The organism is Pseudomonas sp. Hz4 (assembly GCF_054898165.1).
Window position 1 is genome coordinate 3,719,205 of the sequence record NZ_CM142719.1, and the last position, 57,671, is coordinate 3,776,875.

General features: G+C 60.1%; 42 protein-coding genes and 10 pseudogenes (2 of these 52 cut by a window edge). 24 read left to right on the plus strand and 28 right to left on the minus strand.

Going from position 1 to position 57,671, the window contains the following annotated elements; translation table 11 throughout:
• Both ACYZTR_RS16920 and ACYZTR_RS16925 read left to right on the plus strand, forming a co-directional pair.
• Positions 1 to 292, plus strand: the final stretch of a protein-coding gene (locus ACYZTR_RS16920; RefSeq protein ID WP_461972682.1) for an SRPBCC family protein. 836 nt of this gene lie to the left of the window's left edge; the window shows 292 of its 1,128 coding nt (coding positions 837-1,128); the start codon falls outside the window, past its left edge; it ends in the stop codon at positions 290 to 292.
• Complete coding sequence (locus ACYZTR_RS16925; protein ID WP_461972684.1) at positions 289 to 1,383, plus strand: SMP-30/gluconolactonase/LRE family protein; 1,095 nt, start codon at positions 289 to 291, stop codon at positions 1,381 to 1,383. Before ACYZTR_RS16920 ends, ACYZTR_RS16925 begins: the two co-directional genes overlap by 4 nt.
• 170 nt (positions 1,384 to 1,553) lie before the next feature.
• Here ACYZTR_RS16925 and ACYZTR_RS16930 read toward each other — a convergent pair whose 3' ends face one another.
• A complete protein-coding gene (locus tag ACYZTR_RS16930) occupies positions 1,554 to 1,796 on the minus strand; it encodes a DUF465 domain-containing protein (protein WP_076030754.1) in 243 nt (80 codons plus the stop codon).
• Positions 1,797 to 2,012: 216 nt separating this feature from the next.
• On the opposite strand from ACYZTR_RS16930, the gene ACYZTR_RS16935 reads away from it, so the two are divergent.
• Positions 2,013 to 2,534, plus strand: a complete 522-nt coding sequence (locus ACYZTR_RS16935; protein ID WP_461972687.1) for a DUF4142 domain-containing protein — start codon at positions 2,013 to 2,015, stop codon at positions 2,532 to 2,534.
• Positions 2,535 to 2,588: 54 nt separating this feature from the next.
• On the opposite strand, the gene ACYZTR_RS16940 is transcribed toward ACYZTR_RS16935, so the two are convergent.
• On the minus strand, positions 2,589 to 2,777 hold the full coding sequence (locus tag ACYZTR_RS16940; RefSeq protein WP_461979921.1) for a hypothetical protein: 189 nt from the start codon (positions 2,775 to 2,777) through the stop codon (positions 2,589 to 2,591).
• Positions 2,778 to 2,951: 174 nt separating this feature from the next.
• Here ACYZTR_RS16940 and ACYZTR_RS16945 point away from each other — a divergent pair, with 174 nt between their 5' ends.
• Positions 2,952 to 4,895 carry a response regulator gene (locus ACYZTR_RS16945; RefSeq protein ID WP_461972689.1) on the plus strand — a complete coding sequence of 648 codons (1,944 nt, stop codon included), beginning with the start codon at positions 2,952 to 2,954 and terminating at the stop codon, positions 4,893 to 4,895.
• A gap of 33 nt (positions 4,896 to 4,928) precedes the next feature.
• On the opposite strand, the gene ACYZTR_RS16950 is transcribed toward ACYZTR_RS16945, so the two are convergent.
• The 3 genes and pseudogenes from ACYZTR_RS16950 to ACYZTR_RS16960 all read right to left on the minus strand — a co-directional run.
• Positions 4,929 to 7,547 (minus strand): excinuclease ABC subunit UvrA, encoded by a 2,619-nt coding sequence (locus ACYZTR_RS16950; protein WP_461972691.1) that lies wholly within the window; start codon positions 7,545 to 7,547, stop codon positions 4,929 to 4,931.
• Positions 7,548 to 7,633: 86 nt separating this feature from the next.
• Complete coding sequence (locus tag ACYZTR_RS16955) at positions 7,634 to 9,745, minus strand: hybrid sensor histidine kinase/response regulator (RefSeq protein ID WP_461972693.1); 2,112 nt, start codon at positions 9,743 to 9,745, stop codon at positions 7,634 to 7,636.
• Positions 9,746 to 10,137: 392 nt separating this feature from the next.
• Positions 10,138 to 10,290, minus strand: a pseudogene (locus ACYZTR_RS16960) (N-ethylammeline chlorohydrolase); the annotation flags it as partial.
• Here ACYZTR_RS16960 and ACYZTR_RS16965 point away from each other — a divergent pair.
• A pseudogene (locus ACYZTR_RS16965) lies at positions 10,282 to 10,398 on the plus strand (GntR family transcriptional regulator); the annotation flags it as partial. The pseudogenes ACYZTR_RS16960 and ACYZTR_RS16965 overlap by 9 nt on opposite strands.
• 82 nt (positions 10,399 to 10,480) lie before the next feature.
• Here ACYZTR_RS16965 and ACYZTR_RS16970 read toward each other — a convergent pair.
• From ACYZTR_RS16970 to ACYZTR_RS17005, 8 genes are all read right to left on the minus strand, one after another.
• On the minus strand, positions 10,481 to 11,140 hold the full coding sequence (locus ACYZTR_RS16970) for a DUF799 domain-containing protein (RefSeq protein ID WP_461972695.1): 660 nt from the start codon (positions 11,138 to 11,140) through the stop codon (positions 10,481 to 10,483).
• On the minus strand, positions 11,137 to 11,511 hold the full coding sequence (locus tag ACYZTR_RS16975; RefSeq protein WP_461964518.1) for a DUF4810 domain-containing protein: 375 nt from the start codon (positions 11,509 to 11,511) through the stop codon (positions 11,137 to 11,139). The genes ACYZTR_RS16970 and ACYZTR_RS16975 overlap by 4 nt, the downstream gene beginning before the upstream one ends.
• A 30-nt stretch (positions 11,512 to 11,541) precedes the next feature.
• Positions 11,542 to 12,216, minus strand: coding sequence for a CsgG/HfaB family protein (locus ACYZTR_RS16980; RefSeq protein ID WP_461979768.1), 675 nt, complete (start codon positions 12,214 to 12,216; stop codon positions 11,542 to 11,544).
• Positions 12,217 to 12,452: 236 nt separating this feature from the next.
• Complete coding sequence (locus ACYZTR_RS16985; protein ID WP_461972697.1) at positions 12,453 to 15,551, minus strand: error-prone DNA polymerase; 3,099 nt, start codon at positions 15,549 to 15,551, stop codon at positions 12,453 to 12,455.
• Positions 15,527 to 16,942, minus strand: a complete 1,416-nt coding sequence (locus ACYZTR_RS16990) for a Y-family DNA polymerase (RefSeq protein ID WP_461972698.1) — start codon at positions 16,940 to 16,942, stop codon at positions 15,527 to 15,529. The genes ACYZTR_RS16985 and ACYZTR_RS16990 overlap by 25 nt, the downstream gene beginning before the upstream one ends.
• Positions 16,943 to 16,949: 7 nt before the next feature.
• A complete protein-coding gene (imuA, locus tag ACYZTR_RS16995) occupies positions 16,950 to 17,567 on the minus strand; it encodes a translesion DNA synthesis-associated protein ImuA (RefSeq protein ID WP_461972700.1) in 618 nt (205 codons plus the stop codon).
• Positions 17,567 to 18,184, minus strand: a complete 618-nt coding sequence (gene lexA / locus ACYZTR_RS17000) for a transcriptional repressor LexA (RefSeq protein ID WP_461972702.1) — start codon at positions 18,182 to 18,184, stop codon at positions 17,567 to 17,569. Before lexA ends, imuA begins: the two co-directional genes overlap by 1 nt.
• A gap of 38 nt (positions 18,185 to 18,222) precedes the next feature.
• Positions 18,223 to 19,140, minus strand: coding sequence for a LysR family transcriptional regulator (locus ACYZTR_RS17005; protein WP_461972704.1), 918 nt, complete (start codon positions 19,138 to 19,140; stop codon positions 18,223 to 18,225).
• Positions 19,141 to 19,243: 103 nt separating this feature from the next.
• Here ACYZTR_RS17005 and ACYZTR_RS17010 point away from each other — a divergent pair.
• Together ACYZTR_RS17010 and ACYZTR_RS17015 are read left to right on the plus strand one after the other, a co-directional pair.
• Positions 19,244 to 19,429, plus strand: a pseudogene (locus ACYZTR_RS17010) (amidohydrolase); the annotation flags it as partial.
• Positions 19,430 to 19,431: 2 nt separating this feature from the next.
• A pseudogene (locus ACYZTR_RS17015) lies at positions 19,432 to 19,788 on the plus strand (TorF family putative porin); the annotation flags it as partial.
• Positions 19,789 to 19,896: 108 nt separating this feature from the next.
• On the opposite strand, the gene ACYZTR_RS17020 reads toward ACYZTR_RS17015, so the two are convergent.
• From ACYZTR_RS17020 to ACYZTR_RS17035, 4 genes and pseudogenes are all read right to left on the minus strand, one after another.
• Positions 19,897 to 21,165, minus strand: a complete 1,269-nt coding sequence (locus ACYZTR_RS17020; protein ID WP_461972154.1) for an IS110 family RNA-guided transposase — start codon at positions 21,163 to 21,165, stop codon at positions 19,897 to 19,899.
• A gap of 253 nt (positions 21,166 to 21,418) precedes the next feature.
• A pseudogene (locus tag ACYZTR_RS17025) lies at positions 21,419 to 21,535 on the minus strand (gamma-butyrobetaine hydroxylase-like domain-containing protein); the annotation flags it as partial.
• A gap of 23 nt (positions 21,536 to 21,558) precedes the next feature.
• Positions 21,559 to 22,527 carry a Gfo/Idh/MocA family protein gene (locus ACYZTR_RS17030; protein ID WP_461972706.1) on the minus strand — a complete coding sequence of 323 codons (969 nt, stop codon included), beginning with the start codon at positions 22,525 to 22,527 and terminating at the stop codon, positions 21,559 to 21,561.
• A 16-nt stretch (positions 22,528 to 22,543) separates the two neighbouring features.
• A complete protein-coding gene (locus tag ACYZTR_RS17035) occupies positions 22,544 to 23,431 on the minus strand; it encodes a Dyp-type peroxidase (RefSeq protein WP_461972708.1) in 888 nt (295 codons plus the stop codon).
• Positions 23,432 to 23,600: 169 nt separating this feature from the next.
• On the opposite strand from ACYZTR_RS17035, the gene ACYZTR_RS17040 reads away from it, so the two are divergent.
• Positions 23,601 to 23,900, plus strand: coding sequence for a hypothetical protein (locus tag ACYZTR_RS17040; protein WP_461972710.1), 300 nt, complete (start codon positions 23,601 to 23,603; stop codon positions 23,898 to 23,900).
• Positions 23,901 to 24,345: 445 nt separating this feature from the next.
• Here the strand turns inward: ACYZTR_RS17040 and ACYZTR_RS17045 are convergent, their stop codons facing one another.
• Positions 24,346 to 35,226, minus strand: coding sequence for a peroxidase family protein (locus tag ACYZTR_RS17045; protein WP_461972712.1), 10,881 nt, complete (start codon positions 35,224 to 35,226; stop codon positions 24,346 to 24,348).
• A gap of 684 nt (positions 35,227 to 35,910) precedes the next feature.
• Here ACYZTR_RS17045 and ACYZTR_RS17050 point away from each other — a divergent pair.
• Genes ACYZTR_RS17050 through ACYZTR_RS17060 form a run of 3 tightly spaced genes read left to right on the plus strand, consistent with a single transcriptional unit; the run spans position 35,911 to position 40,324 of the window.
• Complete coding sequence (locus ACYZTR_RS17050) at positions 35,911 to 37,647, plus strand: type I secretion system permease/ATPase (RefSeq protein ID WP_461972714.1); 1,737 nt, start codon at positions 35,911 to 35,913, stop codon at positions 37,645 to 37,647.
• A 6-nt stretch (positions 37,648 to 37,653) separates the two neighbouring features.
• Positions 37,654 to 38,994 (plus strand): HlyD family type I secretion periplasmic adaptor subunit, encoded by a 1,341-nt coding sequence (locus tag ACYZTR_RS17055; protein ID WP_461972716.1) that lies wholly within the window; start codon positions 37,654 to 37,656, stop codon positions 38,992 to 38,994.
• A gap of 1 nt (position 38,995) precedes the next feature.
• Complete coding sequence (locus ACYZTR_RS17060; protein ID WP_461972718.1) at positions 38,996 to 40,324, plus strand: TolC family outer membrane protein; 1,329 nt, start codon at positions 38,996 to 38,998, stop codon at positions 40,322 to 40,324.
• Between the two features lie 85 nt (positions 40,325 to 40,409).
• Here the strand turns inward: ACYZTR_RS17060 and ACYZTR_RS17065 are convergent, their stop codons facing one another.
• Positions 40,410 to 41,336 (minus strand): Gfo/Idh/MocA family protein, encoded by a 927-nt coding sequence (locus ACYZTR_RS17065; protein WP_461972720.1) that lies wholly within the window; start codon positions 41,334 to 41,336, stop codon positions 40,410 to 40,412.
• A 286-nt stretch (positions 41,337 to 41,622) separates the two neighbouring features.
• On the minus strand, positions 41,623 to 43,278 hold the full coding sequence (gene mqo / locus ACYZTR_RS17070) for a malate dehydrogenase (quinone) (protein WP_461972722.1): 1,656 nt from the start codon (positions 43,276 to 43,278) through the stop codon (positions 41,623 to 41,625).
• Between the two features lie 384 nt (positions 43,279 to 43,662).
• On the opposite strand from mqo, the gene ilvD reads away from it, so the two are divergent.
• Positions 43,663 to 45,345, plus strand: coding sequence for a dihydroxy-acid dehydratase (gene ilvD / locus ACYZTR_RS17075; protein WP_461972724.1), 1,683 nt, complete (start codon positions 43,663 to 43,665; stop codon positions 45,343 to 45,345).
• Positions 45,346 to 45,349: 4 nt separating this feature from the next.
• Here ilvD and ACYZTR_RS17080 read toward each other — a convergent pair whose 3' ends face one another.
• The 3 genes and pseudogenes from ACYZTR_RS17080 to ACYZTR_RS17090 all read right to left on the minus strand — a co-directional run bounded on the left by ACYZTR_RS17080 (position 45,350) and on the right by ACYZTR_RS17090 (position 47,896).
• On the minus strand, positions 45,350 to 46,213 hold the full coding sequence (locus ACYZTR_RS17080) for a methyl-accepting chemotaxis protein (protein ID WP_461979770.1): 864 nt from the start codon (positions 46,211 to 46,213) through the stop codon (positions 45,350 to 45,352).
• Positions 46,208 to 46,963, minus strand: a pseudogene (locus tag ACYZTR_RS17085) (MCP four helix bundle domain-containing protein); the annotation flags it as partial. The gene ACYZTR_RS17080 and the pseudogene ACYZTR_RS17085, both read right to left, overlap by 6 nt.
• A gap of 246 nt (positions 46,964 to 47,209) precedes the next feature.
• On the minus strand, positions 47,210 to 47,896 hold the full coding sequence (locus tag ACYZTR_RS17090) for a DUF72 domain-containing protein (protein ID WP_461979772.1): 687 nt from the start codon (positions 47,894 to 47,896) through the stop codon (positions 47,210 to 47,212).
• A gap of 225 nt (positions 47,897 to 48,121) precedes the next feature.
• On the opposite strand from ACYZTR_RS17090, the pseudogene ACYZTR_RS17095 reads away from it, so the two are divergent.
• The 5 genes and pseudogenes from ACYZTR_RS17095 to ACYZTR_RS17115 all read left to right on the plus strand — a co-directional run.
• A pseudogene (locus ACYZTR_RS17095) lies at positions 48,122 to 48,295 on the plus strand (nuclear transport factor 2 family protein); the annotation flags it as partial.
• Between the two features lie 197 nt (positions 48,296 to 48,492).
• Positions 48,493 to 48,894: a GFA family protein gene (locus ACYZTR_RS17100; RefSeq protein WP_461972726.1), complete on the plus strand. Its 402-nt coding sequence runs from the start codon at positions 48,493 to 48,495 to the stop codon at positions 48,892 to 48,894.
• A gap of 94 nt (positions 48,895 to 48,988) precedes the next feature.
• Positions 48,989 to 49,240: a hypothetical protein gene (locus ACYZTR_RS17105; RefSeq protein WP_461972728.1), complete on the plus strand. Its 252-nt coding sequence runs from the start codon at positions 48,989 to 48,991 to the stop codon at positions 49,238 to 49,240.
• A gap of 54 nt (positions 49,241 to 49,294) precedes the next feature.
• Positions 49,295 to 49,801, plus strand: coding sequence for a peptide-methionine (S)-S-oxide reductase MsrA (gene msrA, locus ACYZTR_RS17110; RefSeq protein ID WP_461972730.1), 507 nt, complete (start codon positions 49,295 to 49,297; stop codon positions 49,799 to 49,801).
• A 224-nt stretch (positions 49,802 to 50,025) separates the two neighbouring features.
• On the plus strand, positions 50,026 to 50,445 hold the full coding sequence (locus ACYZTR_RS17115) for an organic hydroperoxide resistance protein (protein ID WP_461972732.1): 420 nt from the start codon (positions 50,026 to 50,028) through the stop codon (positions 50,443 to 50,445).
• A 61-nt stretch (positions 50,446 to 50,506) separates the two neighbouring features.
• On the opposite strand, the gene ACYZTR_RS17120 is transcribed toward ACYZTR_RS17115, so the two are convergent.
• From ACYZTR_RS17120 to ACYZTR_RS17130, 3 genes are read right to left on the minus strand one after another with little or no spacing between them, the layout of a single operon-like run.
• A complete protein-coding gene (locus ACYZTR_RS17120; protein WP_461972734.1) occupies positions 50,507 to 52,015 on the minus strand; it encodes a tripartite tricarboxylate transporter permease in 1,509 nt (502 codons plus the stop codon).
• Positions 52,016 to 52,039: 24 nt separating this feature from the next.
• A complete protein-coding gene (locus tag ACYZTR_RS17125) occupies positions 52,040 to 52,534 on the minus strand; it encodes a tripartite tricarboxylate transporter TctB family protein (protein WP_461972736.1) in 495 nt (164 codons plus the stop codon).
• Positions 52,531 to 53,502, minus strand: coding sequence for a tripartite tricarboxylate transporter substrate binding protein (locus ACYZTR_RS17130; RefSeq protein WP_461972738.1), 972 nt, complete (start codon positions 53,500 to 53,502; stop codon positions 52,531 to 52,533). Before ACYZTR_RS17130 ends, ACYZTR_RS17125 begins: the two co-directional genes overlap by 4 nt.
• A 184-nt stretch (positions 53,503 to 53,686) precedes the next feature.
• Here ACYZTR_RS17130 and chrA point away from each other — a divergent pair, with 184 nt between their 5' ends.
• From chrA to ACYZTR_RS17145, 3 genes are all read left to right on the plus strand, one after another.
• Entirely contained in the window at positions 53,687 to 54,895 is a 1,209-nt protein-coding gene (chrA, locus tag ACYZTR_RS17135) for a chromate efflux transporter (RefSeq protein ID WP_461972740.1), read from the plus strand.
• A 168-nt stretch (positions 54,896 to 55,063) separates the two neighbouring features.
• Positions 55,064 to 55,414 (plus strand): DUF6152 family protein, encoded by a 351-nt coding sequence (locus ACYZTR_RS17140; protein ID WP_461972741.1) that lies wholly within the window; start codon positions 55,064 to 55,066, stop codon positions 55,412 to 55,414.
• Positions 55,414 to 55,926, plus strand: a complete 513-nt coding sequence (locus ACYZTR_RS17145; protein ID WP_461972743.1) for a DUF6644 family protein — start codon at positions 55,414 to 55,416, stop codon at positions 55,924 to 55,926. Before ACYZTR_RS17140 ends, ACYZTR_RS17145 begins: the two co-directional genes overlap by 1 nt.
• Positions 55,927 to 55,929: 3 nt before the next feature.
• Here ACYZTR_RS17145 and ACYZTR_RS17150 read toward each other — a convergent pair.
• Positions 55,930 to 56,073: pseudogene (locus ACYZTR_RS17150) on the minus strand (spermidine/putrescine ABC transporter substrate-binding protein PotF); the annotation flags it as partial.
• 175 nt (positions 56,074 to 56,248) lie between these two features.
• Complete coding sequence (locus tag ACYZTR_RS17155; RefSeq protein WP_461972745.1) at positions 56,249 to 56,470, minus strand: hypothetical protein; 222 nt, start codon at positions 56,468 to 56,470, stop codon at positions 56,249 to 56,251.
• 88 nt (positions 56,471 to 56,558) lie between these two features.
• Between ACYZTR_RS17155 and ACYZTR_RS17160 the strand changes: the two are divergent.
• The 4 genes and pseudogenes from ACYZTR_RS17160 to ACYZTR_RS17175 form a co-directional block, all read left to right on the plus strand.
• A pseudogene (locus ACYZTR_RS17160) lies at positions 56,559 to 56,702 on the plus strand (alpha/beta hydrolase); the annotation flags it as partial.
• 125 nt (positions 56,703 to 56,827) lie between these two features.
• Positions 56,828 to 57,085 (plus strand): DUF2790 domain-containing protein, encoded by a 258-nt coding sequence (locus ACYZTR_RS17165; protein ID WP_461972747.1) that lies wholly within the window; start codon positions 56,828 to 56,830, stop codon positions 57,083 to 57,085.
• Between the two features lie 152 nt (positions 57,086 to 57,237).
• Positions 57,238 to 57,381: pseudogene (locus ACYZTR_RS17170) on the plus strand (response regulator); the annotation flags it as partial.
• A 211-nt stretch (positions 57,382 to 57,592) separates the two neighbouring features.
• Positions 57,593 to 57,671: the beginning of an acetyl-CoA C-acyltransferase family protein gene (locus ACYZTR_RS17175; protein ID WP_461972749.1), read on the plus strand. Its footprint extends 1,106 nt past the window's final position; only the first 79 of its 1,185 coding nucleotides appear in the window; its start codon is at positions 57,593 to 57,595; the stop codon falls past the right edge of the window.

Consider the following 57,671-nt stretch of genomic DNA (forward strand, 5'->3'; position numbering starts at 1 on the left):
AGACATCAAGGCTGGCGGGCGTGAGGGACACTTGATCTGGGAGGTTAACGAATACCTGCCAGGCCGCCGCTGGAGCGCTTGGGCCCGTGGCGATCACGGGTTGTCTTTAGTGGTGACTTACGAGTGCGAAGCCTTGGGCGACAGCACACGTTTTGTCCGCACCCTGGAGTATCAGTTCAGCGGCCTGGCGATGCGCATCGCCAATCGACTGCTGCTCAAGCGGCGTATCGATCGTGAGTCGGCAGCGTCGATGCTGGCGTTGCGCGAGATGGCGCAAGGAGTCAGCGCGTGAGTCGAACCGTCAAGTTTCGCCATGGGGTGTTGCTGGTGATCGTTGCCATCGGCGCCTTTCTGCTGCTGATGCCGACCAAGGTTCAACCGGTGGCCTGGGCCCCGCCGCCGGCGCCCTCCCTCACCAGCGGAATCTACGCCGACAATCAGCGCCTCAAAGGTGTGGAGCGCGTCGGCGCCGCGGATATCGCCGGGCCGGAAGCGTTGCTGCTGGAGGAAGACCTCCTCATCACGGGTTTGCACGACGGCCGACTGCTACGCACCAGCCTCGACGGCAAGGTCACCAAGGTCCTTGCCGATACGGGTGGCAGACCCTTGGGCCTGGCCCGTCACCCCAACGGTCTGCTGGTGATTGCAGATGGGGTCAAGGGCTTGCTGTCACTCGACGCTCAGGGCCGATTGATTACATTGACCACTGCGGCCAATGGTGTGCCTTTCGGTTTCACCGACGACGTGGTCATCGACAAGTCCGGGCACTATGCCTATTTCAGTGATGCCTCCAGCCGCTTTGGCTATGGCAGGGACGGCGAAGCGATCATCGAGCACGGCGGTGACGGTCGCTTGCTGCGTTATGACTTCCAGACCGGCAAGACGGCGGTCTTGCTGGATAAGCTGGAGTTCGCCAACGGCGTGACTTTGGGACCGGACGATGCCTATGTGTTGGTCAACGAAACGGGTGCCTATCGCATCACTCGTTACTGGTTGAGCGGACCGAAAACCGGCACCCACGATCTGTTCATCGACAACCTGCCAGGGTTGCCGGATAACCTCGCGTTCAATGGCCGCGACCGCTTCTGGGTGGCGCTTTATGCACCACGCAACGCACTGCTCGATGCCACCGCGCCGCATCCATTCGTGCGCAAGATGATCGTGCGAGCAATGACTGTCCTGCCTGAACCGGTGGAGAAACGCGCCTTCGCGTTGGGCCTGGATCTGGACGGCAAAGTGATCGCCAACTTGCAGGACAGTAGCCGCGACAATTACTCGCCAATCACAACCGTTCGCGAGTATGGGGATTGGTTGTATTTCGGGTCGTTGAAGGCCAAACATATGGCGCGATTGCCGCTAAGTACGGCGTTGAAACCTCAATAATGTAGCAGCTGGCGGTCTTGGTTACCGGGGAGCCATCTCGCTATCGCGCGGATCGGTCATGAGGCACCTCACATAGAGCCGTAAATTCGGACTCTGAACATTCGAGGTGCCGGTATTTATCGCCGTTCCAATTTTTCAGTCACCGATCGTCGGTGACCAGACAGGGCGCGTCAGGACGGCGTCTGGAGCCGATCAACGATCTTTTGCTTGACCTGCACGCGCTTCTCCTTGAGTTTCTTCAGTGCGTCATCGCTGGGCGCATCGGATTTGGCGGTTTCAGCCTTGACCACCTCGGCGTCCGCCTGCGAATACTTGTTGATCAGTGAATCCAGTAACGGATCCTTGGTGCGTTTTTGCTGGATATCTTCCTTTGAAAGTTTGAGATCCTGATAAAGGTCGTGTGGCACCGGCATGGAACACCTCCGTTTGTTGATCGGAGGCAAACGCGATCAATGGCGTTCACCAACTATCAGAATGGCCTTGGTTAGCGGGTTCTGTCGACCGCCTATCAGACCAGCGGTGCCCGTTCGTCGCCCTGCCGCAAACGCAATAAAACCTTTGCCCACTCGTCGGCCTCCACAGATTAACGATCACTCGATCGCCCATGAAACCTGTGTGGAGAATAACCAATGGACGGATTTACCCTGCGTCACCTCACGTTGGCCGTTGCCTTGAGTACCAGCATGGGCACGGCTTTCGCTGCCACTTCCAATGACTTCGTCGACAGCGCGGCCGCGAGCAATATCGCGGAAATCGAAACGAGCCGATTGGCCCTGGAAAAAAGTTCATCGGCGGACATCAAGAAGTTCGCCAACATGATAATCACCGACCATTCCAAGGCCAACGATGAACTGGCGGCACTGGCAAAAAAAAATGACATCGAGGTGCCAGACAACACCACGCTGGTCAAGCAGGCGAAAGAGAAAATCCTCGACATGCGCGATGAATCCTTCGATGCGGCGTACGCCAACAATCAGGTGATGGCTCACGAAGACACCATCGAGCTATTCAAGAAAGAAGCCAATACGGTAACAGACGACAAAACCAAAGGCGCCACGGAGCTGAAAGGTTTCGCGCAAAAAATGCTGCCGGCGCTGGAGAAGCATCTGAATATGGCGAAAAAGCTCCAGGCTGCTCACCCCAGCAAATAACGCGCCCACAAAAAAAGGCCGCATCGTTTGATGCGGCCTTTTTTAATGGCTTGACTAGCCGCCATCGGTATCGATATCGGCATCGGTGTCATCCCCAGATTTTGGTCGGTCGGGACTCGGCTTGAAACCCGGGCTGAACTCGTTGTCGTTGTCCGTGTGGATATTTTTCTGGTCAACTGCTTTGTCTGCGCTTTCGGGTTCGGCGGTTTTTGCGCCTTCTTCACGACCACTGTCATCGTTCATAAGTACCTCATTCGTCACTGCACGTGCGCGGCTGAAACAGTCGGGCTTTGTAGATTCGAAGCCTCCTCGGGGACAGGGTTCCATCGCAAAGGAAATTCAAGGTCAAAAGCCGCAACCCTTTGACTATGCTCAAGTGACGGACACTGACTGATCATTCCACCCTGGAGCCCGTCGATGAAGCGTGATATCCGTTTGCTGATCGTCGACAACAACGTCGCCACGCGCTACGCCCTGCGCCGGCGCCTGGAGCGCCACGGCTATGAAGTGCTCGAAGCCGGCACGGGTAGCGAAGGCCTGGAGCTGATCGAAAGCGTAGCAATCGATGCGCTGATCCTCGACGTCAATCTGCCGGACATGAGCGGTTTCGACATCGTGCGCAAATTGCGCGTCGAACCCGCCACCGCCCTGCTGCCGGTGATTCACGTATCGGCGGCCTCGATCCAGACCGGCGACATCATCACCGGCCTGGACGCGGGTGCCGATGCCTACCTGATCCACCCGGTGGATCCGGATGTACTGCTCGCCACTTTGCGCACCTTGCTGCGGGTGCGTGAAACCGAAAATGCCCTGCGTGAAAGCGAGGCGCGGTTTCGGGAAATCTTTGTCAATGTGTCGGCGCCCATCGCAGTGCTGGACGCTGAGCTGAAGGTGCACGAATGCAACCATGCCTTCACGCAGCTGATTCAGGACAACCTTAACCCGGACGCCCTGCGCGAGTGCTTTGCCGAAGACCAGGACGCCGTCATCGAGGAACTGCGCCTGCGTCTAGCCTATGGCGAGCGCTGGAAAGGCACGCTGAGCATGCGGGTCCACGGCGAGGCTTGCGAAACCGAGTGGCAAATTTCGCCGTATCGCACGCCGGAACTGAGCCTGGTGTTTGTCGAGGATGTCACTGAACACCGTCACCGCGAACGCTCGCACCTGGCCCGACTTGACGACGCCACCACCCAATTGGCCAAAGAGGTCGCCGAGCGGGCGCGAACCGAAGCTCAGCTGCTGCAAGCGCAGAAAATGGATGCACTGGGCAAGCTGACCGGGGGCATCGCTCACGACTTCAATAACTTGCTGACCGGCATCATCGCCAGCCTGGAACTGATTCTGAAACGGATCGCTGCCTCACGCACCGACAAGGTTCAGTTTTACGCCGAAGCCGCCTTGAACTCGGCCATGAGTGCTGCGTCCCTGACCCATCGACTGCTCGCCTTTGCGCGCCAACAACCACTCGATACCCGGCCCGTGGACATCAACGAGCATGTGCGTTCCCTTGAGGATCTGCTGGTGCGCACCATCGGCGAGCACATTGCCCTGAAACTCGAATTGACCTCTAAAGCCGCCATCGCTTTGGTTGACCCCATTCAGCTGGAAAGCGCGATGCTCAATCTGGTGATCAACGCTCGCGATGCCTTGCCCCAAGGCGGCAACATTTGGGTCAGCACCTATGCCGCCTATTCCCATGGCGACCCCAATCTGGCCGATGGGGCGTATGTCGCGTTGTCGGTGCGCGATGACGGTACCGGTATCGAACACAGTGTGATCGACAAGGTGTTCGACCCATTTTTCACCACCAAGCCGCTGGGCCAGGGCACCGGGCTGGGGTTGTCGACCCTCTACGGTTTCGCTCGGCAATCGGGTGGCGATGCACACATCCGCAGCGTCACCCGACGCGGCACCGAAGTGACCATCATGCTGCCGGCCAGCTCCGACCCTACGACCGGCGATGCCGAGCCCGCCACCGTCGATCATCAGGGTGCCGGAGAACATGTGTTGATCGTTGAGGACACGCCGTCGGTGCGCATGTTTGTGGCCGAAGTGTTGGTGGATGCCGGTTACCGTTGCACTCAGGCGGGCGACATCGAAGGAGCCCTCGAGCGCCTGCAAAACGATGAGTCCATCGACCTGCTGCTGGCGGACGTCGGACTACCGCGCATGAGTGGCCGCGAGCTGGCCGATGTGGCACGGGGCTGGCGTGAAAAGCTGCCGATCCTGTTCATGACCGGTTATGCCGAAACCGCGATCAACCGTCAGGTGTTCCTCGGCGACGGTATGGAAATGCTGATCAAACCGTTCCAGATCAATGAACTGCTGGACAAGGTACGACGTACGCTCGACAGCGCCTGAACTGATCGTTCCCACGCGCAGTGGGAACGATCATCAACCGAGGGTTCTTGCAAGAAACGGTGCCGTCCGGCTCTTTTTACTCTTGGCGACTTTCTGCGGTGTACCACAGACGACAATCTTCCCGCCCTGGTCCCCCGCCCCCGGGCCAATGTCGATCACCCAGTCACTCTGCGCAACCACACGCATTTCATGTTCGACGACGATCACCGTGTGTCCTGCCGTCACCAGCGTATTCAGCTGTTCAAGCAAGCGATCAACATCCCTTGGGTGCAAACCGGTGGTGGGCTCGTCGAGCACATACAGCGTCGCCCCGCGCTGGTTGCGTTGCAGCTCAGTGGCCAGCTTGATCCGCTGGGCTTCGCCGCCCGACAGCTCGGTCGCCGGCTGGCCGAGGCGCAGGTAACCCAGGCCGATATCGCGCAGCACCTCCAGCGAGCGGCGAATACCCGGTTGTTCGGCGAATACCGTGACTGCTTCATCCACCGTCAACTGCAACACCTGGGCGATGTTCAACCCTTGCCAGACGATCGCCAGCGTCTCGGGGTTGTAGCGCGCGCCGTGACAGGTGGAGCATGGCGCATAGACGCTGGGCATGAACAGCAGCTCGACGCTGACAAAGCCCTCACCTTCGCACGTCGAGCAACGACCCTTGGCAACGTTGAAGGAAAACTGACCGGCGTCGTAACCCTCGGCCTGCGCCTCGGGAGTGGCGGCGTACAGTTTGCGCACGTTGTCGAACAGCCCGGTGTAAGTCGCCAGGTTTGAGCGCGGTGTGCGGCCGATGGGCTTCTGATCGACTTGCACCAGACGCTTGATCGATTCCAGCCCCGCCGTGACCTGACCGCCGCTGACTTGCGGTGCGTCGTCCTCAAGGCTCAACGCTTCAGGTTCGCTGGCACTGGCCGCGCGCCCGAGATGCGCGCCCACCAGCTCCAGCAATGCCTGGCTGACCAGGCTCGATTTACCGGAACCGGAGACGCCGGTTACCGCGGTAAAACAGCCCAGCGGAAACTCGACGCTGAGGTTGTTCAGGTTGTTGCGGGTGATGCCTTCCAGTCGCAGCCAATCGGTCGCCTGGCGGCTGGCTCGAGGCTGAGTGGCCTGCTCGGCGAACAGATAAGCACGTGTCTGCGAGTTCGTCACATCAGCCAAGCCTGGCGGCGGTCCGCTGTACAGGATCCGGCCGCCATGCTCGCCAGCCGCCGGCCCCACATCGATCAACCAGTCGGCGCGGCGCATGGTTTCCAGGTCATGCTCGACCACGAACAAGGTGTTGCCAGCGGCTTTCAAGCGTTGCAGGGCTTCGAACAGTGCCTCGCCATCCGCCGGGTGCAGACCGGCCGACGGTTCATCCAGCACGTAAATCACCCCAAACAACTGCGAACCCAATTGCGTCGCCAGGCGCAGACGCTGCAACTCTCCGGACGACAGCGTCGGCGTGCTGCGGTCCAGCGCCAGGTAACCGAGTCCCAGATCAGTCAACGTACTGACCCGCTCCAGCAAGTCCTGAGCGATCCGCTGCGCGGCCAGGCGTTTCTCCACTGACAGATTTGGTGTGTGGCGCACATCCGGCGCATTGGCATGACCACTGGCGCCGTGGGCCACTCGCTGTTCACGGGCCTCGCGAGTCTGACTGTGCGTCAACACCTCGCCCGCCTCGTCGGCCTGTCCGAGGTAACTGTGAGCGGCCACCGGCTTCAGCACCTGCGCCACTTGCAGCAACGGCATCTGCGACAACTCGCCGATGTCGTAACCGGCAAAGGTCACCGACAACGCCTCGCGCTTGAGCCGTTTGCCGTCGCACAGCGGGCACGGGCTGCCGAGCATGAATTGAGAGACGCGCTTCTTCATCAGCGCGCTTTGCGAATGACTGAACGTGTGCAGGATGTAGCGCCGGGCGCCGGTGAACGTGCCCTGGTAACTCGGTTCCATTTTGCGTTTGAGCGCGACGTTGGTTTCTTCGGGGGTGAGTCCGGCGTACACCGGCACCGTCGGTGTTTCTTCGGTGAAGAGAATCCAGTTGCGCTGCTTTTTCGGCAGATCGCGCCAGGGTTTATCGACGTCGTAGCCCATCGTCACCAGGATGTCGCGCAGGTTCTGTCCCTGCCAGGCGGTGGGCCAGGAGGCAACCGCGCGCTGGCGAATGGTCAGGCTCGGGTCCGGGACCATCAGGGCTTCGGTGACTTCATACACCCGCCCCAACCCATGACATTCCAGACACGCGCCCTGAGGCGTGTTGGGCGAAAAGTCTTCGGCGTACAGCATCGGCTGCCCCGGCGGATAACTGCCGGCCCGGGAGTAAAGCATGCGGATCAGGCTCGACAACGTCGTCACGCTGCCCACCGAAGACCGCGTGCTCGGCACGCCCCGTTGTTGTTGCAGGGCCACCGCCGGCGGCAGGCCTTCGATGGAGTCGACGTCCGGCACCCCGACCTGATCGATCAGGCGCCGCGCATAAGGCGCCACGGATTCGAAGTAGCGGCGTTGCGCTTCGGCGTAGAGGGTCGAGAACGCCAGCGACGACTTCCCCGAACCGGACACGCCGGTGAACACCACCAGGGCATCCCGGGGAATGTCGACATCGACGTTTTTGAGATTGTGCTCCCGGGCGCCGCGCACCCTGACCATGCCTGAGGGAGGGTTGGAAGTCATGGACCTGCCTTGGTTGGATAGAGGAAAGAACTCTGACGCATGATCGTCCCCACGCTGCGCGTGGAAACGATCAACCCGGAAAGGGGTTAGCCATTGAGCACCGTGCGAACCATCTGTGTGAGCGACTCGGGACCATAAGGTTTGCTCAGCAGATAGGTGTCGGGGCTGAGTTGGTGATTGCGCGAAATAATGTCACGGGTGTGGCCCGAGGTGAACAGCACGGCCACCGGCGGCATTTGCACCTTGGCCCAGGCGGCCAGGTCCGAACTTTTGATCAGGCCGGGCATGACCACGTCGGTGAAAATCAGGTCCACCGCCGCGCCCTCCAGCAACATCTGCATGGCGGCGTCACCGTTGGCAGCCGTCAGGACTTGATAACCTTCTTCGCTCAGTAATTCCACCGCGGCGCTGCGCACCGCTTCGTTGTCCTCGACCACCAGAATGGTTTCGTGTCCGCCTCGTTGTTGCGGATCGTGAAGTGCCGTTTCGCTCTGCATCGGACGCAGGCTGCGAGGAAAATACAGTTGCACCCGAGTGCCCTGCTCGACCACGCTGGAAATCTCGATGTGCCCGCCACTCTGCTTGACGAAACCGAACACCATGCTCAATCCAAGCCCCGTGCCCTGGCCGTCGGCCTTGGTAGTAAAAAACGGTTCGAAAGCCTGTGCGAGTACCTGCGGCGACATGCCGACACCCGTGTCAGTCACCGCTACACAGACATAGTCACCGGCGACGATGCCCTTGCCTGCACAAAACTTGCTATCAAGGCCGATGTTCTCGGTGATCAGGTCAATGGTCCCCTCGCCTTTCATGGCGTCCCGGGCATTGATCGCCAGATTGAGGATGGCGTTTTCCAGTTGATTGCAGTCCACGTAAATGTGCCAAAGGGCTTCAGCCGCGCAGACATTGATCTGGAAGGTTTCCCCCAGCGCCCGCTGCAACAATTCACCCAGTCCCTCGAAGACCTGCCGCAGATCGCAGACCTCTGGCGACAAGGGCTGGCGACGGGCGAACGCGAGCAATTGCGAAGACAGTTTGGCGCCACGTTCGACCGCGGCAATCGACGCACTGACCCGGCGCTGCACGTTGGCGTTGTCCGGCTCATGCCGCGCCAGCAAGTGCAGGTTGCCGGCGATCACCTGCAACAGATTGTTGAAGTCATGGGCCACGCCGCCGGTGAGGCCACCGATGGCTTCGAGTTTCTGGGATTGACGCAGTTGTTCTTCAGCGGCCAGCCGCGCCTCGACTTCGTCGGCAACGCGTTGCTCCAGGTTGCGGGTGAACTTGAGCAAGGATTCTTCGGCAGTCTTGCGTTCGTGGATGTCGATCAACACCCCGGGAAAACGGAACGGTTCGCCCTGTTTATTGAACTCGCAGCCACCACTCGCTTGCACCCATAGATAACTGCCATCCGGGCGCTGGACCCGATACTCGGCGTTAAAGGGCTCGCCGGTTTCCACTGATTGATTGATCTGTTCCTGCACCCAGCTGCGGTCATCGGGATGGATATGTGCTTCGGCGATGTCCGTTGGCAAGTCGGCCAGGTTTTGCTCGGACGGGTAAGAGAAGGTGCGGGCGAAACGCTCATCGCCGGAGAGCACATTGCCCTTGATGTCCCAGACGAACGAGCCGAGCAAAGCCCCGGCATTGAGCGCCAGGCGCACCCGTTCGTTGTCGGCGTGATAGGCGTCCTCGGCAGCTTGACGACGGCGTTCGGAGATCACATGCTCGGTGGTCTCGACCACCATCGCCATGACCCCGGCCGGTTTCCCGCCATCATCAGCCACCGGGCTGTAATAAAGGTCCAGCCAGACGTCTTCGGGAATCCCGTCGCGCAGCAACTCCAGTACTTTGTTGCGATAGGACAAAGTGCCGCCCGCAAGACAGATGTCGACCACATGCCGATTGAACTCGGCGACTTCCGGCCAGCCCAGTTCCACCGGGGAACCCAACAGGTAAGGATGTCGGCCACCGGCAAACGTTGAGTACGCATCGTTATAGATCATGTAACCAGGACGACCCCACAGCATCACCATCGGCAGTGGGGACGCGAGCATCAACTGCACCGCGCTGCACAGGCTTGCGGGCCAGGTGTCCATGCTCCCCAGCTCGGTCACGCTCCAGTCGAACGCGCGGATGCGTCCGGCCATTTCACCGTTCCAGCCGGCACACCCGTGGCTATCGTCTAGAAACTGCATCGACTGATTCTGTGTCCCTGTAGATGAGCTGGCTTGAGGGATCGCAACGGCATGAGGACGGTGCGTGCCCGTTTGTTTCGAGCGTCGCGGTCTCCAATGGCTTCATAGAGGTTAGCTGATTCTTCACCTGCAGTTTTTCGTGGCAATGGAGCTTGCCATGGGGACGAACCTTGTAGCAACTGCCGAGGCTGCGTTCGGCTGCGTAGCAGTCGTAAAACCAGACTCCGCGGTGTGTCAGTACAACTCTGCATACAGGTTTACGACGGCTTCGTCCGACCGCGACCCGCACCGAACGCAGCCTCGCGAGCTCGGCAGCTGCTACGGATCCCACTACACCTCGATCAAGTGCTTGAGCGGGTGGTAGCCGGTTTTCAGCGTGGCGGCGACGTCGAGAATTGGTGCCCCAAGGTTCCGTCAGCGCGCCAGTAACTCATGCCGCTCATGTAGCAAGGACCGAGGTAAGTCCGCAGCCCCAAGTCGGCAGCGACACCGGCCACCGCAGAAAACTCGTCGTATGTCTCAGCCCACTCGCGGCAATACATCGAAAGCTGGGCGATGCGTCGTTGGCCGAACTTTTTAATGTCAGCCGGACGTCGGTTCGTGCTGCACTCAAACAGTTGGAGTCCGACGGACTGGTCACCACGGCGCCCAACATGCCCTGATGGAAGCCATGAGCGTCTGCGCCGTGCCGTTCGCCCCCGGTTGATCGTTCCCACGCAGAGCGCGGGAACGATTTCAGTCCGTGCCGTATTTCGGCGAGCGCGGCCCGTACAGCAACCCCGCCGGTTGGCCGGCCGACAGCAGCCGCGCACTGGTCACGCCGGCAATCGGGTGACCGGCGTCGGTGGCACTGTTGATGATTTGCTTTACCGCTGCGCTGATCAGCATGCCGATCAAATTACCGCCACCGTTGTTACCGCCCTCTTCGCTCGAAGCACGAGCCGAGCCGGTCCACAACGTGGTGCCGGTCTTGAGGTCCACCAGTTTTGCACTGGCGGTCACCACGGTTTCGCTGCTGATGATGATGTAGCGCGTCCCGTAGTCAGTCACAGTGATGTAGAGCGCTGCATCGGCACCGAAGATCTCTTGCAGTTTGTTGGCCGGTGCCTGATGAATGTCCGCCGGGGTGGTCAGGCCATTCTGGCGGAACGTCTCATCGACCAGGGCGATCGGCAGCACGTAGTAACCGGCCTCAGCCAACGGATAGGTGACTTGCGACAGCATGCTGTAGGACGCTTTCACGTCCGGCGAATTGTTCAGCGGCGGCAGCACCAGAATGGTTTTTGGACGACTTTGCTTGTACGCCGAATAGTCCACGGTCTTGGGGCTGACGCAACCGCCGAGCACAGCCAGGGCCAGCAGACCGGCCAGCAGTTTCAATGAGCGCGGGATCATTGGGTGTCTCCGGTCTTGGCATTTTTAAGCAGAAAGTCCATGTACGGTGTCGACTCGGGAAACAGCGTCTTCTCGGTTCTGAACTGCTGCACCATCTGATCGTCCTTGCCCATGCTCAGGTACAACAGGCCCAAGTGAGCGTGGTAGCCAGGCGGCGGTGTCCTGCCGGTGGACCGGATCTTCTGCAGGTCACGCTCCAGGGCTTCGGCCTGAGCTTCCTTGGGCTCTTCACCCTTGAAATACTCGTAGACTTCCGGCTGGTAGCTTTCCCACTGGTACAGGGTTTTCGGGCCGGTGTTGCAGCCGGCCAACAGGCCACTGACCAGCAATGTCGACGCTATCAACGCCCACGACATAAAACGCTTGAACATGCTTGTACCGCTCCTTGTCATCAACCTTGATCAGTTGCCCGGTTTCCATGCACCGGAATTCATGCCGTCTACCAGACGATTGATCGCCTCGCGCATGGCCAGGTCGAGCACCTTACCGTTGAGGGTCGAATCGTAGGACGCGGTGCCGCCGAAGCCAATGACTTCGCGGTTCGACAGGGCGTATTCGCCCGCGCCCTGGGTCGAATAAACGACTTCGGAGGTGCTGATGTTGACGATGTTCAGGTTGACCTTGGCGTAGGCCACCTGGGTCTTGCCGCGACCGAGAATGCCGAACAACTGGTGATCACCGGTCTCTTTGCGGCCGAACTCAGTGACATCACCGGTTACCACAAAGTCAGCACCCTTGAGGCGCTGGGACTGGCCCTTGATCGCGGCTTCCTGCTGAATCTCGCCCATGTTGTCGCGGTCCAGCACGCTGAAGCGGTTGGTTTGCTGCAAGTGAGTGATCAGGATGGTCTTGGCCTGACCGCCGAGGCGATCCACACCGTCGGAGAAGATCCCGCGCATGTAGCTCGAACGGTTGTCGAACTTGCCGACCGCCATGGGTACACGAACACCGGCATAAGCGAGGCTGGCGCTTTCAACCTTTTCTACCGGCAAGGCGCGCGAGCTTTCAGTCGCACACCCAACCATCGCGCCCAAGACGGCAATCGCTGCCGCCGATACCAACATCCGAGAGATCATTCTCACTGTGCATTCCTTTGAAAAACGGTTTATCCCGGCACGGCAATAGCCAGCCACTGCGGGTTGCAGCGGCGAAAAAGTGAGGGGGATCAAATCGACAATCGACGTGCGGGACGTCGGCGGCCGGCATTATGCCAAAGTGCCATCACCGAGGACAGTGTTTAATTTTTTATTGCCGCCAGTAATTTGGCAAACACACTCGTCAACTCCACAGGGGGGTGTTGTATAGCCAGAGATCAGCGGAAATCCCGGCTGCGCACGCTGATGCCGTCGAGCAACGGGCTCAGGTCGCTCAAGCGTCCAGCAATCAGGTGCCGCACTTCGCCTTCCTTTTCCCAGCGCCCATCAACCTTGAGCAACTGCGAGCCGACCAATACCTGGCGCTGCCGGTCGGCCAGGTCGCGCCAGACCACCACGTTGACATTGCCGAACTCATCTTCAAGGGTGACAAAGGTCACGCCACTGGCGGTACCCGGCCGTTGCCGACCGGTCACCAGCCCGGCGACGCTGACCGGTCGCCCATGTTCGACATCCATCAGTTCTTTCGAGCTGCGACAGCGTCGGGCTTGCAATTCACCGCGCAGCAACGCCAGCGGATGCGGACCGAGGGTGGTGCCGACACTGTTGTAATCGGCTAGCAGGTCCTCGCCCACGGTGGGTTTGGGTAACGACACCGCGCCCTCCTCCTGACTCGGCAGACCGGCAAACAAGCCGAGCTGCTTCTGCACACCCGCCACTTCCCAGCGCGCCCGATGACGGTCGCCGGCCAGACCACGCAGCGCACCGGCATCGGCCAGTTGCTCCTGCGCGCGGGCATCGAGTCGTGCCCGCTCGCCGAGGTCGGCGATGTCGATAAACGCCCCCTTCGACCTCGCCGTTTCGATGCGCCGGGCATCGTCCTCGCGAAAACCCTTGATCATCCGCAACCCCATGCGAATCGCCGGCTGGGCACCGGTGATCGGTTCCAGGCTGCAATCCCAGTCACTGGCGCGCACGTCCACCGGGCGAATCTGCAAATGATGCCGGCGCGCGTCCTGCAGAATCTGGTCCGGGCTGTAAAAACCCATGGGCCAGCTGTTGATCAGCGCACAGGCGAAGGCCGCCGGCTCGTGGCATTTCAACCAGCAACTGGCGTAAGTCAGCAAGGCGAAACTGGCGGCGTGTGACTCGGGAAAACCGTAGCTGCCAAAGCCTTTGATCTGCTCGAAGATCTGCGCGGCGAACTCGGCCGTGTAGCCGTTTTTCTTCATCCCGGCGGCCAGGCGATCCTTGTGCGGTTCGAGCCCGCCGTGGCGTTTCCAGGCCGCCATGGAGCGGCGCAACTGATCGGCCTCGCCGGGGCTGTAGTCGGCGGCGACAATCGCAATCTGCATCACTTGTTCCTGAAACAGCGGCACGCCCAGCGTGCGCTTGAGCACGACTTCCAGTGCCGGGGACGGATAGACCTCGGGTTCTTCCTTGTTTCGGCGTCGCAGGTACGGATGCACCATTCCGCCCTGAATCGGCCCCGGACGGACGATCGCCACCTCGATCACCAGGTCATAGAAGGTCCGGGGCTTGAGCCTCGGCAGCATCGACATCTGCGCCCGGGACTCGATCTGGAACACGCCGATGGTGTCCGCACGGCCGATCATGTCGTAGGTTTGCGGGTCTTCGGCCGGGATCGTCGCCAGGCTCAGGTCCCGATGGCGATGGCGGCGCAACAGATCGAAACAGCGGCGGATCGCACTGAGCATGCCCAACGCCAGAATATCCACCTTGAGCAGCCCGACCGCATCCAGATCATCCTTGTCCCACTGGATGATGGTGCGCTCGGCCATGGCGGCGTTTTCCACCGGCACCAGGCTATCCAGAGGCTGCTCGGAAATCACGAAACCGCCGGGGTGCTGGGACAGGTGTCGGGGGAAACCGATCAACTGCCCCGTCAGGCTCAGCACCCGGCGCAATACCGGGCTTTCGGGATCGAACCCGCCTTCAAGCAGGCGTTCCACGGGCGGTGTTGTATCACTCCAGTGGCCACAGCAATCGGCCAGGGCGTTGATCTGATCCGGCGGCAACCCCAAGGCCTTGGCCACATCACGCACCGCGCCGGCCGCGTGATACGTGCTGACCACCGCCGTGAGCGCCGCGCGGGTCCGGCCATAACGCTGGAACACGTACTGCAAGACTTCTTCGCGACGCTCATGCTCGAAATCGACGTCGATGTCCGGCGGCTCGTTGCGTTCCCTGGAGAGAAAGCGCTCGAACAACAGCGTGGTGCGATCCGGATCGATTTCCGTGATGCCCAAGGCAAAACACACCGCCGAGTTGGCCGCCGAACCACGGCCCTGACACAGGATTTTTTGCTCACGGGCGAAACGCACAATGTCGTGGACCGTCAGGAAATAGCTTTCGTAGCCCAGTTCGGCGATCAGCTCCAGTTCCTTGTCGATCTGCTTCAGCACCTTGGCCTGCGGGCCTTTTGACCAGCGCCACGCGATGCCCTCTTCGGTCAAATGACGCAGCCAGGACGTGGCAGTCTGGCCTTGTGGTACCAACTCCCGGGGATATTGATAACGCAACTGACCGAGGTCGAAGGTGCAGCGTCGGGCGATGTTCAGCGTTTCGTCGAGCAATGCTTGCGGATAGATCGATTGCAGCGCATCGAGACTGCGCACATGCCGCTCGCCATTGGGATGAAGACGCAACCCGGCCTCCGCCACCGGCAGGTGATGACGGATCGCGGTCATGGTGTCCTGCAAGGCGCGCCGCCCGCGAGCGTGCATGTGCACATCGCCGCTGGCCACTGCCGGGATTCGCAGTTCGCCCGCCAGGGTCAGCAGCGCAGCCAGCCGTCGGGTATCGTCCTGGCCGCGATGTAACTGGACGGCCAGCCACAGGCGTTCGGCGAAGGTCTGCTTCAACCAGTGGCCATTTTCAAAATCATCGAGCGCGTCCGGCACCCACAACGCCAACAGCCCCGGCAAGGGTTCGCTGAAGTCTTCCCGCAGCACTTGATACTGGCCTTTCTGCGTTCGGCGTCGGGCTCGGGTAATCAGTCGGCACAGGGTTTGGTAACCCTCGAGGTTTTCCACCAGAAGCACCAGCTTCGGGCCGTTCTCGATCCGCACTTCGCTGCCGACGATCAGCGGCAGCGCCACGGTTTTGGCCGCTTGCCAGGCGCGGACGATACCGGCCAGGGTGCATTCATCGGTGATTGCCAAGGCCTGATAGCCCTGTTTTTTCGCCCGTTGAAACAGTTCGAGGGCACTGGAAGCACCGCGCTGGAAACTGAAGTTCGACAGGCAGTGCAGTTCGACATAGTCGATGCTCATGCGAACCACCCCTGCAGCCACAACCGGCCGTCCTCACCGACCGCACGATAGGCCCAGCCCTGCTGGCCGGAACGGGTTTCGATCAGGAAGTAATCGCGGCGCACATCGTCACCGTCCCACCACCCGGACTCGATGCGTTCCGGCCCCATCAGGATGCGCGTCGAACCTTCGTGCACCGCCAGCGGTTCAGTCAGCAGCCAGCCCGGTCGTTGCACCGCAGGCAGCCCGCCACAGCGCTGACTGTCGACACTGGCCTGCCACGCGCATTCCGGCCGGTGATCGGCCTGGAACCGCAAACCCTGCACCGCGTCATCCCCCAACCGCGCCCGCAAGCGTTCGCGCAGTTGCTCCCAGGGCAAGGTCTGCTGCGGGCGGTCGTCGAACAGCTCCTGATACTGGGGAACGAAGGCCGGCAAGTCTTCGGCGCGCAGACGAAAACCGCGCACCGGGGCCTCGACCTGAACCTGTTCCAGCCGCCCTCGGGCCAGTTCGAAGAGCATCGCTGGATCACGTTCGGCGCTGAGCAGTCCGACCTTGATGAGGGTGTCCGGCAACCCGGCATGCTCCAGGTGCAGGTCGAAACGCTGAACGCCGCTGTCCCGCCCGCAAAGAAACGTCGACAGATCGCCGGTCAGCCGGCGTAACGGGAACAGCAGCGCCTGATGGGACTGCACATCGAAGTTGAGCTCGATGCGCACATCGAAGCGGTCCGGCGGCAGGTAGAACGTCAGCGCCAGCCGCCGTAACCCGAGCAAGGTGTCCAGATGCTTGAGCACCTGGGCCTCGAAACGCCGGGCCAGACTATGGCGAGGCAACGCCTGAACCTGACTCAAAGTGCGCAGCCCCATGCGCGACAACGCCGTGGCGACGCTGGTCTCCAGCCCGATCCGGTCGATGGGCAACTGCCCAAGATGATGGTGCAAGGCTTGATCGTCGGGCACCACCAGACCGTCATACGCGTTGGCCAGCACCCGTGCGGCCACCGGGTTGGGCGCGGCAACAATCCGATGGCGAAACCCCAGTTCGCCAAGTTCGGTCCGTAACCGCGCCTCGAATTGCGGCCAGGCGCCGAACAATCCCAGGCTGGACTCGATTTCAAACACCACCGCACGCGGGTAATGCACGCTGACCTGAGCGCTGAAACGGTAGGCCCATGCAGCCAGAAACTGTTGCCAGTGTTCGATCTCGGCGGCGTCATATTCGGCCGTGGCAAACCCTTTGCTCAGAGCCTGCGCGGCGGTCATCGACTGACCGGGACGCAAGCCCAGCGCCCGCGCCGAAGCGTTGACCGCCTGCAACACCCGACGCTGGGCGGGGCCGGTCAGCAGCGCCAACGGCACATCGGGATCGGAGCGCTGACGCAGTACCGCGTCCAACGCCAATTGCGGGAAAAGAATGCAGACCCAGCGCATGGCAACCTCAATGCCCCACGGGAAAGGCTATCGGCGCCGAACGGGCCAACCCACCCCGGCACTTGAGTACGCGCAATTGCGCAGGCTTGGCGTCGATGGCAATGCGCAAAGCGGCTGGCGAAGGGTTGACCGCTTCATTGATCGAGCGATAGGCGAACGCCAGGGTCTGGCCGGTTTCCGCGGCCACCTGCAAGCGGCGCAACGCTCGATCATCAGCCTTGTGCGGCCAGCACAGCACCGCACCGCAACTGCCCGAACGCAGGCATTGTTCGGCCGCCCACAGCGCATCGCGCTCGCTGGCCTGGATGATCGACAACTGGCGCAGATCGACCCCGGCGTTCTGCCAGGCCTGGGGGTACGGCACGTAAGGCGGCGCCACCAACACGATGCGCTCGCCAGCGGCCGACAACCGCGCCAGCGCCGGCCACACCAGTTGCAATTCACCGACGCCCTGCCCGACCAAAAGGATTTCGGTCAGCGCCGCTTCCGGCCAACCGCCAATAGGCAACGCCGCATCCAGCGCGGCATGCCCGGTGGGTTGCGGGCTGACGGCCGGTGGCGCAGGCCGGCCCTTCCAGACCTGGCCGCCATTGAACAGCGTATCCAGCGCTACGACGGCGCCCATCACCCTTGCCTCACCAGACCGCAGAACACCCCTTCGATGGCCAGGTCCTGATCGGCGTCGACGATGATCGGCTTATAGGCCGGGTTGCGCGGCAGCAGTCGGACAACGTCGCCGACTCGCTCGAAACGTTTGATGGTGACTTCGCCGTCGAGTCGCGCGACGACGATCTGGCCGTTGACCGCCTCGGGATTGCGGTGCACGCCCACCAGATCGCCGTCGAGAATGCCGTCCTCGATCATCGAGTCGCCCTGGACCCGCAGCATGTAATCCGGCACCCGCGAGAAAATCGACGGGTCGAGCAGCAAGCGGCTGTGAACCTCGGCATCGGCACCGATCGGCGCACCCGCCGCCACCCGACCGAGTACCGGAATGTCCAGCAACTCGGGGCGCGCCGGTTGCCCGAGCAAACGAATGCCCCGGGCCTGATGCGCACTGACCTCGATGAAACCGGCCTCGGTCAGCGCCAGCACATGCTTGCGCGCCACGCTGCGGGAGGCAAAACCGAACGCCTCGCTGATTTCAGCGAGGCTCGGGGACTGACCGTATTCAGCGATTCGATCGCGGATAAAAGTCAGGATGGCGGTACGGCGGGGAGTTAAAGTCGTCATGGAGTACATTTGTACTCTTTTGCCTTTTTCCTGACAAGGACCGCCAGTCAGCTCAAGTCACGAGACGCCAGAAAACCTGCGATGTAATCGATGAAAGCCACCACTTTGGCGGTCGCCCGCCGATGGCTCGGGTACACCGCCAGAATGTGCGCGCCGAAGCTGTCCGGATCGATGTCGTAGTCGGCCATCACCCGCACCAGTCGACCGTCGGCCAGATACGGCGCGGCACTCCATAGCGGCGTGTGCAGCAACCCGCGCCCGGCCAGCGCGTTGGCCAGCAGCAGGTCGTAATTGTCGCTGCGCAAACGCGGCGTCTGCGGTTGCGGCAGGCTCAAACGCTGGCCGTCGCGCTCGGCCCACCAGAATTCGCGGCTGAGCAACGGATGGCGATACAGCAACCATTCGTGGTCATCGAGGGTTTGCGCAGTCACCGGCAGCCCCTTGCGCGCCAGATAAGCCGGGCTGCCGCACAACGCCAGACGGTTACTGCCGACGACGCGGGCGATCAACCCCGGCAAGTCGTCATGACCTTCGCGCAACGCCAGGTCGTAGCCACTTTCCAGCAGATTGACGAACTCATCGCACAGGTCCACTTGCAGATTGATCTGCGGGTATTGCTCCAGAAATCCACCACACACCTGATCAAGAAAGGCCTGCCCATAGGCCAGCGGCGCGGTGATTTTCAGACTGCCGCGCAGGCCATGCTGCATTTGCTCGATTTCCTCGCTGGCCTCCTCAAGCCGTTGCAATACCTGACGTGCGGTTTCCAGGTAGAGCCGCCCCACTTCCGTCAGCAGAATCCGTCGGGTACTGCGCTCGAACAGCCGTGCGCCAAGCTCGGCTTCCAGGTGATTGACCGCTTTGGTCAGGGCCGAAGGCGTCTTGCCCAGTTGCTCGGCGGCGCGGCTGAAACTGCCCAATTGCGCCGTGACCACAAACATTTTCAATGCACCCAACTTGTCCATTCTTTTTCCATTCAGGCAAAAACGTTTTTCGTGAGTGAGGCGTTCTGCTTGCCGTGACAAGCCACTAATCTGGCCATCAGACGCAATAACAAGGAAATATCCAATGAAAAGATTCATCCCGAATCTATTGATGGTGGCAGTGAGTTTTGCCTCGTTGGAAGCCATGGCAGCGACCGATCTGGTGTTGCTGAACGGCAAGATTTTCACCGCCGACCGCAGCCAGCCCAAGGTTCAGGCGTTGGCGGTGCAGGAGGGCAGCGAGGCCTTGATCGAGTCGGGAACCAAAGTCACAACGTCTATGGCGTGAAACTCGCCGCCTATTACTCCGCAGATGCGCCCGGCATCGACAGTAAACAGAGTTCGCTCTACAGCTACGTCGGTTACGAAACTGAATTGCCCTATGGGCTGGGCCTGAAACTGCGTTACGGCGAAATGGATTTCAAAGACCCCCGCCTGTACTCGACTAACGGCCACGCCGAGGACGCTTACCACGAATGGGAGGCGAAATTGACGCATGAATTGGCCGGTGTGTTGGTGGGTCTGAGTTATATCGATACCGATTTGTCGAAAAGCCAATGCATCAGCAATTACGGGTTCGGCGATGTCTGCACCGCCACCGTGGTGGCGAGTGTCAGCAAGTCCTTCTGACCCCCACTGCCCCCCGTGGGAGCGGCGATCCGACTTGCTCGCGAAGGCGGTGTGTCAGTCAACGTTGATGTCGTCTGGCCCACCGCCTTCACGCCCTGAGCCTTTCCGTCAACACGATGTTGCTGTGTCCGGCTCGCTGATCAAAGGCGAGCCGTGCCGAAGCAAGGTCTGTAAATAAACCTTTTCGTCGTACACGGTGCTGCTCTTCCAGCACTGATAAACGATCCGGATCCACTTGAACGCCAGGGCCCTGAGGGCTGCTTGGTAAGAGCTGCCTTTGGCCCTTTGCTGGCGATAATACGCCTCTGCCCACACCGATTGATTGATGCTGTGGGCAGCCCACTCAACAAAGGTCTGGCGCAAAAAAGTTGCGCATTGATAGCGCCAGTGGACGACTTTTTTCTTGCCACTGCGTTCGGTGACCGGGGCAATTCCGGCATATCGCTGCACCGCACTGGCATCCTTGAAGCGATCACGCTGCTCACCAAAGGCGACCATCAACCGTGGGGCAAGCTGTTGTCCCGCGCCGGGCAAGGCCTTGAAGAGTCGATAGTCGGCCAGGGTGTTGGCAGTTTTTTCGATCTCCCGATCAAAATCTTTGATCGCCGTGATGACCCCTTTCAGTTGCGAGACCAGGGCCAGCACATACAGCGCTGAAGGACTGACCACGCCTGGATCTTCAGTCAACGGCATGGCTTTGGCGATCAATGCCAAACGCTGCTGATTGAGCTCAGCATGGCGAACATTATGCGCGTGAAGGAACTTCAAAACGCTGGCTGGCCGAGCGCGCTTAAGCGTTTCAAAGGTCGACCAGCGCGCCAGAAATTCACAAAAAACCAGCGTGTCATGGTCATGAAACAGCTCCAGGGCCAACGGGTAGTACTGTTTGAGCATGCAGACCAGACGGTTGCTGATCTTGACCCGGTCATCGACCAATCCGCGGCGATGTTCGGTCAGGCTGGCGAGCGAACGCATGGCGGAGCTTTGCTGGACCAGTTGAGGAAACCGTTCGGGATGATTCAGCAACAGCTCAAGCGCCCATTGAGCATCCGTTGGATCATCCTTGGCGCCACTGGGGACGAAGGTTTTACGGTGCCGGGCCAAGGTGCTCGGATTGATCGGAAAGATACAAAAAAACTCATATTTTTGCAGAGCCGCTATCAGTGGGCCTTTGTTCAACTCCACGGCGATCGCGATCGGGCCACCGTAACGTTGATGCAGCGACCTGGCCCAGCGATCAATCGACTCGGGCTCGTGGTCGATGACCTCGAAACTGCGCTGAGCCTCTCCAGCTATCTGCAAACAGATGTCGTGCTTGGCGTCTGCCCAATCAATTCCGATATAAGCAGTGAAACTCTGAGACAGGAGCGTTTGCATGGAACACCTCAACAGGCGCTAAAGTACATGCAGGGACATGCATGCTTGCGTCCAGCGAAGGCGATATAGAGAGCCGTGTCGGGCTTTCCCTGAGAATTCGTTAGAGGGCGCAAGCGCACCTGTGGACTCGAAGGTGAAGGCGTAATCATCGAGTGCTGCGCGAGCAAATTCGTAGCCCACAGGTGCATGTTCCTTCCTCGCCGACAACCGACTTCCAGCGAATATCAGTATGGAAGAGAAAGGAACGGACTACCTATATCGCGAGCAAGCCCGCTCCCACATTATTAGATTTCAGCGGTTTCGGGGTGAGCTGTGCCAGGTAGGGCCATGGGTAGATTCCGCGCTCATGGCCGTCGCTGAAGATCAGTTGCTCGGCGGGGTATTCAGCAAGCGTTAGTCGCGCTTGAGGATCTGGTCCATTACCCAATCGGTTTTCAATGCCTGTTCGGCTACCGCCGGATGCTGCGCTTCACCCCGAATGTGTGCGTTCATGCCCAGCACGTGATGCCACTGGATGTGCGGGTGATTGTCGATGTGCAGGCTGAGGTTTTCATCGGCTTCAAGCTGAACCGGATGTTCATCGAATACGGAAAAGATAATCCGGCCTTTGCTACCGATCAGTTCGACCCGATCTTCGCGGCGATCTGCAACAAAATTCCAGCAGCCCATGCCCAAAGCCCCGCCAGCAAAACGCCAACTGGCGCTGACGGCGTCTTCCGCGGCATACAAACCGGCTTGCCGTGCCGTAAATCCGGCGACTTCGACGATGTCACCAAGCAGGTACTGGAACAGGTCGAAGCCATGGCTGGCCAGGTCGGCGAAATAACCACCACCCGCAATTGCCGGGTCAGTTCGCCAGTTATCGGCGCCATCCTGATCCGCCGTCGATGGCGCTTTGGTGAGCGTCCAGGTCAAGTGCCGGACTTCGCCGATCCGCCCCTCTTCCAGCCACTGCCGCACCTGCTGGAAGCGCGGCAGTGAGCGACGGTAGTAAGAAACAAACAGGTGCAGCCCGGCGTCGGCAAAGACCTTTTGCATTTCACGGCTTTGCCTGGCATTCAGCGACATGGGTTTTTCGACGCAGCAATGTTTACCGGCGGCGGCCACCCTCAAGGCGTAAGCGTGATGACTGTCAGGTGGCGTGGCGATGTACACCGCATCCACCTCGGGATCATTGATCAGCGCGTCGAGGTCGGTGTAGAACCGGGCGATGCCGTGGCGCGCGGCGTAATCCGTCACCGCTTCCAGACGCCGGCCCATCACCGCCACCAACGCCGAGCCGGGCGCCTTGTAGAAGGCCGGCCCGCTCTTGCGTTCAGCGACGCTGCCACAACCGATCATGCCCCAGCGCACCCCGTTCATACTCACTCCTTGATGGTTAGCCGACGCGCAGTGCGCGCAGGTCCAGATGACCGTCTTTGAGCGGCGGGCACCAGTAGTAGCCGCCGGTGATCGGCCGGCTGATGCGGTACAAACCGTCGGTGATGCCGTCTTCCAGACCGCTCATGCGCCGCAGTTGGGCTTCGAAGGCGTCGAGGGAGAAACCGAAGGCCAGGAACATCAGGCCGGCGCGGTCGCCTTCGATCCAGGGCATGGAACGGCGCACCACGAATGCCTCGGGGGCGAAGCTTTCCTGGGCGGTGCGTTTGACGTGCGCAGAGATTGGCGCGTCGTCGATCTCTTCGTTGTCGGTCAAACGACGGCCCATGATGTTGTCCTTTTCATGGGAAGGCATCGCGTGGAAGCCTTTCAGATCATGCTGCCACTGCTGGATCGCGGCGAAGCTGCCGCCGACCATTCCGTCAGCGCCGTCACTTATCAGCGCGGCGGCGACGGCGGCTTCGTCGTGAGGGTTTTCGGTGCCGTCTTCGTAACCGGTCAGGTCATGGCCGATGAGGTGGCGGAAGGTTTCGTTCATCTGCACCAGGCGCAAGGCGGGTGCCAGCGCGGCTTCGATGGCGTTGCTGCGATTGAGCAATTCGCCACGGTCGACACCGTGCAACCAGCACCACAGGGCGTGCTGGGTCGACGGGTTGTCGACGCCGACACCGGCCAACGCTGGAAAGGTGCGCAGGCCTTCGATTTGCCATTTAAGGGCCTTGACCAGGGATTCACCGAAACCGACCACTGCCGACTTCCCGTCTACCAGCCCCTGCAGATTTTCCAGCGCGGCCGGCAATGCAGCGGCAGATTCGAGTGCGAAGAACATATGACGGGCTTGAGGCGGTACTGGGGTGGCGAGAATGCCCGGCTGGTAGTCACTCATATGAACTCCTTTGGAAAGAGCGCGAAGTTTAACCGTAGCATCAGCCGTTGTGTGTTTTCAGGTCAAAAGATCACGTGTTTCTGGAATGTCTAAAAACCTCGATCCCGTCTAATCTGAGTAGAGCACGACCACAAACACGCCTCTAGCCTCTTGATACAGGGGAAATGGGATGACCGGAAAAACAGCGCGCCAATGCTCGTCATGGCTCCTACCCTCCCTGCTTGCCATCAATCTGGCGCTGACAGCGGGATGTGCAGGCAAAGCTGCCACGTCTCGCTACTCAGCCTCAAACATAGGCTCAAGCTGCTATGCAAAAGCGCTGCCCACTGCCGGCGAGGGCGGCCTGGCTTGGGGTTCCACCTTGAGCATGGCGCGCAAAAAATCCCTGGATAATTGCATACGCTATGCCGGCCGATCTGGCGGCACGCCAAATACCTGCAAAGTGGTGTTGGCGGAGTGCAAAAATTAATAGAGCGCCGCCGAAGCATTGCCATACCCAGTTGAGAGAAATCCCCCATACATGGGCTGTATAACCCGCCTCTTATTTCAACTTTTGTGATTGAGAACTGGCCACAGAATCAGGCTACCCCGCTGGCGGGGAATTATAGGCTGTTCAATTTTTTGGCATAGAGAATGCTGTGCGTTCATTAGCGCACTAATTGAGAGTTTGAAGCGGGTGCCAAAAACACCTGCGCCGAAGATCAGGCGCGCATTGCTAGCCCTTCTGAGGAGTCACTTTCATGCGCATCGAGCCGCTAATCCTCACGCTGGTACTTATTCTTGTCATTTTTGCGATAGGGGTAGCCTGGAGCCTTATCGGCTTGTTCAGCAGTTAAGAGTCCGTGTAAAAAAGGGAGGGCATCCATGCCCTCCCCTCCGCTTTCCACGCGTCTGCGACAGTACTGATCAGGACCTCAAGTGGCGAGAATGAAGTCTGCGGCAGTGACGGTTGTTGCATCGGCCACACCAACCAGGCGGATGGAGTCAGGTCCTGCGTAGCTGAGCAAGGTATCCGCACCGACATCGGTGATGATGACGTTGCCGGCAAAGGTCGCAGCAGTGACGCCGAACGCGGAAATATCGAGCCGGTCCTGGCCTCCCACCGCGTCGGCATCGAAGCCGATGATCTGATCGGTCCCGAAGCCCGCTGCGAACATGAAGATATCGTTGCCACTGCTGGCAACCATCATGTCGTTGCCGGCACCGCCAGTGACCGTATCGTTGCCAGTACCGCCATCGATAAAGTCATTGCCAGTGCCGCCGTTCAGGGTATCCGAGCCAATGCCGCCGAACAGTTGGTCGTTGCCGCCGCCACCATTGAGCGTGTCATTACCCACCCCGGCGGTGATGACGTTGTTCAACCCGTTACCGTTGCCGACGAAGTTGCCGACTCCGGTGTAGGTCAGATTTTCGACATTAGCGCCCAGTGTGTAGCTGGCCAGCGAAGTCTGCACGGTGTCCGTACCGCCACCCGCCACCTCGACCACCACGTCTAAGGCTGCATCGACGACGTAGGTATCGTTGCCGGCTCCCCCCAACATCCGGTCAGCACCTGCACCGCCATTGAGGAAGTCGTTACCCACCCCGCCGGTGATGGTGTTGGCCTGCGCGTTACCGGTACCGGTGAAGTTACCGGCGCCCGTATAGGTCAGGTTCTCGACGTTGGCACCGAGCTGGTAGCTCGTCAGGCTGGTTTGCACCAGATCGGTACCACCACCCAGCGCCTCGGTGACAAGGTCACCGACGTTGTCGACCACAAACGTGTCGTTGCCAGCACCGCCGTTCATGGCATCCGCGCCGAGCCCACCGTTGAGGGTGTCGCTGCCGTCCTCGCCATTGAGGACGTCGTTGTCGTCTCCACCGTTGAGGATGTCGTTGCCAGTGCCGCCAAACAACTGGTCGATACCGGCGAGGCCATTCAGCGTATCGTTCCCGCCCAGGCCAAGCAGCACATCGTTGCCTGCGGTGCCGGTGAGGGTGTTCGCCAAATCGTCGCCCTGCAGCACCACGCCCAGTGCCGCAACCGCCACCGTCGCCGCCGAGGTCACCGACTCCAGCGTACCGAAGCCATCGGTGTAGCGCACGATCACTCGCAGTTGCAGATTGACCTGCGCCGCACCAGGGGTGAAGGTCGCAGCGGTCGCGCCGTTGATGTCGGTGAAGGAGGCGCCGATACCTTGCTGCCACTGGAAGCTGAAGGTGCCCAGCCCATCCGGATCGGCAATCCCAGCCGTCAGCGCGGTCAGCACTTGCCCTTGATCCGGTGTCGTATCGCTGATCAGCAACGCGCCTGTCGGTGCATCGTTAACGTTGGCCACCGGCCCCAGGATGTTGGAGGAAGCGCTTTCGGCCGCACCGAAGTCATCCACGTAACCGACCACCACGCGCACCGCCTGGCCGACCTGAGCCTGGCCAAGCGCGAACGTGCTACTGGTAGCTCCGGCGATGTTGACGAAGCCAGGCCCGTTGTTCGCCTGCCATTGGTAGGTGAACTGCGGATTGCTGAGGCCATCAACGTCGATGATACTTGCCGGGTCAGCGGTCAACAGCTGGTTCTGCACGGCAAGCCCGGTGACGGTCGGCCCTTCAGTCGGTGCATCGTTAACGTTGGCCACCGGCCCCAGGATGTTGGACGAAACGCTTTCGGCCACACCGAAGTCATCCACGTATCCGATCACCACGCGCACTTCCTGGTCGACCTGAGTCTGGCCAAGCGCGAACGTGCTACCGGTAGCGCCGGCGATGTTGACGAAGCCAAGCCCGTCGTTCGCCTGCCACTGGTAGGTGAACTGCGGATTTTTGCTCAGGCCATCGAGGTCGATGATGCTCGCCGGGTCAGCGGTCAACAGCTGGTTCTGCACTGCAAGCCCGGTGACGGTCGGCCCTTCGGTCGGCGTACTGTTCCCGGACGAGTCGACGATCTCCAGCGTGCCCTTGGCATCCTGATACACCGCCCGAACGCGGATGTTCAGACCCGCCACATCGTCCGTCACCCGGTAGGTGGTGCCACTCGCCCGAGATGCCTCGCCAGCGGCGACGAAGATGATGTCGTCATAAACCCCCGAGCCGGCAATGGTTTCGACCTGCCAGTAGTAAGCCACCCCACCGGTCACCGCGCCGGTCGGATTGGTCACGCTTTGGTTGTCCGCGTCGTGTACCGCCCGATCACTGACGCGCAACAACTGGCCAGCAACCGGCGTTTCGTCACGCATACCGGTAGCGGCATCGAGGATTGCCAGATGGCCCGATGGGTCGTTGTTTTGCGCGGTCCCCACTCCGGACAACTGCGCAACGTCAGCGAACTGCAGTCGCTCGATGCCCGTCAGGCGATCGACGCCATCACGCCCCGCCACCGAGTCGGTCACAATGACCGTGTCGCCATCGATCTCGACGCCGTATTCCCCCGCAGTACCGGAGAACAGAGCGGTGTCGAAGCTGTCGGTGCCGGTCAGAATCTCCCGCACGATGACCAACTGGCCCGGGTTGTAAGTACCGTTCAGCATAAACGGCACCAGTGGCTCCATGCTGTTGAACGTGGCGATTTCCGCGCCAGTGCCATCAGCGTTCGCCCGTACGCTGATGCGTACGTTCAGCCACTTGTCACCGTCAATAATGTCGTCACCACCGCGACCTTCGATCAGGTCGCTGCCGCTACCGCCGAGGATGATGTTGCCGCCGTTGAAGAACGTCGCTCCGGCGGGCAGCAGATCAGCCAGGCCGTTGATCAGGTTGATGTTGGTCAGCACACTGCCGGTTGCACCCGCAGTGGGCAGCGAGGCGGCATCTTCGTTATCACCGCGCAGGAAGTCACCGTGCGATGACCCCGACAGACCTTCCATGATGTCGAAACGCACCTGCGCCGAAGCACCCGAACCCGGTACCGGCGGAACATTGAAAAAGCGGTCGGTGAAATCGATGGTCACGCCCTGGGCGAGCCCCTTGAAGGTTGCCCAGTCATAGCCGGAGCCGCCGATATAACGGTCACCGAAGCCGAGACTGCCGACCATGATGTCGTCGCCACCTTCGCCGTTGAACTTATCGTTCTCACTACCGCCGATGAACACATCGTGGCCGATGACAGGGTCGTTGCCGAGCGGGTCGAAGTTGTCGCCAGGTGCACCGTCCGAGGTGCCCTTCTCGATCCAGTCGTCGCCTTCGTTGCCCATGTCCTGTTCGTTGGCTTTGCTGCCCAGAATGAAGTCGTTGCCGTGGCCACCAATGGCCTCGGAGGCGTCCTCGCCGGTCACGATGAAGTCATTGCCGAACCCGCCAATGATCAGGTTGACGCCGTTGCCACCGTGCAGCACGTCGTTGCCGTCGCCACCCTGGATGTTATCGTCGCCGCCGCGGTCGCTGATGATGTCGTCGCCGGCGCCACCGCGCAGTTGGTCGTTGCCGTCACCGCCTTCGATGCGATCGTTGCCGCCGTCACCCCAGACCGTGTCATCACCACCACCCGCGATGAGGATGTCTGCATTGTTGGTGCCGCCCAGCACGATGTGCTCTTCACCTGTGTATTTGATGTAGTTGGCATCCGGCCCCGCGGTCAGCGGGTTGTCGCGGAACACCACCTGCTCGCCGTTATCGCCAAGCGGATCGGCGTTGCCCAGGCCATCGTTGTACTGCTTGCTCTGGTCCCTTTCCAGATAGAACGCCGGGTCCGAGAACACCAGCCCCGGCAAGTGCGTGGCCGAGGTGTTGGCCATGATCAGCTTGGCGAACGAGTTGCTTTCCAGTTCGGCGTTCATCGACAGGCCAGCGGTACGCTCTAGATAGTAGAAGCGGTCACCGTCCTGCAGTTTTTCCAACTGGTTCTCGAACACGAAGTTGAAGGTCGAGCCCAACATGCCGCCGAACGGGGTTTTCTCTTCGGCCAGGCCGCCTATCCAGAGGTCGATGGCATCGACACCCGTGACAGTCACACCCTTCAAATCATCGGCAGTACCCAGCAGCCCATCCTTGCCGGCCAGCGTTACATTGGCCCAGGCACCGGTGCCGTTGAGGAAGTCCAGGCGGTCAGCCGGCGCATCAGTACCACCGAATACCAGCGCTATGGCTGCAGCGCGTTTGCCTTCCAGCGTGGTCGCCGCCGTGATCGTGTCATGAGTGCCATAGGCCGCGATGAAGTTGATCAACGACTCCGGATGCTTGAGGTGCTGTACCAGATCGACCCAGCTGATGTAAGGCTTGAGTTGGGTATCACCGGTTTGGCTGTAGATGTCGCGGCGGACCGCATTGAGCGAAGCAATCCCCACGTCGCGGCCACGGGCGATATTGATCGCCGGCAGGTCAAGCGGCAGGCCGAGCAGGTTACTGCGCAGCGCCTCGGTGACGAACTCGTCGATTTCGTTACCGGCTTGCCGGGTCATCCCACGCACGATCGCACTGGTCGCATCCTCGGGCGTTACGCCACTGGCGGCGTACGCCAACGGGTTGAGGAACGCCGCGATCAGGCCGAGTTGCTGATCAGGATCAGCACTGTTCGGATCGCCGACCACGTTGAAGTCGACGTCGAAGCGATCGACGGTCTCGGTCAGCATCGAGTGACCAAACCGGTACACGGTGTGAGCGAACTCGGCGACGATCGAGGCATCGAGGTCAACGTCATAGACCTGGGTCGGTGCGAAGAACAGGTCGACGTTGGGCTGGATGGTCCGGGCAAACTCCTCGAACACCAGGTGCTGATACTGCATCTCGGTGCCGAACTTGGCAGCCTGGAACAAGCGCTCGCCATTCCACACCAGCGCATCGATCTCGACCTGGTTGGCGGGCAACCCGGTCACCGGAGTCAGCAGCCACTCGTTGAGGAAGGCCAGGTCACCCGAATCGAGCACGGTGTCCTTGGTCTGCGCGACCAGCCGATTGTGCTCAGAGTGGAAAATCGCATGCACCGCGGTCAGGCCAATGTTCTCGTTAACTCGGCCGTCGCCAGCGATGTAATGCGCATCGAGCAACTCGTTGTCATAGGCCAGGTTGGCCCCGGTCCGCGGATTGACCGGCACGGCGTTACCAATATCGGAATCCGCGTCAGGCACGAGCACGCCACCGCTGAACACCGGCGCTGCATTGTGGGCAATGTCGGCGAGGAACTGGTGACCGGTGCGCACCGCATTGGTCAGGCTAATGGGGGAAAGCGGATTGCCTTCGACCAGGACGTCATCAGCCGTGCCGCCCAGACCGTCAACCCCCTTCATCACGACCATCGGGAAGCCGTTCGGCCCCTTGATGAAATTGCCGTAGGCGTCGGTCGCCAACAGCGGCGAGTTACCGACGTCGGCATCGGTCAGGCGGATACCCAGGATGTCATTGGCCTGCGCCTTGACCACTTTCCAGGTCGCCATACCACCGATTTCGATGTCGTCTGCAGTCCCAAACTTGCCGTCCGCCCCCAGGTCACGGTTAGTGATCAGCCTGCCGGTCGCGATGGGGCCGTTGTCGGTCAGCTCATAACCGCGCAGGAAAACCTGATGCGACGGGTGCGAGCTGTAGGTCTGGTTTTGGTCCACGAATGGCGAGGTGGTGTTGGTGTGCTCACGGATGTCGTCGGCCGTGCCGAGAACGCCATCCGCCCCTGGCAGGTTGGTCGCGCGGGTCAGCACCATGAAGTTAGTGTTGCCGCCTGGCACATACAGCGGATCATCCGGTTGCAGCGGGATGAAGATGGTGCCCGAACCGCCTTTGGTCAGCAGGTCCAGACCATGATCGAAGAACTGCCCGAAGAAAGTCATCCAGGCGTTGAACGGCGCGGACAACCCCGCATCCGCCGTGGTGTTCTCGAACAGGTACACATCGTGGTCGTCGGCAGTACCGAACTGACCATCCATGCCGGGGCTGGCGACTATCCGTGTGCCATCCTTGAGCACGTCGTCGTTATCCTCCGCGCCGAAGTTGAGCACACCGTCCGCACCCGGGTCGTAAGCCGTGGCATAGGCTGCCGGGTTGTTCGACGTCTGGTCGACGATCAGATTACTGATGGTGCGCGGTTGCGAGTCAAACACGAAGCCGCTGGTCTGCTGATACGACGATCCCGGAATGGCCGGCGAGCCGGGGCCGAAGAAGCCGGCAGGCACACCTTCCGCGGGATTGAAGACTGGATCGGTCAAGCGCGGGAAGGTGTTATCCGCAGCACCAAACTCGGTGTTGTTGATGCCGTTGAGGTTCATCAGGTTGTTGTTCGAGCCATCGACCGCACGCAGGCCCAACGGCGCGCGGATATTCGGGATCAGCGAAAGGATGTCCTGACCTGCCGCGTCCGCCTCGGCAATCTTGATCTGATCAAGGATGAAGTTGAGGTCGGAGCGGACCATGTGAAGGCCCTCGCCACCCTCGGTGGCATTGACGACGGGTGTCGGCGCCGTCGGCACAACCGGCTCGCCGGGTTCCACCACGGCAGTCGGCTGCGAGAACAGCACTTCAGTCGTGCCATGACCATCCTGATAGATCGCCTTGACCCTCAGTGACAGCCCGGCAAGATCAGGCGAGACCTTGAAGGTGGTGCCGTCTGCGCTCTGGAATGCCAGATCACCGGCAGGCAGCAGAATGATGTCTTCGAAAATGCCGGTGCCCGGGTCGGCTTCGAACTGCCAATAGTAGGACACCGTGGCGTTGTTGATAAAACCCTGCAGATTACCCACCGCCATGTTGTTGGCATCGCGCACCCCGGCCACGTTCACCGTCAGCGTGTCGCCCACTGTAATTGCGCCGCCGTTTACATCCGTGACGGTTGGTCTGCCAACGGGTTGTGCATTCAGCCCCGGCACCAGCACTTGCTGGGTATCGACGAACTGCAGGCGTTCGATATGCAGCAAGGTATCAGTGCCGTCGCGACCCACTTCGGTATCGGTCACCGTCCAGACATCGTCCGCCACATTGTCCGTGCCGCGGGTGTCACGCGTCACCACATACTCGGACTGAAGCCCGGAGAAAATGGCGGTGTCGAAGGCCGCCCCGCCTGTCGAGGTGCCGGGCAGGATTTCCCGCACGGCCTTGAGCTGACCCGGGTTATACGTGCCATCGATCATGAACGGAATCATGTCGACCATGCTGTCGAAGCTGGCGATCTCGGGGCCGGTATGATTGACGTCACCGGCGTCATAGACCGCAATCCTGACGTTGAGCCATTTGTCGCCATCGATCAGATCATCACCACCGCGGCCCTCGATCAGGTCACTGCCATTGCCACCCAGGATGATGTTGCCCGTGGCAAAGCCAGTGGTCGGCAAACCGGCGTCGGCCAGAAACTGCTCCAGTCCACGGATCAGCGCCACATTGGTCAGCGCACTGCCCGTGGTGCCACCGTGGTCGACGATAGTGACCGCATTTACATTATCGCCCTTGAGCACATCGCCGAATTGCGAACCAGACAAGCCTTCGACCTCGGCAAAACGGTCGAGGATCGAGGCCGGCGACGCGCCGACCGGGTTGAACGGCCCGTTGTTCTGGTTTGGTGCGTTACCGTGTGGCTGCGCCAGCGCTGCCATGGTCAGGTCAACGGTCACGCCGACCCGGTCATTTTTGTGGGTTACCCAGTCGAAACCGGACATGCCGTCCATATTGTCCTGGGCATCGCTGCCGACAAAGATGTCATCGCCACCCTCGCCGATCATTTCGTCGAAGCCACCACCACCGACAAAGATGTCGTTGCCGATCACATCGTCATTGAGCAACGGCGAGGCGTTATCGCCAGGCGCGCCGTCCTGGGTGCCTTTCTCGATCCAGTCATCGCCTTCGTTGCCGGTGGCTGGCAGGTTGGTCTTGGCACCAAGGATGAAATCGTCACCCTGACCGCCGAAGGTGATGCTGACGTCTTCAGTGGTGATGATGAAGTCCTGGCCATCGCCCCCCAGGATCAGGTTGCCTCCAACCAGCATGCTGCCAGCCACGATCACATCGTTACCGGCATTGCCTTCCAGACGGTTGTCGCCGAACGAGTCGGTAATGATGTCATCGCCCGCGCCGCCCAGTACCGCATCGTTCCCGGCGCCACCTTCGAGGCGGTCGTTGCCGCCGTCGCCGTAAAGGGTGTCATCGCCATCACCGGAGACAATGATGTCATTGCCGGCGGTGCCACCGAGGACGACATGGTCTTCACCGGTGTATTGCAGATAATTACTGTCCGCACCCGCGGTGTTGGGGTTGTCGCGGATCACCAGCGGCACGATTTCCACGCCGTTGATCATCAAGCCGCCCGTCGGATCGGCTTTGCCGCCCGCGCCAAGGTTTGTGAACTGATTGGCCTGATTCACTTCCAGGGTGTATGTCGGCGTCAGGAATACCGTGTTCGACAGGTGAGTGACATCGGAGTTGAGCATGATCAGCTTGGCCAAGGAGTTGTTTTCCAACTCGGTGCCGAAGTTCAGGCCCGCGACGCGCGACAGATAGTAGAAGCGGTCGCCGTCCTGCAACGCCTCCATCTGGGTTTCAAACACGAAGTTGAACGACGAGCCGAGCATCCCGCCGAATGGCATCTTCTGCTCGGCGAGGCCACCGACCCAGAAGTCGATGTCGTCGACGCCCGTGATCGTTACACCCGTCAGGTCATCTGCGGTACCCAGTACCCCGTCCCTGCCGGCCTTCGTTACGTTGGCCCAGGCACCGCTGCCGTTAAGGAAGTCCAGGCGGTCAGCCGGCGAACCGGCACCACCGAACACCAGCGCCAGGGCGGCATCGCGTTTGCCTGCCAGCGTAGTCGCGGCCGTAATGGTGTCATGCGTGCCATAGGCCGCGATGAAGTTGACCAACGACTCGGGGTGCTTAAGGTTGTCCGCCCAGTCAGCCCAACTGATGTACGGCTTGAGTTGGCTGTCACCGGTTGATTCGTAAAACTCACGCCGCGCCTCATTCAACGTGGGGATGCCAGTGTCGCGACCACGCGCCAGGTTCAGGGCCGGCAAATCGAGCGGCAGACCGAGCAGATTGTTGCGCAACGCTTCGGTGACGAACTCGTCGATCTCGTTGCCGAGCTGGCGGGTCACACCGCGAATGATCGCGCCTGCCGCTTCGTCCGCGGTAGCCCCGCTGCCGGCGAACGCCAACGGGTTGAGGAAGGCCGCGATCAGGCCGAGTTGCGAGTCCGGGTTGTTCGGGTCCGTGAGGAGCGGATTGAATTCGGGGTCGAAGCGATCGACGGTCTCGGTCAACATCGAGTGACCAAAGCGGTACACCACGTGGGCGAACTCGGCGAGGATGGCCGGGTTGATCGAGGTGTCATAGCCGTTGGGGGCAAGGAATGCGTCGACCTGCGGCTGAACGGTCCGCGCGAACTCCTCGAACACCAGGTGCTGGTACTGCATCTCGGTGCCGAACTTGGCGGCCTGGAACAGGCGTTCGCCGTCCCACACCAATGCTGCGATTTCGGCGAGTGTAGCCGGTATCGCGGCAACATCGTCGACCAGCCACTCATTGAGGAACGCCAGATCGCCGGCGGCCAGGAGGGTGTCCTTGGATTGCTGGACCAGGCGGTTGTGCTCGGAGTGGAACACATGGTGCACGGCGGTCAGACCGATGTTCTCGTTCGCCCGGCCATCGCCGGCAATGTAGTGAGCGTCGAGCAGTTCGTTGTCGTAAGTCAGGTTTTTGCCGCCCGCGCCAACGGGCTGCGCATTGCCGATATCGGCGTCAGCATCCGCCTGCAGAACCCCGCCGACGGCTACCGGCGCGGCATTGTGGGCGATGTCGTCGAGGAAGCCATGCCCGGTGCTCACGGCGCTGGCCAGACTGATCGGAGCATCCCGGTTGCCTTCGACCAGTTGCGTGACGTCATCAGCCGTCCCGGCGATACCGTCAGCGCCGTTACTGATGCGCATCACCACCTGCGGCATACCGCTCGAGCCTCGCATGAAGTTGCCATACGCATCGGTTGCCAGCAGCGGCACGTTGTGCACATCGGCGTCGGTCAGGTTGATGCCGAGAATGTCACGGGCCTGGGCCTTGACCACTGCCCAGGTCGCCATGCCGCCATTTTCGCCGTCGCCGTCGTCGGCAGTGCCGTACTTGCCATCGGCGCCCAGATCGCGGTTGGTAATCAAGCGCCCCGTAGCAATAGGGTCACCTGCCGCGTTGAGGACGTACTCGCGCAGGAACACCTGATGCGACGGGTGCGAGCTGTAAGTCTGGCTCTGGTCTACGAACGGCGAGGTGGTGTTGGGCTGGCCATCATCGGAAGTGCCGACAATTCCGTCCGCGCCGGCCGTACGCACTGCCCGTGACAGCACCATGAAGTTGGTCGGGCTGCCCGGCACGAACAACGGATCGTCCGGCTGCAACGGAATAAACACAATGTCGGTACTGCTTTTGCTGAGCAGGTCGAGGCCGTGGTCGAAGAACTGGCCAAAGAAGGTCATCCACGAGTTGAAGCCGGCGGTCAGACCGGCGTCCGGCGATTCGTTGGGGATGAAGAACACTTGCTTGTCGTCAGCCGTGCCAAACACACCATCGAAACCTGGGCTGATCACCGAATCGGCACCGCCGTTCGCCGCAACCGCGGCCGGGTTGTTGGCGGTCTGATCATTGATCAGGTTACTGATAATCCGTGGCTGCGGGTCGATCACCGACCCGGTCCCGGCATAGGCCGCTCTATAAGAGGCATCCAGCAGGCGCAGGAAAGAATTATCCGCGGCGCCAAATTCGGTTTGCCCGGCGACCAGGTTGTTGTAGCTGCCATCGACGGTACGCAGGCCGAATGGCACCTGACTGTTGGGTAGCAAATCACTGAGGCTGGCGCCGTCGGCATGCGCTTCTGCGATGAAGATTTGCTTGAGGATGAATTCCAGGTCCGACCTGTTGAAATTGGCCATTTTGATTGCCCTCGATCTCTTTGGGGGAAGGACACGGGACGATAAGAATCCTCCCACGCCCAGTCAGGTGCTGGCTTGCGCAGTGTGTAGGTTCATTTTTTTGGCGAGCGCTGGCACGGAATGGCAGAGCCGATACACGGCCCCCAGTCCGGGATGCGCGCCTGGAATTCGCGAAAGAATGGCTCGCTGAGCGATCAGGCAGAGCGAACCCGAGCCCTGGGTGGGCCATGGAAACTTGAAGAAAAGGCGAACTTTTGGCACAGCCCCTTCACTGTGCAAAAGAACGAAATAATCGACATGGTGTGCTCCTTCGGGAACATCATCGCGCCTTGCGTTGCCAAAAAGTTGACAGGCTTGAGGCGGGCGGTTCCCTCAATGAGTAAGACTAAAGGTGCATAGCAAAAAATTGTCAATTTTACGACGCATAAAACAGACGATTGGTAACTGATCTCTCAACTAGCTGTTTTTAAAACACTTATAGGCAGTTCATCGCAGCATTAGAGCGAAACGTTATTTCAGATTGTGTCGACGCCACCTACGCTGCTGCCTATGGAAGCAACGCAGAGATTTGCAGGAGATCCGCCCTAGAGCGACCACCCTGCTTATCGACCAGCTGCCTGCGGACTACATCTGTTAGCTGTTGCGCCGCAAGGGCCAACGGCTTTTCGAAGAGGGGTCACCCAAATGCACAAACAGTCGAGCAGTCGATCCGAACTGGCTGACGCGCTTTTTCGACTCCGCCGCAGTTTTTACTCGTTAGCAGGATTCAGCGGCGTCATCAACGTCATGATGTTGACGCCAGCCATCTATATGCTGCAAGTCTATGATCGGGCCTTGGTCAGTCGAAACGTCACAACGTTGACGATGTTGACCATTCTGGTAATAGGCCTGTTCTTGCTGATGGCCACGCTGGAAATGTTCCGCACCCGTGTGCTGATCCGGGTCGGCAACCGCCTCGACATGGACCTCAATCGACGCATTTTCACCGCAGCATTCGAGCGCAACCTGAGCCGCGCCGGAGGTAATCCGGCCCAGGCCCTGCAGGATCTCGCGCAGGTGCGTCAGTTCCTCACCGGCAATGGCCTGTTCGCTTTCTTTGATGCGCCATGGACGCCGATCTACCTGCTGGTCGCCTATCTGATCCACCCGCTGCTCGGACTGATCACGCTGATCGGCTCGCTGATTCTGGTGGGCCTGGCTTATCTCACCGAGAAGGCGACGCAAAAGCCGCTGGCCGAAGCCAATCAGGCCGCCCTCTCCTCCGCCAGCTACGCCAACAACAACCTGCGCAACGCCGAGGTCATCGAGGCCATGGGCATGCTGCCGTCGATCGGCAAACGCTGGTACCAAAGCCATTTGCGCATTCTGGAAATGCAGACCCTGGCCTCAGACCGTGCCGCCCTGATCAGCAGCACCGGGCGCTTCGTGCGTATTACATTGCAGTCGCTGATCCTCGGCGCCGGCGCGCTGCTGGCGATCGAAGGCAAGATCACCCCCGGGATGATGATTGCTTGCTCGATCCTCACCGGCCGCGCGCTGGCCCCGGTGGAACAAGTCATCGCGTCGTGGAAGCAGCTGATTGGCTGCCGTTCGGCTTGGGGGCGGTTGAACGAGATGCTGAGTGACTATCCGCGCCGGCCACCGAGCATGTCGCTGCAGCGGCCGCTGGGCATGGTGGCAGTGGAGAATGTGTATGCCGGTGCCCCCGGCACCAGCAACACGATTCTGCGCGGGGTGAGCTTCAACCTTTCCCCCGGCGAAAGCCTTGGCATTATCGGTCCATCCGCCTCGGGCAAATCCACCCTCGCCCGCCTGTTGGTCGGCGTCTGGCCGGCACAGGCCGGCAAGGTGCGCCTGGACGGCGCGGACATATTCACCTGGAACAAGGGCGAACTTGGCCCCTGGCTCGGTTACCTGCCACAGGACGTGGAGCTGTTCGAGGGCACCATCGCCGACAACATTGCGCGCTTTGGCGAAGTGGACAGCGACGCGGTCATCCGCGCCGCACGAACGACTGGAGTGCACGAGATGATCCTGCGTTTAGCGCAGGGTTATGAGACCCATCTGGGCACCGATGGCAGTCCGCTTTCCGGTGGCCAGAAGCAACGCATCGCCTTGGCCCGCGCGCTTTATGGAGAACCCAATCTGATTGTGCTGGATGAGCCGAACGCCAACCTCGACGACGTCGGTGAAAAGGCCTTGGTCGATGCGCTGGCCCAACTCAAAAACCGCGGCGCTACCGTCATTCTGATTTCCCACCGTCCCAATGTGCTCTGCGCCGTCGATAAGGTGCTGATGCTGCGCGACGGTGGCGTGCAGATGCTCGGCACTCGCGACGAAGTATTCGCAGCGCTGCGCAAGGCCAGTGTGATGCCTGCAGGCGCGTCAACTCCGCTGGCCTCCGTCAAAGCACGGGAGTAACCGATCATGCAAATGAGCCAACACACCGACATGATTCATTCCGACCCCAGGCACCTGGTGGATCTGGACGTCGGAAAACCCATGCGCTGGGGCATGTGGCTGGTGCTCGCCGGCTTCGGCGGCTTCCTTCTGTGGTCCTGGCTGGCGCCGCTGGATGCCGGCGTGGTCGCGACAGGCACGGTCAAAGTCACCAGCAATCGCAAAGCCGTACAGCATCTGAGCGGCGGCACCGTGGAGGCCATTCTTGTTCGCGAAGGCGATGCGGTGAAAAAAGGCCAGGAGGTGGTCCGTCTCGACTCGCTGCGTGCCGTTGCCGAACAGGGTGCGGTCAGCGCCCAGTACATCGTCAGCAAGACGGTGGAAAACCGCCTGGAAGCGGAACGTGACGGCCGCGATGTGGTGAACTACGACCCCGAATTGCTCAAGCGCTTCGGGAATGACCACCGCCTGGTGGCCGCCATGAATCTGCAACAACGTCTGCTGGACACCCGGCGCGCCGGCCTCGCTGGCGAAATCAGCATCCTGCAGGAAAACCTCGCGGCGTCGGCGGTTCAGCTCAAGGGACTGCAGCAGGTCTATGGCTCCCGCGCCTCGCAGATCAACTTCCTCAACCAGGAACTAAAAGGCACCCGCGTGCTGGCGGCCGAAGGCTATGTGCCGCGCAACCGTCTGCTTGAACTGGAACGCAGCAATGCCGACCTCTCCGCTGGCCAGGCCGAGAACCTCAATAACATCGCTCGCATACGTAGCCAGACCACCGAAATCAAGCTGCGCATCCTGCAGCGCCAGCACGATTACCAGAAGGAAGTCGAATCGCTGCTCACCGACACCGCCAAGGAAAACACCACCCTGGCCGACCGCTTGCGTGCGCTGGACTATGAAGTGACCCACACGGTAATCCGCTCGCCGATCGATGGCATCGTCCAGTCCCTGAGCATTGCGACCATCGGCGGGATCATTCAGCCCGGCTTCAAGATCATGGAAATCGTTCCGGACAACGAACCGCTGCAGGTCGACGCGATGATTCCCGTGCAGGCGATCGACAAGATGTTCCCCGGCCTGGCCGTAGACATTGCCTTCCCTGCCTTCAACCATGCCCAGACGCCGAACATACCCGGCCGCGTGAAAACCGTTTCCGCCGACCGCCTGCTCGACGAGGAAAGCAAGGAACCGTTCTACCTGGCTCAGGTAGAAGTCACGCCCGATGGTATGAGCCTTCTTGGCAGCAATCACATTCGCCCCGGCATGCCCGCCAGCGTCACCATCAAGACGGGCGAGCGCAACATGATGAGCTATCTTCTAAAACCGATGCTCGAACGTGTCGACAGCTCCTTCAAGGAACAATGAAATGGACCGTCCTTGCCTGTTCTTTTGCCTGCTAGCGGTGTCCCTCCCGGCCAGCGCCATGGACCTCAAACAAGCCTGGGATCTGTTGCAGTATCAAGGCCCTGTCTATCGCGCCGCCGTGCATGAAAAGGAGGCCGGTGTGGAAAACCGCGCCATCGGCATGGCGGGTTTGCTACCGCAGATCAGTGCCTCGGCCTACGACAACAAGGTCAATGGCACCCAGCGCCAGAGCGGCGTCGAAAGGGATCTCGACTACGACTCAAAGGGCGCTAACGTGCGCTTGCGCCAGCCGCTGTTCAACAAACAGAAAATGGCCGAGTACCGCCAAGGTAAACAGCGTGCCGACTACAGCGTCTCAGTGTTCGATGCCAAGAGTCAGGACGCCGCGGTGCGCCTCGCCGAAAGCTATTTCGACGTGCTTTTGGCCAGCGAAACCATCGTCCTCGCCAAGTCCAAGCTGAGCGCCTTCGATGAGCAACTCGCCTCGGCGAAACGGCGCATGGAGCTGGGGGCCGGCACTGTCACCGACATCGACGAGTCGGTCGCTCGCCGCGACCTCGCCGCGGTTGAGCTGATCGAAGCGCAGGACAACCTGGTCAATGCGCGCCGCAAGCTTGAGGAGCACATCGGAGAAACCCCCGAATCCCTGACCACCTTGCGTCCGAACTTCAATACGCCACCGCTGCTACCGAGCAACCTGCAGGACTGGTTGGTCAAAGCCCAGAGCGACAGCCCGCTGATCCATGCGCGCCGTCATAGCAGCGACCTCGCCGAAGAAGAAGTAAAGCGCGCCAGGGCCGGCCACTGGCCGACACTGGATTTCGTTGCCGGCTACACCGCGGGCGATAGTCAATCAATCTCCGAGCTCAATCAACGCAACCGCTACGGCTCAATCGGGCTGGAAGTAAACCTCCCGTTGTACAACGGGGGTGGCACCAGCGCGTTGACACGCCAGGCGAGTGCCAATAGCTATAAGGCCCTGGACGAACTCGACGCCACGCGCCAGGAAGTCATCTCCGGCACCACCCGTGAGTATCGCGGCGTACAGAGCGGCGCCACCCGTATTCAAGCGCTGGAGAGGGCCGTGGAGTCCAACGAACGTTCGCTGACTTCAACACGCAAAGGCTTCAAAGAAGGAGGCACCAGCACCAACTCGGATGTCCTCAATGCCGAAGAGCTGCTCTTCGTTGCCCGCCACGATCTGTTCGAGGCCAAGCTGCGCTACTTGATGTCGCGCCTGCGTCTGGCCTCTTCGGTGGGCAGTCTGGGCGACGACGATATCGACCACATCAACGACTACCTCGGCCCGGAACTGTTGGTCACCCACTGACGTTCGCAATTTCAGCATGAGACCCAGGAAGTCATTTCCGGGCTCTCTACCTGCTGACGCCCTCCTCTGCGTTTCTGAGCGGACGCTAATCGTAGAACGGCGCAACCAACGCCCGACTGCCGACGAAAAAGCTGTCGGCAACCAGTCGCAGCGGCTGGAGGTCCAGGTCACTGGCTTTGTCGTTAATCAGCTGTTGGAAATGTCGATACACCGCCGAGTACTCACCCTCCTCCGATACGGCTTGGCGCACGCCGTCGATACTCAACAGGGCGCCACCGTTATCCAGTCGCAGGATGCCTTCGGTGCAGCGAATCTCGATACTCCAGAGTTCGTCGTGACCGTGGTCGAAATCGAACTCCGCGCGGACATCGAGGTGGTGCGCGTCAGACATTTTAATGGAAGCGGCGATAGGCGACTGGCAGTTGCTGGGGACTCGCAGTTCGGCAGACTCGACAAACAGCGGCAGCGCCAGCAGATGGGTTGCAATCGACAAGGCATTGATGCCGGGATCGAAGACGCCCAAACCTCCGGGTTGCCAGATCCATGCCTGGCCTGGGTGCCACTTGCGCACGTCTTCCTTCCAGTCGATCTGTACGCTTCGCAGGGTGCGGTTGGCCAGCCAGTTGCGGGCGGCTTCAATGCCGGGTGCGTAGCGTGAATGCCAGGCGAACAGACCGCTGACGCCTTGCTCATCCGCCTGATTCACCAACGCCATCGCTTCACCCAACGTGGCGCACGGCGGTTTTTCGACCAGCACATGTTTGCCAGCGGCCAGCGCTTGTTGCACCAGAACGAAGCGTCCTTGCGGCGGTGTGCAAAACGCAATCGCATCGACGGACGGGCCGTTTTCGAGCAGTTCGCTCAGGGACTGAAAGTTCGCTACCCCGGCGCAGGGCTGCCCTTGCGTTGCGACAGATACCAACTGGAACGCGGGGTTGGCGTTGATAGCTGGAACGTGTTGATCCTGGGCAATCTTGCCGTAGCCCACCAGACCGAGACGGATCGGTTGCATCAATGACTCCTGGTCTTTTGTTTTATCTTGGGAAGCGAACTGGCAAGGTTACGTTTGTATAGCGGGGAAGTCATTGATGACATGCTTTCGGATGCGCAGCTGATAGACCCCCAAAAAATGAATCCGACGTGTTCAGGTCTGCTCCGCAGCCCAGCGGGAGCAAGTTCCCTCGCCACAGGAACGGTGTCAGTCTTGAGATTTGCGCGGCCAACAAGTGCTGAATACCAGACACAAAAAAGCCCACTGACCGTTACCGGTTCAGTGGGCTTTTCGATTACGCCTCTAGTTACAGAGCCATATCACGAGCAGCATTAGCCTTCGGCGCCTTCGGCGCCTTAGGCGCTTCCGCCGGAGCAGCAGCCGAGGCCACCGCCTGACCCATCACCGGCGGCGGAGTCAGCTGCAACACCTTGGCGGTGTAAGCCCACTCCTGTGCAACCTTTTCAGGACTGCTATTGAGCTGAGTGCCATAACTCGGCACGATCTGATGCAGCTTTTCCTGCCAGGCCGGCGTTGCAACCTTGTCCTTGAACACTTTCTGCAGCACGGTCAGCATGATCGGTGCAGCAGTCGAAGCGCCCGGCGATGCGCCCAGCAAACCAGCGATGGTGCCGTCTGCGGAAGCAACGATTTCAGTACCCAACTTCAGCACACCACCGGCCGCTTCATCGCGTTTGATGATTTGCACGCGCTGGCCGGCTTGCCACAGGCGCCAGTCTTCTGCCTTGGCGTTCGGGAAGTATTCTTTCAGGGCGTTGAGGCGGTCTTCGTCAGACAGCATCAGTTGGCTGGCAAGGTACTCGACCAGCGGGTATTCCTTGATGCCGACTTTGGTCATTGGCCACACGTTGTGCGTGGTGGTGGTGGTCAGCAGGTCCAGGTACGAGCCTTCTTTCAGGAACTTGGTGCTGAAGGTCGCGAATGGGCCAAACAGGATGACGCGCTTGCCGTCCAGGACACGGGTGTCCAGGTGCGGAACCGACATTGGCGGTGCGCCAACGGAGGCTTTGCCGTAGGCCTTGGCCAGGTGTTGCTCGGCGAGGGTCGGGTTTTCGGTGACGAGGAACGAGCCGCCTACCGGGAAGCCTGCGTATTCCTTGGCTTCAGGAATGCCCGATTTCTGCAGCAGGTGCAGTGCACCGCCGCCCGCGCCGATGAACACGAACTTGGCGTCGGTTTCGGATTTGCTGCCGTCTTTCAGGTTTTTGTAGCTGACGCGCCAGCTGCCGTCTTCATTCTTGGTGATGTCTTGCACTTCGCTGGACAGTTTCAAGTCGAATTTTGGCGTGGTTTGCAGGTGCGCAACGAACTGGCGGGTGATCTCGCCAAAGTTGACGTCGGTGCCGATCGGGCTCCAGGTGGCCGCGATTTTCTGGTTCGGGTCACGCCCTTCCATCATCAGCGGAACCCACTTCTTGATCACAGCCGGGTCTTCGGAGTACTGCATACCGGCGAACAGCGGGCTCGCTTGCAGGGCTTCGTAACGCTTCTTCAGGAATTTGATGTTGTCATCGCCCCACACAAAGCTCATGTGCGGCGTGGAGTTGATGAACGAACGCGGGTTTTTCAGCACGCCTTGTTGAACTTGCCAGGCCCAGAACTGACGGGAGATCTGGAAGGCTTCGTTGATTTCAACGGCTTTCGGGATCTGAACGTTGCCCTTGTCGTCTTCCGGGGTGTAGTTCAGCTCAGCCAGCGCGGAGTGACCGGTACCGGCGTTGTTCCAGCCATTGGAGCTTTCCAGGGCGACGCCGTCGAGGCGCTCGATCATTTCCATCGAAGTGCCGGGTTCCAGCTCATTGAGCCAAACACCCAGGGTCGCGCTCATGATGCCGCCGCCGATCAGCAGTACATCAACTTTCTTTGCCTCTTCCGCGTGAACGGACGTGATCCCCATCGACAAAGCCAGCCCCAGCAGGGCCGTGTTCATTTTTTTAAACATGTGTAGCACCTATGATAAAAGCCATCCGCCCTTCCATCTTCACTTACGAGCCCTTTGTTTACGGCATTCAGGCAGGATGTCGTGGGTTCTCGCACATGACGATTGGAGGGAGGGCACACAAGGCCGACGTGTCTCCATCGACCTCAGTTTATATGTCCCTACTGAACTGACTTTTTATCATTATTGGCTTCAGCTACTTGAGCGACAGTGATTCTGTTGGCGCGTCTCAAGGACGCGCAAACTGAATAGGTCAAAGCAAGTTGAGGCGAAGAATATCACGACCGGACAAACCCGCGCGTCTGTTGCCGACTTGATAGTCCGGGCACGGGCGCCGGGTCCACTATACTGATCCTGATTTTTCTCGTGAGCCGGTGAGGAGCAGTCATGAGCGACAAAGACGATTTGCGCAAATATTCCTCCCATGTGGTCGACGGCGTGGAGCGCACGCCCGGCCGCGCGATGCTGCGGGCCGTGGGTTTCACGGACGAAGACTTCAAAAAACCGCAGATCGGCATCGCCTCCACATGGGCGATGGTCACGCCCTGCAACATGCACATCGACAAGCTGGCCATTGAAGCCGAAAAAGGCGCGAATGCCGCCGGCGCCAAGGGCGTCATTTTCAACACCATCACCATATCCGACGGCATCGCCAACGGCACCGAGGGCATGAAGTATTCGCTGGTGTCGCGCGAAGTGATCGCCGATTCCATTGAAGTCGTGGCCGGCTGCGAAGGCTTTGACGGTCTGGTGACCGTGGGGGGTTGTGACAAGAACATGCCGGGCTGCCTGATCGGTATGGCGCGGCTGAATCGCCCTTCCATCTTCGTCTATGGCGGCACCATCCGGCCGGGCGCCGGTCACACCGATATCATCTCTGTGTTCGAGGCCGTGGGTCAGCACGCGCGGGGGGTTATAAGCGAGATTCAGGTCAAGCACATCGAGGAAGTGGCGATTCCCGGCCCCGGTTCCTGCGGCGGCATGTACACAGCCAACACCATGGCGTCCGCCATTGAGGCGTTGGGCATGAGCCTGCCCGGTTCCAGCTCTCAGGACGCCGTCGGCAGCGCCAAGGCTTCAGACAGTTTCCGCGCTGGCCAGCAAGTGATGGAGCTGCTCAAGCTGGACCTCAAACCGCGCGACATCATGACCCGCAAAGCCTTTGAAAATGCGATTCGGGTAGTGATCGCCCTCGCTGGCTCGACCAATGCCGTGCTGCATCTGCTGGCCATGGCGCATGCCGTGGATGTCGAGCTGACGCTGGATGATTTCGTCGAGCTGGGCAAGGTTTCCCCGGTGGTGGCCGACCTGCGCCCCAGCGGCAAATACATGATGAGCGAACTGGTTGCCATCGGCGGCATCCAGCCGCTGATGAAGCGCATGCTCGCCGCCGGCATGCTGCATGGCGATGCGCTGACGGTCACCGGCAAAACGCTGGCCGAAAACCTGGAAAGCGTGCCCGACTACCCCGAGGGTCAGGACGTGATCCTGCCCTTCGACCAGCCGATCAAAAAGGACTCGCACTTGGTGGTGCTGCGCGGCAACCTCTCGCCCACCGGCGCGGTGGCCAAGATCACCGGCAAGGAAGGCTTGCGCTTTGAAGGCACGGCTCGTGTGTATCACGGCGAGGAAGGTGCGTTGGCGGGCATTCTAAACGGCGAAGTCAAGGCCGGCGATGTGATCGTGATCCGCTACGAAGGTCCCAAGGGAGGGCCCGGCATGCGCGAAATGCTTTCGCCCACGTCGGCGGTCATGGGCAAGGGGTTGGGCAAGGACGTTGCGCTCATCACCGACGGCCGCTTCTCCGGCGGTTCACATGGGTTTGTGGTGGGGCATATCACGCCCGAAGCCTTTGATGGCGGGCCGATCGCGCTGATTGAAGACGGCGACAAGATCACCATCGATGCCGAAACACGGCAGATTACGGTCGATGTCTCCGACACCGAGCTGGCCGAGCGCAAAACCCGCTGGGTGCGCCCGGAATCCAAGTACAAACGCGGGGTGTTGGCCAAGTACGCGAAGACCGTGTCCAGCGCCTCGGAAGGCGCCGTCACGGATAAATACCTCTAACGCCTCAAAGCCGAAACCGATCCACCGACTGCGAGAGCTTGCCCGCCAGGGTGGACAGTTCATCGGTGGTGGTGGCGGTCCGGCCAATGACCTTGCTGTTGCCTTCGGACATGCCGGCAATCATCTCCACCTGATGGGCGATTTCATTGCTGGCCAGACTCTGCTCACCGATGGTGCGGGTAATGTCATTGACCAGCTGAGTGGTGTTCAGCGTGGCGTCGAGGATTTCCCGAATGGCGCGCTCGACATCGGCGGTCACCGCCATGCCTTTGTCGACCTGCGCCACGCCCGCCTCCATGCTGGTCACCGCCTCGCGGGTGCTTTGCTGGATGCGTGAAACCATCGTGGCAATTTCCTGGGTGGAGGCGCTGGTGCGTCCCGCCAGGCTCCGTACTTCGTCGGCCACCACGGCAAAACCACGCCCTTGCTCACCGGCGCGAGCCGCTTCGATCGCAGCGTTGAGCGCCAGCAGGTTGGTTTGATCGGCGATGCCCTTGATCACCTGGATGATGCTGAAAATCCCCTCGGACTCCTTGTCCAGCGTGCGGATCACCTGGGCCGATTGCTGCGCCGAACGCGCAATACCGTCCATATCGTTGACCACCTGATGGATCACCCGACCGCCATCCTTGGCCAGTGCCTCGGCCTGATTGGCCATGTTCAGCGCCCGCTCGGCATGCCGGGTAATTTCCTCGATACTCGCGGTCATTTCGCTGGCTGCAGCCGCCATGGTGCTGGCCGCTACGCTTTGCTGCTGGCTGCTACCGGCCACTTCGTGGCAGCCACTGCTCAATTGCTCGCTCATGCCACTCACGCCATGGGCATTGCTGCGCACGACTTCGATCATGCCGCGCAGGTCGCGCTGCATGGTCGCAAGGCTGCGAATCAGCGCGCTGGCTTCGTCCTTCTGAATGGGCTCGACAATCGGTTCGCTCAGATTGCCATGGGCGATGCTGTGGGCGATGCGGCTGGCGGCCTGCAACGGTCCCATGATGCTCAGGATCACCCAGCGGCCCTGGGCGAGCAGCAATAACAGGCTGGCGATGAGTACGCTGCCAAGGGTGAAGTTGGCGTTGCTGATGACTTTTTGAGTGCCGGCGCTGGTCTGTTGGGTGTTGGTTTCGATCAGTTCACTGAGAGCGGCCATCTGGTCTTCCAGTTGGCTGAACGCAGTATTGAAGGTGCCCAGATCTTTTTGAGCAGCTTCCGGATTTTCCAGCGCCAACCCGACGATCCGTTCGGCTGCGCTGATGTAGTTGTCGAGGCTTGGCTTGATTTTGTTCAGGCCCGCTTTAATGGTGTCGTTGACCGGCAGCTTGAGGTTTTCACCGAGCATGTCACGAAAATGCGCCGCATGTTCCTCGATGGAACTGCGCACCTCGGCTTTGCTGCTGGTACTTTTGCCCAAGCCCACCACCATCGCGGACAGCACGTCGGCGCGTAATGCGTCGTGCATCATGTCGGCTTCGAGGTGATTGCGCAGCGCGGTCATACTGACCTCGTTGTCATTCACCGCTGCAGCCATCTGGGTGTTCCCCCAATAACTGACCAGGCTCATGATCAATGCGGTGAGCAGGCCGGTGCCAATCAGCAGAATCAAACGTAATTTTATGGACACTCTGTGGATCCTCTCTCGTCACGTTTGTCAGTTGCGTAATGCCAACTGCGGATTGGTTTGCTGAAGAGGCTATCGGCTGGCGCGAGCGGTTATTTAAGCGAACATCCATACGCGCATGTCTTTACGACATGCGGTGTCTTGCCGGTTTGATTGCGCCCTGATCAAGCAGCAGAGTAGTGGCGAGTCACGCCGACGACGCCCGGCCATAAAAAGACTTTGCTTCGGTTGGTTTTTTTGTTCGAACTATCAGGAACCATCAGCAGTACTGAACTTGTCGATGCAGGCCTGCAACGTCAGGGCATTGCCCAGTGCAAACCCGCTGGCGGTGTTATCGAAGATGCACCAGGTGTTGATCCCCTTCCGCACCGAGTTTTGCACTTGCTGCGCCAACGCCTGCAATCGATCCGGCTCATAGTCACTGTGATAAATACGCGGCGAGCCATGCAGCCGCCAGTAATGGATTCCAGGCCAGCCGCCCGGTGTCCCGCCACCGGTCATCGGCGACGGATCAGCCGCGACCCGCCCGACGCGCTGCTCAATCAACAAAGCGTCTGCGTTCAGCCAGGTTTCATGCCGGGGCTCAAGGACCAAAGCCCCAGCATAACGCTGCCGCAGCGCCAGGAAAAAGTCTGTGGCGATGCCTTCGTCGAAAGCCAGTGACGGCGGCAACTGAACCAGAAGACAACCCAACGAATCGCCAAGCGCCGTACATTGGGAAAGAAACTCATCCAGCAGCCGCTCACAATCCTGCAATCGCTGAACATGAGTGATGAGCTTGGGCACCTTGACCGAAAAACGAAACGGCTCCGGTACCGACTTCGCCCAGCGTAAATACGTTTGCGGCCGATGCGGGCGATAAAACGTGCTGTTGATTTCTACCGCCGTCAGGTGCGACGCGTACCGCTGCAAATGCGTGCCGTGGCCAGGAAACATCGGCCAGTGCTCACGAGGCAGATTCCAGCCCGCACAACCGATGTAAAACAACGAGTCCAGATTCGCCCCAGCCAAGAGTTTTCACCTTCATTTTCGGAGTACCGCCTCGAACTTAACTTCGAGACAAGCCCTCAACACAAGTTCTTTTTTGCCTCGGCTGCATGCTAGGTTCCATGATGACCGATGAGTGATAGTTTTCACTGTCGTTCTGACTACCCACAACAACAAATGCAGAACCAGACCATTACCGTGTCAGACGTGGCGTTGGTCCGCCATCACTTCTCGGCACAAGCACTCAAGGGCACCGAAGTGGTGCCAACAGAAACCGAGAACTTCCAGAGTTGGCAAAAACAGAAAGGCCACTGGTTGCTGGTAGGTCGACAAGCGTTCAAGTTCTGATTCTTGCGTAACGAAGGGGACACCCTCCTGCCAGGCAACTCGATCACACGGAGTGCAAGGTGCGTGGCGGTCATGTCTGCCGATTCAAACTGCGGCCAATCGTAGAAAAGGCCAGCGAGCCTCGTGTTTCACCCCACTCGCCAACCCCCGCACCAGAACGCTACAGTGACGCAACCGACACCTGAGAAACGATGAACATGGATGGACTTCACCAAGGAAGTTGCCTCTGCGGCACAGTAAAATATCGTGTGGCCGCCGAGCTGAAAGCGGTTACCCATTGCCATTGCAGCCAATGTCGCAAGGGCCACGGGGCAGCGTTCGCAACGTATGCAAGCGCGCCCAGGTCTGCGATTACGGTCATCGCGGGCGTCGAAACGCTGAGAACCTATCACTCGTCTGAAGGCGTCTCTCGACAGTTCTGTAGCAACTGCGGCTCTTCGCTGTTCTGGTCTGATTCCAAGGGCGCATTTTTGGAGTGGATGTCAGTGGCGATCGGCACGCTGGATACGCCGTTTCTGAGTGAGAAACAGAAACACGTATGCGTCGATTCGAAAGCGCCGTGGTACGCAATCGAAGATCAGTGGTCACGGACGGGGTGATAGCTTTCGGACAAAAGGCGAATCCATATGAGGTACATTGATACCCGATCCGCCAAACCGGACAACAACCCTCAAATTCTCCTGGGATGACACCGTGAATGCCAATCAGAAGCTGCGGACTTTCGACTTGATTCTTGAGGCCGTGTTGCCGGAGTTCCGCGACCGGGTGGCCGAGTACCTGCAGCTCTACGAGGAAGCGCTACACGACGACATTACCCACTCTGACGCGCGGCGTGCATCGGCCAATCAGCTCAGGGGTTACCTGCGAGGCCTCAACACGACCAGAGTGTTGGGCATGGCTGATTGGGAAGCGCTGGACCGCCGTGTTGCTGAGTCGTGGTTATGATTGATGCGACAACCCGCGGCTTGAAGTTAAATTCACTGATGGGAGGACCGTACTATGACGACGCGAACTGAAACTGCCATCCTGGCCGGTGGTTGCTTCTGGGGCATGCAGGATTTGCTAAGACGCTACCCCGGCGTGGTGTCCACGCGGGTAGGCTACTCGGGCGGTGATGTGCCCAACGCGACTTACCGCAACCATGGCACACACGCGGAAGCGATCGAGATCGTATTCGATCCGGACCAGATCACCTATCGTCAGATCCTCGAATTTTTCTTCCAGATCCACGATCCGACGACGAAGAATCGTCAGGGTAACGATGTGGGTATGAGCTACCGCTCAGCACTCTTCTATCTCGACGACGAACAGAAACAGGTGGCCGAGGACACGGTGGCCGACGCTGATGCATCCGGCCTCTGGCCCGACAAGGTCGTCACTGAGATCCTGCCCGCAGGCCCGTTCTGGGAAGCAGAGCCGGAACATCAGGACTACCTCGAACACTATCCCAACGGCTACACCTGCCATTTCATTCGGCCAAACTGGAAGCTGCCCAAACGAGGGTGATGGTGAGGTCAAAAGCGGTCCCGCCGACGGCGTCGACGAGACCGTTTCTGCCCCGGATTTGTAACGCTCTGTATGTTCGCGGGCGATCTTACACAGCGATACATAACCCCTGGATCAGGACACATACGCAGTACATGAAGGTGAAAAAGTGGGTGGCGTCGCAAACCTGATGTTCTCCGATGAACCCAGGCTAAAGAGCCCAACACCCATGCAGGAGCCACCTCATGATCAATGAAATCGATACCGTGCTTTATACCGGCAAGACCCACACGACCGGGGGCCGTAACGGCGAGTCGCAAAGCGACGACGGACGTTTGGACGTCAAGCTTTCCGCCCCGGGTTCGTCAGGGAGTGGCACCAATCCCGAACAGCTGCTGGCGGCAGGTTGGTCGGCCTGTTTCATCGGTGCAATAGGTAAGGCGGCCGCCGCATTGAAGGTGACCCTGCCGACTGACGTCGCCGTCGATGCCGAAGTGGACCTGGGCAAGACCGAAGACGCCTTCTTCCTTCAGGCGCGCCTCAATGTAAGCCTTCCGGGCCTGGACCCTGCTGTCGCACGGGCGGTGGTGGATGGCGCCCACCAGAGGTGCCCGTACTCCAAAGCGACCCGTGGCAACATCGACGTCACGATCAATCTGGTTTAACCAAAACACCCTGTGCGGCCTGCCTTTCCGGCAGGCTGTGCTGGCAATTGCTGCAAGCCGCTCAATCGTCCTCATGCAACTTGATACCGCGGGCGTGAAGCAGATGCGGGACCACCAGCACCAGCAGCGTTAGCGCGAGGAACGAGGCTGCAATGGGTTGCGTCACAAACACCAGCCAGTCTCCCTCACTGATGGACAAGGCGTTGCGCAGCTGCTTCTCAGCCATGGGCCCGAGCAGCATGCCGACGATCACGGGCGCGACGGGAAAATCGAAACGGCGCATCAGCACGCCGCCCCAACCGATCGCCAGCATCAGCAACAGATCGAAGGAAGAATGGCGCATGCCGTACACGCCGATGGTGGCAAACACCAGAATGCCGGCGTTCAGATACGGCCGGGGAATCTGCAGGAGCTTGACCCAAAGGCCCACCAAGGGGAGGTTCAACACTAACAGGATCACGTTGCCGATATACAGCGAGGCCACCAGGGTCCAAACCAACTCCCCCGACGTCTGGAAGAGCATCGGACCCGGTTGCAGGCTGTAGTTCTGGAACGCGGCCAACAGAATCGCCGCGGTGGCGGACGTCGGTATGCCGAGCGTGAGCAGCGGTACCAAAGAACCCGTCGCGCTCGCGTTGTTGGCCGCCTCGGGACCGGCAACCCCCTCAATCGCACCCTCGCCCTTGCTGCCCGCAAACTCTTCCGGGTATTTGCTCAGTTTGCGTTCCGCCGAATAGGACAGGAACGTCGGAATTTCAGCGCCACCAGCCGGAATCGAGCCGAATGGAAAACCGATCATCGTGCCCCGTAGCCAGGCGGGAACCGATCGTTTCCAGTCAGAGCGCGTCATCCACAGCGAGGTCAAGCGGTGCCGACCGGTCGCTTCTTCCTTTTGATAAAGCAGGCTGTACAAGGCCTCGCCTACGGCAAACAACCCGACCGCCACGAGCACGACTTCGATGCCATCAACCAACTCCGGCACCCCCAAGGTGTAGCGGGCAATGCCCGAGGTCGAGTCCAGGCCGATCAAGCCGATGGTCAGTCCAATCCCCAACGAGGCGAAACCGCGCAGCATTGAAGCGCCGAGTACCGCAGACACCGTCGTGAAGGACAGCACCAGAATCGCGAAATACTCTGCAGGACCAAACTTGAGCGCCAGCGTGGCGACAATGGGGGCAAACAGGGTCAGAAACACCGTCGCGATGGTGCCGGCCACAAATGAGCCTATCGCAGCCGTTGCCAAGGCCGGCCCTGCCCGACCGTTGCGGGCCATGAGATTGCCTTCCAGGGCCGTGACCATGGAGGACGATTCACCGGGCGTATTGAGCAGGATCGAGGTGGTGGAGCCGCCAAACTGCGCGCCGTAATAGATACCGGCGAACATGATCAAGGCTCCCGTTGGATCGACCTTGGCGGTAATCGGCAGCAGCAACGCAACGGTCAGCGCCGGTCCAATACCCGGCAAGACACCAATGGCTGTGCCGAGCAAACAGCCGATAAAGCCCCACATCAAATTGATCGGTGTCAGCGCAGCGGAAAAACCAATGGCCAGGTTCGCGAGAGTTTCCACCTTGTTTACCTCCTTCGGCCCGGGTCAGATCCAGGCGTTGACAAGGGGCGGCAGGGAAACCCCTAGCCCGGCGCTGAACAGCCAGTAAATCGGCAGGGTCAAGGCCATGCCAATGGCGAGGTCGCGCACCGGACGGCGACTGCCAAAACCCCGTGCCGAACAGGCAAACAGCAGCGCGGCCGCCAAGACGAACCCGATGAGGTTGATCAGCACGGCCACCCCCACAAGCCCCGCAGTTACCCAGGCTGCGCCGAGTTTGCCGCCGGGCAGCGCTTTGGCAGATTCGTCGCGGTGGTCTGCCAAACCGCGGAAACCACCGGTGATTGCCTGATAACACAGCAACAGACCGACGCCCCCCAGGAACACCGCGATGGCGTACGGATAGACGTGGGCCCCCAGGATGACGAACCCCATCTCGGGAGGAAACCGAAACGCGCCGAACGCCAACACTGCGCTGATGGCAATCACTGCGGCGCCGATCGCCAGTTGTACCGGCACTATGGCGCGAGGCTGGGTCATTTCGAAATCAGCCCGACTTCGACCAGCATCGCACGCAGCCGCACGTGCTCTTCGTCGACAAATTTGCCGAACTCATCGCCGGTCAGGATGTTGGGTGACCATTTGTTGGTGTCGATATTTTCTTTCCAGACCTTGCTGTTGGCAGCGGCAACGACCGCGTCGGTCACTGCTTTGCGCTGCTCAGGCGTGAGATTCGCGGCACCGTAAACACCACGCCAATTGCCGATGGTCACGTCGTAGCCTTTCTCCTTGAGCGTCGGTGCATCGATGCCTTCAATGCGCTCCGGCGCGCCGATGGCGAGTACACGGAACTGGCCGTTTCGGATGTATTGGCCCAGCTCGGCATAACCACCGGTGATCACCTTGATTTGCCCGCCCAATGCCTGAGCAACGACTTCCCCCCCACCCGCGAAGGCGACGTAATTCACCTTGTTGACCGGAACACCGAGTTTAGCGGCCAGCTCGGCAATGCCGATGTGATCGATAGACCCCTTGGAGCCACCGCCCCAAGCGATACTGGTCGGCTTGTCTTTGAAGACGTTCAGCAAGTCCTCCAGGGTTTTGAACTCAGACTCCTTGCGGACAGCAATCACGTTGTATTCGGTAAAAAGCCGGGCAATCGGCGTCACGTCCTTCAAGGTAATTTGCGGCTTGTTCTGTTCAATGGCAGCGACCATGATCGCGCCGACAACGAGCAGCGCATCCGGATCGCCCTTGGTGCTGTTGGCGAACTGCGCCAGCCCCAACGTCCCCCCTGCTCCGCCCTTGTTTTCGAAGGTAGTGGATTTGGCCGCGTTGGCCTCGATCAAGGCTTTGCCCAGGACCCTGGCGGTCTGGTCATAACCGCCACCCACAGAACCTGGGGCCATGAACTTGACGGTGTCCAGCGCAAAGGCCGGTGTCGCGAGCGCGGCAGCGGTAATGGCCGTAGCGATGCAGCGGCTGAATCGATGGAACAAAGCGGACATGAGTGGTCTCCCTATTGCATTGTTTTTATAGGTGCCGGATGAACGTTGATCAGGGAGAAACCCTGCTCAATGAACATTGGCCTGCGGATAAGCGTAGGCCATGGTTAGGGAGACGGCATTCAACGAATTCGCTATCGTCATTCGACTATTGAACCGGACCCGCTCGAACCAGGAAGGTGAATACATGGCCAACACTCATGCCGGTGACCGCAGCAGCGCGTGGTCGGTGTTTCTCATCTTCCTGCGCCTTGGATTGACCTCATTCGGCGGGCCCATTGCGCACCTGGGCTACTTTCGCGATGAGTTCGTCACACGACGGCGCTGGCTGACTGAGCGCAGTTATGCGGATTTGGTGGCGCTGTGCCAATTTCTGCCGGGGCCGGCAAGCAGTCAGGTCGGCATCGCGCTGGGCGTGTCTCGGGCGGGATACCGCGGGGCGCTGGCCGCCTGGGCTGGCTTCACGCTGCCTTCGGCCGTTGCCCTGATTTTGTTTGCACTGGGCATTTCACAATATGGCACGGCCCTCTCGCCCGGCGCACTGCATGGCCTCAAAGTGGTGGCCGTCGCGGTGGTTGCGCAAGCGGTCTGGGGCATGGCGCGAACCCTGTGCACGGACGTGCTGCGAGTCTCCATCATGGCGATGGCGGCCTGCGTTGCCCTGCTTGAACCGTCCGCCTGGGGACAGGTCAGCGTGATTGCCGCCGCGGGCTTAGCCGGCCTTCTGTTGTTCAAACCCGATCAGAGTGCCGAGCACGATCCACTGCCGATCACGATCAGCCCCAGGATTGGGGTGATATGGTTGTCGCTGTTTCTGGCATTGCTGATTGGCCTGCCGCTCTTGACCCAGCTGCTGCCCAATCAAACCGTGGCGATGGTGGATGCCTTCTACCGGTCCGGCTCGCTGGTGTTCGGTGGCGGGCACGTCGTTTTGCCACTGCTGCAAGCTGAGGTGGTGCCTTCCGGCTGGGTCAGCAACGAAACCTTCCTGGCCGGGTATGGCGCCGCGCAGGCTGTACCCGGCCCCTTGTTCACGTTCGCCGCGTTCCTCGGCGCGTCGATGAACCTCGCCCCGTCGGGCTGGATCGGCGGCATGCTTTGCTTGCTGGCGATCTTCACGCCGTCCTTTCTGTTGATCGTGGGAGCCTTGCCTTTTTGGGAACGGTTGCGCCGCAGTTTGCGCACACGGGCCGCACTGGTCGGCGTGAATGCAGCGGTGGTCGGCCTGCTGTTGGCCGCGCTGTATCAACCTGTCTGGACCAGTGCCATTTTCAAGCCGCAAGACTTCGGTTTGGCCCTGGTCGCCCTGGTTGCGCTGATGTTCTGGAAACTCCCGCCGTGGCTGGTGGTTGTCGGCTGCGGGGTCGCGGGGTGGCTGTTGAGCGTCATGTTGTAAGGAACGAGCAATAGCCGACAAGCAAGCTATTGATATTCAAACATCTACTTCTTCAGAAACATTTGGTCGGCGCAGTGCTGAAAAATGTCCGGCTATTCTAAAAACCCTGTGTGATTCAAAGTCCGTCAGGACTCACGTTGATCAATGATCTGCAACAGGAGACTTGTCATGAAAGGCATGCTCGGCAGCATTGGATTGTCACTATTGCTGGCTGCAACGGCGGCGTTCGCGCATCACGGCTGGAGTGAATACGACTCCAGCAACACCTTGCAGCTGAATGGCACGATAGAAGAATCCGGTTACTCCCATCCTCACGGGTTCGTGCGCCTCAAAACACAAGACAACACCTGGAACGTCGTCCTGGCACCGCCTTCGCGCATGGAGAACCGCGGCCTTTCCCGGGACATGCTGAGTGTGGGTAACACGGCCACCGTGGTCGGCTATCAGAATCGCAACAACCCCGATGAACTGCGTGCCGAACGCATCACGGTCGGCGACAAAACCACAGAGTTGCGCTGATGCAGGCCATCGATACCCGCGCTGGTTCGAGTCCGTATAACTGGCTGGACTGGGTGGGTGAATCGCAGCTTGGGGCGGCAATGCGCGGCGACTTGTGGCTGTATCCGATGGTTGAGGTGGTTCACATCATTGGATTTTCGGTGCTTGTCGGCTCTGTCGTGATGTTCGATCTGCGGGTGCTAGGGCTGTCGAAAGAGATTGCGGTGACGGCCCTGGCCCGCCACCTCCTGACCTGGTCCATCGCGACCCTGCTGTTGATCGTGCCCGCCGGGCTGCTGATGTTTTCAGCCCACCCCCATGACTTCGCATCGAATGACATTTTTATCTTGAAGCTGTGCCTGATCGCTACTGCGGGGGTCAACGCCGCGCTTTTCCACGTCGGGATATACCGCTCGGTCACCCAGTGGAACACGGGGGCTGCGGCGCCTGGAATCGCAAAAGTCCAGGCACTGCTGTCGATTGCGTTATGGATCAGCGTGGTGTTGTGCGGCCGGCTATTGGCGTACACCTGATCATCAGGTATTGGTTTTCAACTTGGTCCACAGGCGGGTAGTCAACCGTGCAATGGCAGCGGGGAGTTCCTCGACGGTGAACAACTTGTCCAACACCGTTGTCGGCGGGTAAATCGCCCGGTCCTGCTTCACGGCCGGAACAACATACTAATCCGCCGCAAGGCCGTCGTTCTGTTCGGCAAACCCTTGAAGACCCGGGGCATTTACGCCTTGAACCTGCAACCTCCGCCGCCTCTCATCCAGCCTGTTCGCTGATCATGCAATGGTTCGCCCAACAGGCCGAACAGCAAGCCGGCGAAGTTTGACCACGACGGTTTGAGCACTATATTCCGCGCCCTAACCCTTCTGTCGCATTAGCGAAAGCGGCGCCCGCCTCTTTAACCAGCTTGCGCCATTCAGCACCGTTGATGAGCCCGGTGCGCTCCATCTCATCGGCGGCTTTCAGCAGTTCGTCGTACTGTTCTTCACAATCCATCCGGATCTGGGGCTCTTTCAGGAGCTGGTACCAGGCGTCCAGGGCTTCCTGTTTGCGATCATCATTCATAGTCAAATTCCCAGGCGGTGACGTCCTTTGGAAGTAATACATGAATGGCCGTTCCTCGATTCCGACGTACGGCGTTGAGGGATGGCCCAGTGACGTGCCCCATGACAAGGCGATGGAACTGATCGCCAAAACCCTGTTCACCGACCGCACCACCGCCGCGGCCTGGCACACCAAGCCGTCTTGGTACGCGGTCGCCAGCCTCGACCAGACCATCAACCCCGATCTGGAACGCCGGCGCCGTTTTATTACAAAATTGTCATTGAACTGTGGGTCGACTGTCCGGATCTCCTAGTTAACCTGGATTCACTGCCAGGCAACCCATCGGCAGCCAACCCGCCCTGAATAGAGGGAATCATCATGAAAATGTTAATCCTCGGTTTTGCCGCTCTCCTCGCCACGGGTTCGGCGTTTGCCGATACTCAGACCGCCGAACCTGTCATCCACGACAAGGTCGGTTTCTTCGTCCACTTGGATATCGCCAAAGACCTCTCCAGCAATACCATCTCGCAAGAATGCGGCATCGTCCCCGCGCAGCTCATTTACCTCGACCGTCAGGGTCGCAAGCACGTGCTGGATTACCAAGTCCAGGGCATGGATTGCCTTGGTGATAATTGATCAGTCGCCTGGACTCACAGGGGATCGGGCTACACTGGCGCCAATGTCTCGCCCCTGTAGCCCGCCTCCGGCTCTATGTTGCTAACCCTTGAACCAGGCCGATTCCCATGAACATCCTCGTAGCCGAAGACGAACCCAAAGCAGGCAATTAACTGCTCAACGGCCTGCAGGAACTCGGGTACTCCGTCAGCCTGGCGCGCGATGGCGACGATGGCTTGCACTTGGCCCTGAAGAACGATTTCGACGTCATTGTGCTGGACGTCATGATGCCGAAAATGGATGGCTGGGCCACACTTGTGGCGAGGGGGCTTGCTCCGGAGTTTTTAATTTTTCTGCGCTTTCGACCTGTTCAGGTGGATCTAAAATCTACTTCATCTGAAATGGCAAAAAACACCACCCCCCTTGAGCAGTTTTGGCATAGGCCAATAACGTTACCGACTCTAGACTCGCCCTACAATAAACGTACTGAAACACAATCGAATCCAGGACTGTTCCAGGGGAATCAACATGAATCCATCCGACATTTTTGTTATCAGCGCCGTCCGCTCGGCCATCGGCAGCTTCGGCGGTTCGCTCAAAGATGTAC

Excerpts from the sequence above, each read along its gene's own strand:
- ACYZTR_RS16930 (WP_076030754.1), bottom strand. The coding sequence starts at position 1,796 with ATGCCGGTGCCACACGACCTTTATCAGGATCTCAAACTTTCAAAGGAA.
- ACYZTR_RS16935 (WP_461972687.1), top strand. The coding sequence starts at position 2,013 with ATGGACGGATTTACCCTGCGTCACCTCACGTTGGCCGTTGCCTTGAGT.
- ACYZTR_RS16940 (WP_461979921.1), bottom strand. The coding sequence starts at position 2,777 with ATGAACGATGACAGTGGTCGTGAAGAAGGCGCAAAAACCGCCGAACCC.
- ACYZTR_RS16945 (WP_461972689.1), top strand. The coding sequence starts at position 2,952 with ATGAAGCGTGATATCCGTTTGCTGATCGTCGACAACAACGTCGCCACG.
- ACYZTR_RS16950 (WP_461972691.1), bottom strand. The coding sequence starts at position 7,547 with ATGACTTCCAACCCTCCCTCAGGCATGGTCAGGGTGCGCGGCGCCCGG.
- ACYZTR_RS16955 (WP_461972693.1), bottom strand. The coding sequence starts at position 9,745 with ATGCAGTTTCTAGACGATAGCCACGGGTGTGCCGGCTGGAACGGTGAA.
- ACYZTR_RS16970 (WP_461972695.1), bottom strand. The coding sequence starts at position 11,140 with ATGATCCCGCGCTCATTGAAACTGCTGGCCGGTCTGCTGGCCCTGGCT.
- ACYZTR_RS16975 (WP_461964518.1), bottom strand. The coding sequence starts at position 11,511 with ATGTTCAAGCGTTTTATGTCGTGGGCGTTGATAGCGTCGACATTGCTG.
- ACYZTR_RS16980 (WP_461979768.1), bottom strand. The coding sequence starts at position 12,216 with ATGATCTCTCGGATGTTGGTATCGGCGGCAGCGATTGCCGTCTTGGGC.
- ACYZTR_RS16990 (WP_461972698.1), bottom strand. The coding sequence starts at position 16,942 with ATGCGCTGGGTCTGCATTCTTTTCCCGCAATTGGCGTTGGACGCGGTA.
- imuA (WP_461972700.1), bottom strand. The coding sequence starts at position 17,567 with ATGGGCGCCGTCGTAGCGCTGGATACGCTGTTCAATGGCGGCCAGGTC.
- lexA (WP_461972702.1), bottom strand. The coding sequence starts at position 18,184 with ATGTACTCCATGACGACTTTAACTCCCCGCCGTACCGCCATCCTGACT.
- ACYZTR_RS17005 (WP_461972704.1), bottom strand. The coding sequence starts at position 19,140 with ATGGACAAGTTGGGTGCATTGAAAATGTTTGTGGTCACGGCGCAATTG.
- ACYZTR_RS17020 (WP_461972154.1), bottom strand. The coding sequence starts at position 21,165 with ATGCAAACGCTCCTGTCTCAGAGTTTCACTGCTTATATCGGAATTGAT.
- ACYZTR_RS17030 (WP_461972706.1), bottom strand. The coding sequence starts at position 22,527 with ATGAACGGGGTGCGCTGGGGCATGATCGGTTGTGGCAGCGTCGCTGAA.
- ACYZTR_RS17035 (WP_461972708.1), bottom strand. The coding sequence starts at position 23,431 with ATGAGTGACTACCAGCCGGGCATTCTCGCCACCCCAGTACCGCCTCAA.
- ACYZTR_RS17040 (WP_461972710.1), top strand. The coding sequence starts at position 23,601 with ATGACCGGAAAAACAGCGCGCCAATGCTCGTCATGGCTCCTACCCTCC.
- ACYZTR_RS17045 (WP_461972712.1), bottom strand. The coding sequence starts at position 35,226 with ATGGCCAATTTCAACAGGTCGGACCTGGAATTCATCCTCAAGCAAATC.
- ACYZTR_RS17050 (WP_461972714.1), top strand. The coding sequence starts at position 35,911 with ATGCACAAACAGTCGAGCAGTCGATCCGAACTGGCTGACGCGCTTTTT.
- ACYZTR_RS17055 (WP_461972716.1), top strand. The coding sequence starts at position 37,654 with ATGCAAATGAGCCAACACACCGACATGATTCATTCCGACCCCAGGCAC.
- ACYZTR_RS17060 (WP_461972718.1), top strand. The coding sequence starts at position 38,996 with ATGGACCGTCCTTGCCTGTTCTTTTGCCTGCTAGCGGTGTCCCTCCCG.
- ACYZTR_RS17065 (WP_461972720.1), bottom strand. The coding sequence starts at position 41,336 with ATGCAACCGATCCGTCTCGGTCTGGTGGGCTACGGCAAGATTGCCCAG.
- mqo (WP_461972722.1), bottom strand. The coding sequence starts at position 43,278 with ATGTTTAAAAAAATGAACACGGCCCTGCTGGGGCTGGCTTTGTCGATG.
- ilvD (WP_461972724.1), top strand. The coding sequence starts at position 43,663 with ATGAGCGACAAAGACGATTTGCGCAAATATTCCTCCCATGTGGTCGAC.
- ACYZTR_RS17080 (WP_461979770.1), bottom strand. The coding sequence starts at position 46,213 with ATGCAGCGCGACCTGCGCGGCATGATCGAAGTCGTGCGCAGCAATGCC.
- ACYZTR_RS17090 (WP_461979772.1), bottom strand. The coding sequence starts at position 47,896 with ATGTTTCCTGGCCACGGCACGCATTTGCAGCGGTACGCGTCGCACCTG.
- ACYZTR_RS17100 (WP_461972726.1), top strand. The coding sequence starts at position 48,493 with ATGGATGGACTTCACCAAGGAAGTTGCCTCTGCGGCACAGTAAAATAT.
- msrA (WP_461972730.1), top strand. The coding sequence starts at position 49,295 with ATGACGACGCGAACTGAAACTGCCATCCTGGCCGGTGGTTGCTTCTGG.
- ACYZTR_RS17115 (WP_461972732.1), top strand. The coding sequence starts at position 50,026 with ATGATCAATGAAATCGATACCGTGCTTTATACCGGCAAGACCCACACG.
- ACYZTR_RS17125 (WP_461972736.1), bottom strand. The coding sequence starts at position 52,534 with ATGACCCAGCCTCGCGCCATAGTGCCGGTACAACTGGCGATCGGCGCC.
- ACYZTR_RS17130 (WP_461972738.1), bottom strand. The coding sequence starts at position 53,502 with ATGTCCGCTTTGTTCCATCGATTCAGCCGCTGCATCGCTACGGCCATT.
- chrA (WP_461972740.1), top strand. The coding sequence starts at position 53,687 with ATGGCCAACACTCATGCCGGTGACCGCAGCAGCGCGTGGTCGGTGTTT.
- ACYZTR_RS17140 (WP_461972741.1), top strand. The coding sequence starts at position 55,064 with ATGAAAGGCATGCTCGGCAGCATTGGATTGTCACTATTGCTGGCTGCA.
- ACYZTR_RS17145 (WP_461972743.1), top strand. The coding sequence starts at position 55,414 with ATGCAGGCCATCGATACCCGCGCTGGTTCGAGTCCGTATAACTGGCTG.
- ACYZTR_RS17155 (WP_461972745.1), bottom strand. The coding sequence starts at position 56,470 with ATGAATGATGATCGCAAACAGGAAGCCCTGGACGCCTGGTACCAGCTC.
- ACYZTR_RS17165 (WP_461972747.1), top strand. The coding sequence starts at position 56,828 with ATGAAAATGTTAATCCTCGGTTTTGCCGCTCTCCTCGCCACGGGTTCG.